Annotated in this window: 48 protein-coding genes and 2 pseudogenes (1 of these 50 running past the window's edge); 32 read left to right on the top strand and 18 right to left on the bottom strand. The window is 73.0% G+C overall.

What is annotated here, in order from left to right; all coding sequences use genetic code 11:
- On the top strand, window positions 1-36 hold the final stretch of the coding sequence (locus tag K7640_RS26375) for a YebC/PmpR family DNA-binding transcriptional regulator (RefSeq protein ID WP_222957624.1). Its footprint begins 714 nt before the window's first position; only the last 36 of its 750 coding nucleotides appear in the window; its start codon lies off the left edge, out of view; its stop codon occupies window positions 34-36.
- A gap of 107 nt (window positions 37-143) precedes the next feature.
- On the opposite strand, the gene K7640_RS26370 is transcribed toward K7640_RS26375, so the two are convergent.
- The 9 genes from K7640_RS26370 to K7640_RS26330 form a co-directional block, all read right to left on the bottom strand.
- Window positions 144-2405: a hypothetical protein gene (locus K7640_RS26370; protein ID WP_222957623.1), complete on the bottom strand. Its 2262-nt coding sequence runs from the start codon at window positions 2403-2405 to the stop codon at window positions 144-146.
- A gap of 131 nt (window positions 2406-2536) precedes the next feature.
- The gene (locus K7640_RS26365; protein ID WP_222957622.1) at window positions 2537-3598 is read right to left on the bottom strand and encodes an ABC transporter permease; all 1062 of its coding nucleotides are present in this window, start codon (window positions 3596-3598) and stop codon (window positions 2537-2539) included.
- Window positions 3595-4488 carry an ABC transporter ATP-binding protein gene (locus tag K7640_RS26360; protein WP_222957621.1) on the bottom strand — a complete coding sequence of 298 codons (894 nt, stop codon included), beginning with the start codon at window positions 4486-4488 and terminating at the stop codon, window positions 3595-3597. The genes K7640_RS26365 and K7640_RS26360 overlap by 4 nt, the downstream gene beginning before the upstream one ends.
- Before the next feature lie 80 nt (window positions 4489-4568).
- Complete coding sequence (locus K7640_RS26355; protein ID WP_222957620.1) at window positions 4569-5273, bottom strand: response regulator transcription factor; 705 nt, start codon at window positions 5271-5273, stop codon at window positions 4569-4571.
- A complete protein-coding gene (locus K7640_RS26350; protein ID WP_222957619.1) occupies window positions 5270-6550 on the bottom strand; it encodes a sensor histidine kinase in 1281 nt (426 codons plus the stop codon). The genes K7640_RS26355 and K7640_RS26350 overlap by 4 nt, the downstream gene beginning before the upstream one ends.
- A gap of 70 nt (window positions 6551-6620) precedes the next feature.
- On the bottom strand, window positions 6621-8552 hold the full coding sequence (locus tag K7640_RS26345) for a M48 family metallopeptidase (protein ID WP_222957618.1): 1932 nt from the start codon (window positions 8550-8552) through the stop codon (window positions 6621-6623).
- A 7-nt stretch (window positions 8553-8559) separates the two neighbouring features.
- Window positions 8560-9156: a LemA family protein gene (locus tag K7640_RS26340; protein ID WP_222957617.1), complete on the bottom strand. Its 597-nt coding sequence runs from the start codon at window positions 9154-9156 to the stop codon at window positions 8560-8562.
- 165 nt (window positions 9157-9321) lie between these two features.
- The gene (locus K7640_RS26335; protein WP_222957616.1) at window positions 9322-10263 is read right to left on the bottom strand and encodes a permease prefix domain 1-containing protein; all 942 of its coding nucleotides are present in this window, start codon (window positions 10261-10263) and stop codon (window positions 9322-9324) included.
- Entirely contained in the window at window positions 10260-10601 is a 342-nt protein-coding gene (locus K7640_RS26330; protein ID WP_222957615.1) for a PadR family transcriptional regulator, read from the bottom strand. Before K7640_RS26330 ends, K7640_RS26335 begins: the two co-directional genes overlap by 4 nt.
- 208 nt (window positions 10602-10809) lie before the next feature.
- On the opposite strand from K7640_RS26330, the gene dnaE reads away from it, so the two are divergent.
- Window positions 10810-14346, top strand: a complete 3537-nt coding sequence (gene dnaE / locus K7640_RS26325; protein WP_222957614.1) for a DNA polymerase III subunit alpha — start codon at window positions 10810-10812, stop codon at window positions 14344-14346.
- Window positions 14347-14362: 16 nt separating this feature from the next.
- Here dnaE and K7640_RS26320 read toward each other — a convergent pair whose 3' ends face one another.
- Both K7640_RS26320 and K7640_RS26315 read right to left on the bottom strand, forming a co-directional pair.
- On the bottom strand, window positions 14363-15046 hold the full coding sequence (locus K7640_RS26320; RefSeq protein WP_222957613.1) for a response regulator: 684 nt from the start codon (window positions 15044-15046) through the stop codon (window positions 14363-14365).
- The gene (locus K7640_RS26315) at window positions 15043-16629 is read right to left on the bottom strand and encodes a sensor histidine kinase (protein WP_308042748.1); all 1587 of its coding nucleotides are present in this window, start codon (window positions 16627-16629) and stop codon (window positions 15043-15045) included. Before K7640_RS26315 ends, K7640_RS26320 begins: the two co-directional genes overlap by 4 nt.
- A gap of 135 nt (window positions 16630-16764) precedes the next feature.
- Here K7640_RS26315 and K7640_RS26310 point away from each other — a divergent pair, with 135 nt between their 5' ends.
- The 11 genes from K7640_RS26310 (at window position 16765) to K7640_RS26260 (ending at window position 28459) form a co-directional block, all read left to right on the top strand.
- Window positions 16765-18165 (top strand): cation:dicarboxylate symporter family transporter, encoded by a 1401-nt coding sequence (locus K7640_RS26310; protein ID WP_222957611.1) that lies wholly within the window; start codon window positions 16765-16767, stop codon window positions 18163-18165.
- Window positions 18166-18410: 245 nt separating this feature from the next.
- Window positions 18411-19448 carry an aminotransferase class V-fold PLP-dependent enzyme gene (locus K7640_RS26305; protein ID WP_222957610.1) on the top strand — a complete coding sequence of 346 codons (1038 nt, stop codon included), beginning with the start codon at window positions 18411-18413 and terminating at the stop codon, window positions 19446-19448.
- Window positions 19449-19792: 344 nt separating this feature from the next.
- A complete protein-coding gene (locus K7640_RS26300; RefSeq protein ID WP_222957609.1) occupies window positions 19793-20443 on the top strand; it encodes a TetR/AcrR family transcriptional regulator in 651 nt (216 codons plus the stop codon).
- A 245-nt stretch (window positions 20444-20688) separates the two neighbouring features.
- On the top strand, window positions 20689-21450 hold the full coding sequence (locus K7640_RS26295) for an ABC transporter ATP-binding protein (RefSeq protein ID WP_222957608.1): 762 nt from the start codon (window positions 20689-20691) through the stop codon (window positions 21448-21450).
- The gene (locus tag K7640_RS26290; protein WP_222957607.1) at window positions 21437-22129 is read left to right on the top strand and encodes an ABC transporter ATP-binding protein; all 693 of its coding nucleotides are present in this window, start codon (window positions 21437-21439) and stop codon (window positions 22127-22129) included. The genes K7640_RS26295 and K7640_RS26290 overlap by 14 nt, the downstream gene beginning before the upstream one ends.
- A 50-nt stretch (window positions 22130-22179) precedes the next feature.
- Complete coding sequence (locus K7640_RS26285) at window positions 22180-23424, top strand: ABC transporter substrate-binding protein (protein ID WP_222957606.1); 1245 nt, start codon at window positions 22180-22182, stop codon at window positions 23422-23424.
- Between the two features lie 7 nt (window positions 23425-23431).
- On the top strand, window positions 23432-24313 hold the full coding sequence (locus K7640_RS26280) for a branched-chain amino acid ABC transporter permease (protein WP_222957605.1): 882 nt from the start codon (window positions 23432-23434) through the stop codon (window positions 24311-24313).
- Window positions 24310-25335 carry a branched-chain amino acid ABC transporter permease gene (locus tag K7640_RS26275; RefSeq protein ID WP_222957604.1) on the top strand — a complete coding sequence of 342 codons (1026 nt, stop codon included), beginning with the start codon at window positions 24310-24312 and terminating at the stop codon, window positions 25333-25335. The genes K7640_RS26280 and K7640_RS26275 overlap by 4 nt, the downstream gene beginning before the upstream one ends.
- 76 nt (window positions 25336-25411) lie before the next feature.
- A complete protein-coding gene (locus tag K7640_RS26270; RefSeq protein WP_308042744.1) occupies window positions 25412-26026 on the top strand; it encodes a transcriptional regulator in 615 nt (204 codons plus the stop codon).
- 247 nt (window positions 26027-26273) lie between these two features.
- The gene (locus tag K7640_RS26265) at window positions 26274-27839 is read left to right on the top strand and encodes an MFS transporter (RefSeq protein ID WP_222957603.1); all 1566 of its coding nucleotides are present in this window, start codon (window positions 26274-26276) and stop codon (window positions 27837-27839) included.
- Between the two features lie 11 nt (window positions 27840-27850).
- Entirely contained in the window at window positions 27851-28459 is a 609-nt protein-coding gene (locus K7640_RS26260) for a TetR/AcrR family transcriptional regulator (RefSeq protein ID WP_222957602.1), read from the top strand.
- Window positions 28460-28536: 77 nt separating this feature from the next.
- On the opposite strand, the gene K7640_RS26255 is transcribed toward K7640_RS26260, so the two are convergent.
- Together K7640_RS26255 and K7640_RS26250 are read right to left on the bottom strand one after the other, a co-directional pair.
- Window positions 28537-30471, bottom strand: a complete 1935-nt coding sequence (locus K7640_RS26255) for a helix-turn-helix domain-containing protein (protein ID WP_222957601.1) — start codon at window positions 30469-30471, stop codon at window positions 28537-28539.
- Window positions 30471-31253, bottom strand: a complete 783-nt coding sequence (locus K7640_RS26250; protein ID WP_222957600.1) for a 3-hydroxybutyrate dehydrogenase — start codon at window positions 31251-31253, stop codon at window positions 30471-30473. The genes K7640_RS26255 and K7640_RS26250 overlap by 1 nt, the downstream gene beginning before the upstream one ends.
- A 227-nt stretch (window positions 31254-31480) precedes the next feature.
- On the opposite strand from K7640_RS26250, the gene ruvC reads away from it, so the two are divergent.
- The 8 genes and pseudogenes from ruvC to K7640_RS26210 form a co-directional block, all read left to right on the top strand.
- A complete protein-coding gene (ruvC, locus tag K7640_RS26245) occupies window positions 31481-32011 on the top strand; it encodes a crossover junction endodeoxyribonuclease RuvC (RefSeq protein ID WP_222957599.1) in 531 nt (176 codons plus the stop codon).
- Complete coding sequence (ruvA, locus tag K7640_RS26240) at window positions 32008-32610, top strand: Holliday junction branch migration protein RuvA (RefSeq protein ID WP_222957598.1); 603 nt, start codon at window positions 32008-32010, stop codon at window positions 32608-32610. The genes ruvC and ruvA overlap by 4 nt, the downstream gene beginning before the upstream one ends.
- A 76-nt stretch (window positions 32611-32686) precedes the next feature.
- A complete protein-coding gene (ruvB, locus tag K7640_RS26235; protein ID WP_222957597.1) occupies window positions 32687-33751 on the top strand; it encodes a Holliday junction branch migration DNA helicase RuvB in 1065 nt (354 codons plus the stop codon).
- 139 nt (window positions 33752-33890) lie between these two features.
- Entirely contained in the window at window positions 33891-34238 is a 348-nt protein-coding gene (gene yajC / locus K7640_RS26230; RefSeq protein WP_222957596.1) for a preprotein translocase subunit YajC, read from the top strand.
- Window positions 34239-34485: 247 nt separating this feature from the next.
- On the top strand, window positions 34486-36381 hold the full coding sequence (gene secD, locus K7640_RS26225) for a protein translocase subunit SecD (RefSeq protein ID WP_222957662.1): 1896 nt from the start codon (window positions 34486-34488) through the stop codon (window positions 36379-36381).
- Window position 36382: 1 nt separating this feature from the next.
- A complete protein-coding gene (secF, locus tag K7640_RS26220) occupies window positions 36383-37570 on the top strand; it encodes a protein translocase subunit SecF (RefSeq protein WP_222957595.1) in 1188 nt (395 codons plus the stop codon).
- A gap of 104 nt (window positions 37571-37674) precedes the next feature.
- The gene (locus K7640_RS26215) at window positions 37675-38241 is read left to right on the top strand and encodes an adenine phosphoribosyltransferase (protein WP_222957594.1); all 567 of its coding nucleotides are present in this window, start codon (window positions 37675-37677) and stop codon (window positions 38239-38241) included.
- A gap of 482 nt (window positions 38242-38723) precedes the next feature.
- A pseudogene (locus K7640_RS26210) lies at window positions 38724-41003 on the top strand (bifunctional (p)ppGpp synthetase/guanosine-3',5'-bis(diphosphate) 3'-pyrophosphohydrolase); the annotation flags it as partial.
- Between the two features lie 61 nt (window positions 41004-41064).
- Here K7640_RS26210 and K7640_RS26205 read toward each other — a convergent pair.
- Both K7640_RS26205 and K7640_RS26200 read right to left on the bottom strand, forming a co-directional pair.
- Complete coding sequence (locus K7640_RS26205) at window positions 41065-41904, bottom strand: peptidylprolyl isomerase (protein ID WP_222957593.1); 840 nt, start codon at window positions 41902-41904, stop codon at window positions 41065-41067.
- Window positions 41905-41961: 57 nt separating this feature from the next.
- Window positions 41962-42840, bottom strand: coding sequence for a peptidylprolyl isomerase (locus tag K7640_RS26200; RefSeq protein WP_222957592.1), 879 nt, complete (start codon window positions 42838-42840; stop codon window positions 41962-41964).
- 217 nt (window positions 42841-43057) lie between these two features.
- Here K7640_RS26200 and K7640_RS26195 point away from each other — a divergent pair, with 217 nt between their 5' ends.
- The 3 genes from K7640_RS26195 (at window position 43058) to K7640_RS26185 (ending at window position 46158) form a co-directional block, all read left to right on the top strand.
- Complete coding sequence (locus K7640_RS26195; protein ID WP_222957591.1) at window positions 43058-43777, top strand: MBL fold metallo-hydrolase; 720 nt, start codon at window positions 43058-43060, stop codon at window positions 43775-43777.
- Window positions 43778-43828: 51 nt separating this feature from the next.
- Complete coding sequence (gene hisS / locus K7640_RS26190; RefSeq protein WP_222957590.1) at window positions 43829-45151, top strand: histidine--tRNA ligase; 1323 nt, start codon at window positions 43829-43831, stop codon at window positions 45149-45151.
- A 71-nt stretch (window positions 45152-45222) separates the two neighbouring features.
- Window positions 45223-46158, top strand: a complete 936-nt coding sequence (locus tag K7640_RS26185) for an acyl-ACP desaturase (RefSeq protein ID WP_222957589.1) — start codon at window positions 45223-45225, stop codon at window positions 46156-46158.
- A gap of 64 nt (window positions 46159-46222) precedes the next feature.
- Here K7640_RS26185 and K7640_RS26180 read toward each other — a convergent pair whose 3' ends face one another.
- Window positions 46223-47053: an SGNH/GDSL hydrolase family protein gene (locus K7640_RS26180; protein WP_222957588.1), complete on the bottom strand. Its 831-nt coding sequence runs from the start codon at window positions 47051-47053 to the stop codon at window positions 46223-46225.
- A 248-nt stretch (window positions 47054-47301) separates the two neighbouring features.
- On the opposite strand from K7640_RS26180, the gene K7640_RS26175 reads away from it, so the two are divergent.
- Window positions 47302-48360: a S1 family peptidase gene (locus K7640_RS26175; protein ID WP_222957587.1), complete on the top strand. Its 1059-nt coding sequence runs from the start codon at window positions 47302-47304 to the stop codon at window positions 48358-48360.
- 87 nt (window positions 48361-48447) lie between these two features.
- On the opposite strand, the gene K7640_RS26170 is transcribed toward K7640_RS26175, so the two are convergent.
- The gene (locus K7640_RS26170; RefSeq protein ID WP_222957586.1) at window positions 48448-49137 is read right to left on the bottom strand and encodes a DUF998 domain-containing protein; all 690 of its coding nucleotides are present in this window, start codon (window positions 49135-49137) and stop codon (window positions 48448-48450) included.
- A gap of 830 nt (window positions 49138-49967) precedes the next feature.
- Between K7640_RS26170 and aspS the strand changes: the two genes are divergently transcribed.
- From aspS to K7640_RS26150, 4 genes are all read left to right on the top strand, one after another.
- On the top strand, window positions 49968-51773 hold the full coding sequence (gene aspS, locus K7640_RS26165) for an aspartate--tRNA ligase (protein WP_222957585.1): 1806 nt from the start codon (window positions 49968-49970) through the stop codon (window positions 51771-51773).
- 72 nt (window positions 51774-51845) lie between these two features.
- On the top strand, window positions 51846-52655 hold the full coding sequence (locus K7640_RS26160; protein WP_222957584.1) for a sugar nucleotide-binding protein: 810 nt from the start codon (window positions 51846-51848) through the stop codon (window positions 52653-52655).
- A 117-nt stretch (window positions 52656-52772) separates the two neighbouring features.
- Window positions 52773-53363: a helix-turn-helix domain-containing protein gene (locus tag K7640_RS26155; protein WP_222957583.1), complete on the top strand. Its 591-nt coding sequence runs from the start codon at window positions 52773-52775 to the stop codon at window positions 53361-53363.
- Window positions 53360-54655 (top strand): MFS transporter, encoded by a 1296-nt coding sequence (locus K7640_RS26150; protein ID WP_222957582.1) that lies wholly within the window; start codon window positions 53360-53362, stop codon window positions 54653-54655. The genes K7640_RS26155 and K7640_RS26150 overlap by 4 nt, the downstream gene beginning before the upstream one ends.
- On the opposite strand, the gene K7640_RS26145 is transcribed toward K7640_RS26150, so the two are convergent.
- Window positions 54648-54824, bottom strand: coding sequence for a hypothetical protein (locus K7640_RS26145; protein ID WP_222957581.1), 177 nt, complete (start codon window positions 54822-54824; stop codon window positions 54648-54650). The genes K7640_RS26150 and K7640_RS26145 overlap by 8 nt on opposite strands.
- Before the next feature lie 75 nt (window positions 54825-54899).
- On the opposite strand from K7640_RS26145, the gene K7640_RS26140 reads away from it, so the two are divergent.
- The 3 genes and pseudogenes from K7640_RS26140 to K7640_RS26130 form a co-directional block, all read left to right on the top strand.
- A complete protein-coding gene (locus K7640_RS26140) occupies window positions 54900-55112 on the top strand; it encodes a hypothetical protein (protein ID WP_222957580.1) in 213 nt (70 codons plus the stop codon).
- A 72-nt stretch (window positions 55113-55184) separates the two neighbouring features.
- Entirely contained in the window at window positions 55185-56687 is a 1503-nt protein-coding gene (locus K7640_RS26135) for a replication-associated recombination protein A (RefSeq protein ID WP_222957579.1), read from the top strand.
- Window positions 56688-57235: 548 nt separating this feature from the next.
- A pseudogene (locus tag K7640_RS26130) lies at window positions 57236-57539 on the top strand (hypothetical protein); the annotation flags it as partial.

Genomic DNA, 57539 nt, shown 5'->3' with positions numbered 1-57539 from the left:
GACGTCAGCGACGAGATCATGGCGGCCGTCGGCTGACCCTGGCCGAGCCCGGCCCCGCCGTGAGCACCTCCCGGACAGGTCGCTGTCCGGGAGGTGTCTTTCGTCGACCGCCGTTCACCCGAACCGGCGCGTACCGATCGGTCCTACTCCTTGCGCAACGAGGCGTTGATCCCGGCGGCGATCGCGAGGCCGGCCGCCCAGCCAACCAGGATCATGAGCCAGGTCCAGATCAGCAGCTGCGTCCCCCAGGCCTTGCTGGCGTCGGGTATCCACTTGTCGACCTGGTACAGGTTCAGCAGGGGAATCATCAGTTGGACCGAGTACGCGGCCGGATTGAAGCACGGATAGTTGTCGGGGCAGTGGTTGGTGTCGACGTGCGGACCGGTGTCGGTGCGGGCGCCCGCCGGCTCCATCAGATCGTGGTGCTCGGCGCTGTGGTAGAGAAACGCGTTGGCGATGATGAGCGGGATGACCACGTACAGCGGCCGGTGCAGTTTGTAGCCGTACCCGACCACGATGCCCAGGAAGTGACTCCACACCTTCGAGGCGCGCGTCAGGTTGTCCTTCCGGCGGAGTTGGTTCAGGCCGGTGATCGCGACCTCGCGATTCTCCCGATCCCGGCCCGCCGTCCGGTACACCTTGCTGAGCTGCTGGTACGGCTGGAGCGAGTAGTGCCGCATCCGGTTGAGGATCTCGATGCGTTGGCGGTGGGTGAGGCTGCTGTCGACACTCTGGTAGGTGAAGCCCTCCCACTCCGCGCCGTCGTCCGGCCAGCTCACCTCGCGGTCCTGTAGCCGGTTGACGGCGGCGTATCGAAGGTCGATCGTCCTGGTGGGCCGCTCCGCCGGCAGCAGGATGAGGGACCCCCGGGCGCGCAGCCCGAAGGCGTCCAGTGACGTCTCGTCGGCGTGGGTGAGGTGGGCACCGGTCAGGTCCACGTCCCGGTCGACGTTCGCGTCCCGGAGCCGGACCTCGCCGACCGCCCGGAAGCCGTGGGTGAGCAGCACGTCGCCGTGCCCGACCAGGCCGGTCAGGTCCAGCGCGACGCCGCCCGGGGCCTTGAAGGCGCCGCCGCGGCAGTCGAGCTGTCGGCCGACGGTGCCCCGGGTGAGTCGGACCTGGCCGATGGCGCGGAAGCCCTCGTTGAGCGTGACATCGCCCTCGGTGGTCAGGCCGTCCGCGTCGAGCGCGACCCCGTCCTCGCACTCGAACAGGCCGCCCGAGCAGGCGACCGCCTCGGTGACGCTGGCCCCGCACAGCCGCACCTGACCGTGGGCGGTGAAGCCCTGGTCGAGCTTGGGATCGCGGTCGAGGTAGACGCTGCCCCGGCAGAGCAGCCCGGTCGCGTCCAAGGCGTGGCCGGAGGGATTCTCGAAGTGGCCCCCGGTGCAGGTGAGTTGGCGCTCCAGGTGCGCGCCGACCAGCCGTACGGCGCCGCGGGCACGGAAACCCCGGTCGAGGTAGACGTCCTTGGCGGCCAACCGCTCCGCCACGATGGCCGCGTCGGCGTGGCCGTCGAACGTGCCGCCCGAGGCGCTCAGCTCGCCGGCGATCTGCGCGCCGACCAACCGTACGGTGCCGGTCGCCTGGAACCGCTGGTCGAGGTAGCAGCCGATGGTGGCGTGCAACGAGTCGGCGCGCAGCGCCAGCCCGCTGGGATTGTTCAGCACGCCGTTGCGGAACGAGACCAGGTCAGCCCGTGCCCAGCAGAGCCGCACCTCCCCGTAGGCCTGGAACCCCTCGTCGCAGCGCAACTCCCGGCCCACGGTCACCCAGCTCGCGTCGATGGCCGTCGCCGAGTCGTTGCGGAACTGCCCGCCCCGGCAGTCGAGATCGGCCGCGACGTAGCTGGAATCCAGCGTCACCCCGCCGGTGACTACCACCCGGTCCAGGAACAGCCCGCCCTCGATGACCATGTCCGGGCCGTGGAAAGCGGCGCAACTGGGCCGGTGGTTCAGCTTGCTGCCGCTGAGTCTCAGGTCGTGCTCCAGGTGGGCGCCGGCGAAACTGGCCCCGTCGATCTCGCAGCGGACGGCACTGATGTCCTTGCAGGCGCGCAGGCCATCGGCGGTGAGGCCGTTGAGGTGGCAGTCGTCGAACTCGATCGGCTCGTCGCACGTCGCTCCGGTCAGGTCGACCCCGTCGCCGAACCAGCAGTGACGAAACGTCAGCGGGTGCGTGAGCCGGAGCCGGGCAAGGTCCAGCCGGCCCCGAATCCGGGCGCCGACGAGGACGACCGGCTTGTCGAGGGCCGAACAGAGAAACCGGACGGCGGCGGCACCCACCTCGTCGCCGAGCCGCTCGTCGAACGCGGCCGGTTTGCCCTCGGCGACCCGGTCGAGCATCCGCCACTCACGGGCGTCGGGGGTGAAGTCGAGGTGCTCGCGCCAGTCCCCGCCCCCCACGACATCCTCCCGACACCGTCGGCTCCGGCCGGCCGAGGCTTCAGCCTCTTGTCGGCAGAATAACCGCAGCTCAGAGCCGTGCGGACCCGATCGGCGGACTCGCCGACGCGCCGGCGGAGGACGCCACGGTGTCAGCTCACCGTCTCGCGCTCGCGCCAGGCGGTGCGCAGCGAGGTACGGCCGTTGGTGCGCAGCAGCGACCCCTCGTACACCCGGGCCCCGGCGAGCAGGAACCCGACCGCCGTCACCAGCAGCACCAGCAGCGACACCGGCAGTTCCCAGCCGGCCGCGTCCCCGGTGAACAGCCGCACCGGCATCGCCGTCGGCGCCGAGAACGGCAGGTAGGACAGCACCCGCATGACGGTGGCGTTGTCGTTGAAGAAGATCACCGCGAAGAACGGCAGCATCACCGCGAGCTGCACCGGCATCGCCACACCGCCGATGTCCTCCAGCCGGTTGACCAGCGCGCCGGCCGCCGCCCACATCGCCGCGATCAGCACGAAGCCGAGCAGGAAGAACGGGATGAACCAGCCGATCGCCGGCCCCAGCAGGGACAGCAGGCCGCTGTTGTCGCCGACCGCCGTGCCGACCACCGCGACCAGGGCCACCAGGCCGATCTGCCCGAGCGCCAGGATGGTGCCGGCGATCATCTTGCCGGCCAGCAGGGCGCGCACCGGCACCGCGGCGACCAGGATCTCCACGATCCGGGTCTGCTTCTCCTCGATGATGCTCTGCGCGATCTGCACCCCGAAGGTCTGCGAGGTGACGAAGAAGACGAAGGCGAAGGCGAACGGCACCAGGAAGGCCAGCACCGGGTCCACCGCGTCGGGGTCCAGCAGCCGGACCGGGGGTTCGTTGCTCAGCGCGGAGATCACCTTGTCGGGGGCGTCGGTCATGGCGAGCACGGCCGGGCCGGCGACGACCGCGGCGTCCACCTCGCCGTCGCGGACCGCCCACTCGGCGGCGGCGTCGTCGGGCACCGTGCGCACCTCCAGGCCCGCCGCGCGCAGCGGGCCGGCCGCCGCCTCGGTCGCCGCCACGCTGGGCGGGCCGCCGGCCAGCAGCGGCGGCAGGAAGGTCGCCGCCGCGGCGATCAGAAAGAAGATCAGCGTGCTGATCAGGAAGGTACGGTCGCGCAGCTTGACCCGGATCTCCCGGGCGGCGACCAGGCGGCTGGCCTCGACGGTGTTCACTGGGTGACCTCTCGGAAGATCTCGGTGAGGGACGGGGCGACCGGGCGGAACGCGCGCACCGGGCCGCGGGCCAGCGCCGCGTGCAGCACCGGCTGCTCGTCGGCGCCGGGCGCGAGGTCGAACACGGCGCGGGCGCCGTCGAGGTCGACCAGGCTCACCCCGGGCTGGTCCCGCAGCCAGCCGGCGTCGGTCTCCACCACCAGCTCGAACCGGGGCGAGGTGTACGCCGCGCGCAACTCCTCCCGGCTGCCGGCGGCGCGGATCGTGCCGTCCGCGATGATCACCAGGTCGTCGCAGAGCCGTTCGACGACGTCCAACTGGTGGCTGGAGAAGAGCACCGGCGCACCGGCGGCGGCCCGCTCGCGCAGCACCGCCACGATGGTGTCCACGGCCAGCGGGTCCAGGCCGGAGAAGGGCTCGTCGAGCACCAGCACCTCGGGGTCGTGCACCAGGGCGGCGGCGATCTGGGCGCGCTGCTGGTTGCCCAGCGACAGCGTCTCCAGCAGGTCGTCGCCCCGCTCGGCGAGCCCGACCCGCTCCAGCAGCGCGTCGGTCGCCCGGCGGGCGGCCTCGGTGGTCAGCCCGTGCAACCGGCCCAGGTAGACCACCTGCTCGCGGACGCTCATCTTCGGATAGAGGCCCCGTTCCTCCGGCATGTAGCCGAAGCGCCGCCGGGCCTCCCGGCTCAGCGGGGCGCCCTGCCAGGTCACCTGCCCGGCGTCGGCGGCGAGCACGCCGAGGACGATCCGCATGGTGGTGGTCTTGCCGGCGCCGTTGCCGCCGACGAAGCCGGTCATCCGGCCGGCGACCACATCGAAGGACACATTCCTGAGCACCTGCCGGTCGCCGAAGCTGCGGTCGACACCGTCGAGGCGGAGCACGCTGGTCACGGCGTAACGCTAGGGCGTCGATGATCGGCTGCCGTCCGCCCGCCGACGGAGATCGGCCCTCCGCCGCGCGGCGGACGCCCTCACCCGCCCGGCCGGACCACCCCGTTCTCGTACGCGAAGACCACCGCCTGCACCCGGTCGCGCAGGCCGAGTTTGGCCAGCACCCGGCTGACGTGTGACTTCACGGTGGCCTCGCCCAGCCGCAGCGCGGCGGCGATCTCGGCGTTGCTGGCGCCCCCGGCGACCAGCACCAGCACCTCCCGCTCCCGGGGCGTGAGGTCGCGCAGCGCCGCCGCCGGATCGGACCCGCCGCCGGTCGGGGCGCCCGGCCGGGCGAAGGTGGCGATCACCCGCCGGGTGATCTCCGGGGCGAGCAGACCGTCGCCGCGGGCCACCACCCGGATCGCCTCGACCAGGGCCTCCGGGGTGCCGTTCTTGAGCAGGAAGCCGCTGGCCCCGGCGCGCAGCGCGGCGAACAGGTAGTCGTCCCGGTCGAAGGTGGTGAGGATCAGCACCGCCGGCCCGTCCCCGTCCGCGCTGATCCGCCCGGTGGCCGTCAACCCGTCGACCCCGGGCATCTCCACGTCCATCAACACCAGGTCGGGACGGAGCGCGCGGGCCATGGCGACCGCCCGTTCGCCGTCGGCCGCCTCGCCGACCACCTCGATGTCGTCCTCCACCTCGAGGATGACCCGGAAGCCGGCGCGGACCAGATGCTGGTCGTCGGCGAGCAGCACCCGGATCGGCGCGCCGGCGTCGCCGGGCGGGAGAGGCCCGGCGCTCATGCCGGCCGTCCCGCCGTGACCGGCAGCGGGAAGCGCACCCGGACCCGCCAGCCACCGCCGGTGCGCGGACCGGCGGTGAGTTCACCGCCGTGGGTGTGCACCCGTTCGCGCATCCCGATCAGGCCCAGCCCGTCGGCGTTCGCCGCCCGGGTGGCCCGGCCGTCGTCGGTCACCTCTACCTCCACCTCGTGTGCCAGGTAGCGGACCCGCACGTCGAGCAGGCTCGCCCCGGTGGCGTGTTTCAACGCGTTCGTGGTGGCCTCCTGCACCACCCGGTACGCGGCCTGGGACAGCGACTCGGGCAGCGGCCTCGGCTCCCCGTACACCCCCAGGGTGGCCCGCAGCCCCGACTCCCGGGCCCGCTCCACCACGGCGTCGAGCTGGTCGATCCCGGCGGCCCGCGCGGCGCGTTCGCTGTCGCCGTCGGAGGCCCGCAGCACGCCGAGCATCCGGCGCAGCTCCTCCACCGCCGTCCGGGCGGTCTCCTCGATCGCGGTGAGCGCCACCCGGGCCTTCGCCGGGTCCTTGTCGAAGACCCGCCGGCAGGCCGACGCCTGCACCCCCATCACCGAGACGTGGTGGGCGACCACGTCGTGCAGCTCGCGGGCGATCCGGACCCGCTCACCGACCACCGCGTGCTCCCGGGTCTCCGCCTGCGACCGGCGCAGCTGCTCGGCCTGCCGGGCCAGCTCGTGCTGCCGGCAGGCGGCGAGCCAGGCGGTCTCCCCGATGAAGTACGCGAACCCGAAGAAGAGGATGTTGACCAGCACCCCGGCGATCATCGCGGCGAGCATCGGCGGCACCGGCCCGATCGCGTCGGCGAACGGTTCGGCGCGCAGGTCGGCGTAGCGCAGCGCGTACGAGATGCCGAGCCAGCCGAACATGGCGCCGATCACGCCGAGCCGCAGCCGGCGCGACAGCCGGCGGTCCGGTCCCCAGGCGCCCAGGGTGTAGAGGGCGCCGAACAACGCCCACTGGGACAGCTGCCACTCGGGGACGGCGCGGGCCTGCGAGCCGATGAACGCGGCCGCGATGACCAGCGTGGTGGCGGCGGGGAAGCGCCGCCGCCAGATCAGCGGCAGCGGCACCGCGACGGTCCAGAGCACCTGTTCCAGGCCGGACGGCGGCGGCCCCAGCAGGAAGGTGCCGGTGCTGCGGGCCAGGGTGAGGCTGAGCAGGGCCAGGGCGGTGGCGCCCAGGCCGGCGTACCGGTCCAGGCGCTGCTGTTCGGCGGTGGGGCCCGGCCGCCGCCAGCCGTCGCCCGTCTCGGTGCTCACCCTGCCGAGGATGTCATCCGGGCCGTCGGTGCGCCCGCACCGGCCCGGTGACCTGCCGTCCCGCTCACAGTCAGCCGATGCCGTGGCCGGCCATCGGTGGCAGCGGGCAGTGCAGCAGGCCGCAGATCGTCCGGAGCAGCTCCACCTCGGCGACGGTCATCGTCCCGTCGTGGCCGATCACCGCCACCACCGCCGCGACCAGCCGTTCCTTGTCGGCCGGGCGCAACCCGTCGAGCACCGGCCAGGCGGTCTCCAGCGCCAGCACGCCGTTCTCCGGCGGCGCGTACGGCAGGTCGGTCCCGGGCAGCAGGGCGGCGACGCCGGCCCGGAAGGCCCGTTCGGCGGCGGACCGGTCGTCGTGCCCGATCTGGGCGAGGGTGGCGAGCAGGTAGCCCGCCGCGGTGCGGGCGTCGGTGAGCTTGCGCCGGTCGGTGCGCCAGCGGGAGTCCGGCCGCAGCGCCTCCTGCAGCTCGGACAGCAGCAGCCGGGACAGGCAGTATTCGGTCACGTCGATCGCGCCGTCGGCGTGGATCAGGGTGAACACGGTCGCCAGCAGCGCCTCCAGCTCGGGGCCCGGCCGGTCGCGCAGCGCCGGGAAGGTCAGCTCGGCCAGCGGCAGCCGCAGCGCGGCTGGCAGCCCGGCCGGGGCGTCCGCCGCGCGCAGGGCGGCGTCGGCCAGGGCCTGGCCGTGCCGCTGCGCCAGCGCGGCGTGCTGGTGTTGCCGGACCTGCGGGTCGGCGCTGAGCAGCAGGCCGAGCAGCAGCGGTACGGCCGCCGCCCGGTCGCGGGCCTGGTCCAGCAGGGGATCGGGGATCCGGTCGAGGATCGCCGCGGCGTGGGTGTAGGCGGTCTCGGTGGGGGCGGCCACCCGGCCCAGCACCTCGTCGGGTGAGACGCGTACCCGGGTGTCGGCCGGCGCGGCGGGACCCGCCGTGGGGGTGGCCGGGGCCAGGCCGAGGGCGACGTCCTCCTGCCGGCCCGACGGCGGCGCCGCCGCCCACCGCCGGGACAGTTGTTGCAGCTCGGCCGGGTCGAACGACGGCTCCAGCGCCCTGATCCGGTCGGCCAGCGGGGGATGGGTGGCGAACCAGGAGGCCCGGGCCGCCTCGCCGAAGAGCATGTGGCCGACCTCGTCGCGCTTGGGCGACCGCAGCTCGGAGCCGTCGCTCAGGCCGCCGATCTTCTTCAGCGCCCCGGCGATCCCCCGGGTCTGCCGGGTGTACTGCACCGCCGAGGCGTCGGCCAGGTATTCCCGCTGCCGGGACACCGAGGCCTGGATGAGCCGCCCGGCGAGGACGCCGACGTATCCGGCGACGAGCAGCGCCAGCCCGATCAGCGGCAACGGGTTCGCCCCGCCGCCGCTGTTGTTGCGGCTGCGCCCGCCGCCGAGCAGGCCGGCCTGCGTCAGGCCCCGACCGATCACGGTCAGGAAGAGGATGCCGAACAGCAGGCCCATCAGCCGGATGTTGAGCCGCATGTCGCCGTTGACCACGTGGGCGAACTCGTGGGCGATGACGCCCTGGAGTTCGTCGCGGTTGAGCCGTTGCAGCGCGCCCCGGGTGACCGCGACGGCGGCGTCGGACGGGCCCCAGCCGGCGGCGAAGGCGTTGATCGCCGCCTCCTCCGGCAGCAGGTAGACCTCGGGAACGGGCACGCCGGAGGCCAGTGCCATCTCCTCGACCACGTTGCGCAGCCGGCGCAGCTCCGGGTCGGTGGTGTTCGCCGGGACCGGCACCCCACCCAGCTCGCGGGCGACCTTCCCGCCGCCGCCGCGCAGCGCCAGCGTACGCACCAGCGCGGCCAGCCCGATCGCCGCGACCGTGCAGAGGCTGACCACGGCGATCAGTCCGAGCAGTTGCTCCGGCGGCCCGGCGGTGGCGTTGAACGCGAGCACCGCGGCGAGGTTGACCACCACCACGATGCCGATCACGGCCAGCACGAACAGCAGCACCAACCGGGTCGACAGCCGGCGGACCTGGCGCTGCCGTTCGAAGAAGTTCATCGGGGAATCAGAAGGAGACCTGCGGGGCCTGGCGCTGCTGCGGGTCGTCCGGCTGGAACAGCGCCGCCGGCCCGAATGAGAACATCCCCGCGAGCAGGCTGGCGGGGAAGACCTCGCGCTTGTTGTTGTAGGTCATCACCGCGTCGTTGTACGCCTGGCGGGCGAAGGCGACCCGGTTCTCCGTCGAGGTCAGCTCCTCCGACAGCTGCATCATGTTCTGGTTGGCCTTGAGGTCCGGGTACGCCTCGGAGAGCGCGAACAGCCGGCCCAGGGTGGCGGTGAGCATGTTCTCCGCGCCGCTGAGCTGCTGCATGGCGGCCGGGTCGCCGGGGGCCGCGGCGGCGGTGGCCTGCGCGTTGACGGCGGCGTTGCGGGCGTTGACCACCGCTTCGAGGGTCTCCCGCTCGTGCCGGAGGTAGCCCTTGGCCGTCTCGACCAGGTTGGGGATGAGGTCGTGCCGCCGGACGAGCTGCACGTCGATCTGGGCGAACGCGTTGCGGTACGCGTTACGGGCCCGGACCAGCCCGTTGTAGATCGAGACGCCGAAACCGAGCACCGCCACGACGATCAATACCAGACACACCAACCCGATGATCAGTTCCACGGCCGCTCCCTCGGTACGCGTCGGATCTGCGCTGATCATCGTACGTTCGTCGGTCCACCCTCCGCGCCTGGCCGGTCCGCCGACCCGGCACCGCCCGTCCGCCGGCGGTCGGACGGGCGAACGGGCGGGACGCCTGGCGCGCCCCGCCCGTTGCCGGTCGACCGCTCAGCGGGCCGCCCGACGGGCCTTGACCGCGCTGTCGAGCACGTCCCAGATCGTGATCAGGACGATCACCACCGCGCTGACCCGGGCGACGATGTCGATGCCACCGTCGCGCAGCCAGGCGAAGCGGTCGACGAAGTCGGGGTTGACCAGGCGACCGCTGAGCAGCAGCCAACTCGCCGGCACCGCGAAGGCCAGGTCGAGCACGGCGTTGACGCCGACCAGCGGCCAGGTCCACCGGCCGGCCCGGTACTTGGCGATCTCCAGCCCGATTCCGGCGACCAGGACGGCGAGGAGCACCGGGAGCCAGGAGGTCCAGAGCGCCGGGTCGAGGATCGGCAGCCGGTCGCCGTCGATCACCGTCTGGAAGTGCTGCCAGGGCAGGGCCGCGATGGTCAGCACCAGGAACACGATCGCGGCGCAGGTGTCGGTGCGGGTGACGTCCCGGTCGACCGGCTCGTCGGGGAGCTGGTCGACGGTCCAGTCCGGCAGGTCAAGCGGGGTGCCGATCCGCTCCAGCACCGCGAAGACCAGCGTCACCCAGAAGGCGGTCTGCACGGCGACGGTGAACGCGGTGGAGATCCCCGCGCCGACCGCCCCGCCGGGGTTGTCGGAGACGGTGGCCTGGATGCCGCCGACCAGCAGTCCGACGGCGGCCGGGACGGTGCTGACCAACAGGATCAGCAGTCGCCGCCAGGCCAGGTAGTACTGCGGGCCGATGAGCTGCAGCGGCCGGTCGCGGTAGCGGGCGGCCAGCTGGGCGGGGTTGCCCAGCTCGGTGAGCACCTCCCGCTCGGCGGTCACGGTGTCGACGCCGTCGGCGGTCCGGCCGTCGATCATGTCGGCGATCGAGGCCCGCAGCTCGTCGGCGATCTCCTCGCGCCGGGCGGTCGGCACGGAGCGCAGGGTGGCGGCCAGGTAGCGGTCGGTCAGCGTGGTCGTCATCGGGGGGCTCCTTCGATCAGGGCGGTGAGGGAGATCTGCACGGCGGCGAGGTCGTCGAGCAGCCGCCGCAGCATCTGCTCGCCGGCCTCGCTGGTGCGGTAGAACTTGCGCGGCCGGCTCTCCTCGGTGTTCCACTCGCTGGTCAGCAGCCCCTGGTCCTCGAGCCGCCGGAGCAGGGGATAGAGCGTGTTGGCGTCGACCGGGAAGCCGTACGCCGTGAGTCGTTGCAGCAGCGCGTACCCGTAGTCGGGGTGCCGTAGGGCGACCAGGCTGGCCACGACGACGGTGCCGCGCCGCAACTCCTGGAGATGGGTCCGCAGGATCTCGTCGTTCACCATGCGTCACACCATACCGTGTGGCACACACTATTGTCTACGCGCACTTCGTCGCGTGCCGGACATCAATGGGTGAGAGGCCGAGGAGGGCCGCCGGTGGAGATCCACACCACCCCGGCCGGTCCGCCCCGCGCGGCTGCTGGAGGGCGCCCGCCGGCCGGCGATAGGGTGACCAGACCGACCCATGACCATGACCCGGGGGGGCCACAGCATGGCCGATTCGTTCGCGCATCTGCACGTGCACACCGAATACTCGATGCTCGACGGAGCGGCCCGGCTCAAGGACCTGTTCGCCGAGGCCAAGCGGCTCGGCATGCCGGCGGTGGCGATGACCGACCACGGCAACATGCACGGCGCGAACGACTTCTACAAGCAGGCGATGGACGCCGGGGTCACCCCGATCCTGGGCGTCGAGGCGTACGTGGCGCCGGAGTCGAGGTTCCACAAGGCGCGGGTGAAGTGGGGCCGTCCCGAGCAGAAGAGCGACGACATCTCCGGTAACGGCGCGATCACCCACAAGACGATGTGGGCGGCGAACGCGACCGGACTGCACAACCTGTTCAAGCTCAACTCGCGCGCCTCGATGGAGGGTCACTACGTCAAGTGGCCCCGGATGGACATGGAGCTCATCGCCGAGCACGCGGAGGGGATCATGGCCACCACCGGCTGCCCCTCCGGAGCGGTGCAGACCCGGTTGCGGCTGGGCCAGTTCGACGAGGCGCTCAAGGTCGCGGCGGCCTACCAGGACATCTTCGGCAAGGACAACTACTTCCTGGAGATCATGGACCACGGCCTCGACATCGAGCGCCGGGTCCGCGACGGGCTCACCGAGATCGCCCGCAAGCTCGACATCCCGCCGGTGGTCACCAACGACTCGCACTACACCCACGAGGCGCAGGCCGAGGCGCACGACGTGCTGCTCTGCGTGCAGACCGGCAGCAACGTCGCCGACCCCAACCGGTTCCGCTTCGAGGGCGGCGGCTACTTCATCAAGTCCGCCGAGCAGATGCGGGCGGTGGACACCTCAGAGCTGTGGCAGCAGGGCTGCCGCAACACCCTGCTGGTCGCCGAGAAGGTGGACCCGGCCGGGATGTTCACCTTCCACAACCTGATGCCGCGCTTCCCGATCCCCGAGGGGGAGACCGAGGAGTCCTGGTTCCGCAAGGAGACCTTCGCCGGCCTGGCCCGCCGCTTCCCCGACGGCATCCCCGAGGGGCACGTCGTGCAGGCCGAATACGAGCTGGGCGTCATCATCCAGATGGGCTTCCCGTCATACTTCCTCGTGGTCGCCGACTTCATCCAGTGGGCCAAGAGCCAGGGCATCGCGGTGGGGCCGGGCCGTGGCTCGGCCGCCGGCTCGCTCGTCGCGTACGCGCTGGGCATCACCGACCTGGACCCGATCCCGCACGGGCTGATCTTCGAGCGGTTCCTCAACCCCGAGCGCGTCTCGATGCCCGACGTCGACATCGACTTCGACGAGCGCCGCCGCGGCGAGGTGATCCGCTACGTCACCGAGAAGTGGGGCGAGGACAAGGTCGCCCAGATCGCCACCTTCGGCACGATCAAGGCGAAGGCCGCGATCAAGGACTCGGCCCGGGTGCTCGGCTTCCCGTACGCGGTCGGCGACCGGATCACCAAGGCGATGCCGCCGGCGGTGATGGGCAAGGACATCCCGCTGTCCGGCATCTTCGACCCGCAGCACCCCCGCTACGCCGAGGCCGGCGAGATCCGCGGCCTCTACGAGTCCGACCCGGACGTCAAGAAGGTCATCGAGACCGCCAAGGGCATCGAGGGGCTGATCCGGCAGACCGGCGTGCACGCCGCCGGCGTGATCATGTCGGCCGAGCCGATCATCGACCACATCCCGCTGATGCGGCGCGACTCCGACGGCGTCATCATCACGCAGTTCGACTACCCGACCTGCGAGTCGCTCGGGCTGCTGAAGATGGACTTCCTCGGCCTGCGCAACCTGACGATCATCGACGACGCGGTCAAGAACATCCAGCTCAACCACGGCAAGGACCTCGACCTGCTGGCCCTGCCGCTGGACGACAAGGCGGCGTACGACCTGCTCGCCCGCGGCGACACCCTCGGCGTGTTCCAGCTCGACGGCGGCCCGATGCGCTCGCTGCTGCGGCTGATGAAGCCGGACAACTTCGAGGACATCTCCGCCGTCCTCGCGCTCTACCGGCCCGGCCCGATGGGCGTGGACTCGCACACCAACTACGCGCTGCGCAAGAACGGCCTGCAGGAGATCACCCCGATCCACCCGCAGCTCGAGGAGCCGCTGCGGGAGATCCTCGCCCCCACCCACGGCCTGATCGTCTACCAGGAGCAGGTGCAGCGCGCGGCGCAGATCCTCGCCGGCTACACCCTCGGCCAGGCCGACCTGCTGCGCCGGGCGATGGGCAAGAAGAAGAAGGAGATCCTCGACAAGGAGTTCGTGCCGTTCCGCGACGGCTGCCGCGAGCGCGGCTACTCCGACGAGGCGATCCAGGCGGTCTGGGACGTGCTGGTGCCGTTCGCCGGGTACGCCTTCAACAAGGCACACTCCGCCGCGTACGGCCTGGTCTCGTACTGGACCGCGTACCTGAAGGCGCACTACCCGGCGGAATACATGGCCGCGCTGCTGACCTCCGTCGGCGACGACAAGGACAAGATGGCGCTCTATCTGTCGGAGTGCCGGCGGATGCGCATCCAGGTCTTGCCGCCCGACGTCAATACCTCGGCCGGGCCGTTCACCCCGGTCGGCAAGGAGATCCGCTTCGGCCTCGGCGCGGTCCGCAACGTCGGCGCCAACGTGGTGGCGGCCATCATGCGGTGCCGGGAGGAGAAGGGCGAGTACGCCGACTTCTACGACTTCCTGTCCAAGGTCGACGCGGTGGTCTGCAACAAGAAGACAATCGAATCCCTGATCAAGGCCGGCGCCTTCGACGCCCTCAAGCACAGCCGCAAGGGGCTGCTCGCGGTGCACGCCGACGCCATCGACGCCTTCGCCGACGTCAAGCGCAAGGAGGCCGTCGGCCAGTACGACCTGTTCGGCGCCGGCTTCGGCGACGCGGACACCGGCGCGGGCAGCACCACCGTCATGCCGGTCATCGGCGAGTCGGAGTGGGACAAGCGGGACAAGCTCGCCTTCGAGCGCGAGATGCTCGGCCTCTACGTCTCCGACCACCCGCTGTTCGGGCTGGAGCACGTGCTGGGCGCGGCGGCCGACACCACCATCGCCGCGCTCTCCGAGGAGGGCACCGTGCCCGACGGCGCGGTGGTCACCCTGGCCGGCATCCTCTCCGGGGTGCAGCGCCGGGTCACCAAGCAGGGCCGGGCCTGGGCCTCGGCCACTTTGGAGGACCTGGCCGGTGGGGTGGAGACGCTGTTCTTCCCGAACACCTACGAGGTGATCGGGCAATACATCGCCGAGGACGCCATCGTGGTGGTGAAGGGGCGGGTCGACCGCCGCGATGACACCCCGCGGATCATGGCGATGGACATGTCCATGCCGGACGTCAGCGTCAACCCGGCGAACAAGCCGATCACCCTGACCATCCCGGTGCACCGCTGCACCCCGCCGCTTGTCGAACGGCTCAAGGAGACGCTGGTGCTGCACCCCGGCGACGCGGAGGTGCACGTCAAGCTGCTCAACGGGGGCAAGGTCACCACGCTGCGCCTCGGCCCGTTCCGGGTGGCCCCGACCACCGCCCTGATGGGCGACCTGAAGAGCGTGCTCGGCCCGGCCAACGTCAGCTGAGCCGGGGTCTGCGGCGTCACACCGGCCGGTACTCGACCTCCGGGCGGCCCGGGGTGCCGTAGCGGGGTGCCCGCACCGCCCGTTCGGCGGTGACCAGGTATTCCAGGTAGCGGCGGGCGGTCACCCGGGAGATCCCGGTCCGGCCGCTCACCTCGGTGGCGGACAGCCCGGGGCCGGCGCCGAGGACCGCCAGCACGGTCTGCAGGGTCTGCTCGTCGAGGCCCTTGGGCAGGGTGTGCCGCGTCGCCCCGCGCAGGGTGGCGAACATCCGGTCCACCTCGTGCTGGGCGGCCACCTCCCCGGCGGCCAGCGCCTGCCGGCGGTACTCCGCGTACCGTTCCAGCTTGTCGCGGAACGCCGCGAAGGTGAACGGTTTGAGCAGGTAGTGGGTCACCCCGAGGGAGACCGCGGTGCGGACCACCGCCAGGTCGCGGGCGGAGGTCACGGCGAGGACGTCGACCGTGCTGCCGGCCGCACGCAGTGCCCGGCACACCTCCAGGCCGTGCAGGTCCGGCAGGCGGAAGTCGAGCAGCACCAGGTCGACCTCGCGGCCCGCCTGCTGCCGCAGCGCGGCCATCGCCTCCCGCGCGGTGTGCGCCACCCCGACCACCGCGAAACCGGGCACCCGTTCGGCGTACGCCCGGTGCGCCTCGGCCAGCAGCGGCTCGTCCTCGACCACGAGCACCCGGATGTCGGTCACGACCCCTCCGCCCCGATCGGCAGCCGGACGGTGAACAGGCTGCCACCGTCGGTGCTGCGCCCCACCTCGTACCGGCCGCCGTAGCGGCGGATGACCTGCCCCACCAGGGCCAGGCCGACGCCCCGGCCGGCGCTCTTGGTGGACCAGCCGCGCCGGAACGCGTCCGCCACCCGGTCCGGGTCCAGGCCGGGCCCGCTGTCGCCGACCCGGACCACGAGCTCCGCGCCGTCGGCCCCGACGAAGACCCGGACCCGGCGGGGCGGATCGGTGCCGGCGACCGCCTCCAGGGCGTTGTCGACCAGGTTGCCGAGCACGGTGAGCAGGTCGGTGGTGGGCAGCGGGCTGCCGTCGAGCCGGCAGTCCGGCTCGACGACCAGGTCGATGCCGCGCTCGCCGGCCTGCGCCGACTTGCCGAGCAGCAGCGCGGCGATGGCCGGCTCGGTGACCGCGCCGACCACCCGGTCGGTGAGCTGCTGGGCCAGCGCCAGGTCCTCGGTGCCGAGCCGGACGGCCTCCTCGGTACGCCCCAGCTCGACCAGCGTCAGCACGGTGTGCAGCCGATTGGCCGACTCGTGGGTCTGCGCCTGCAACGCCGCGGTCAGCGCCCGCACCGAGTCCAGCTCGCTGGCCAGGTTGCGCAGGTCGGTCTGGTCCCGCAGGGTCAGCACGGTGCCCAGCACCCGCCCCTCGAACCGGGTGCTGCGCTGGTTGGCCACCAGCACCCGGTCGCCGGCCAGCACCGGTTCGTCATGCGCGTCCCGGCCGTCGGCGAGCAGGTCCGCCACCGCCGGCGGCAGGTCGATCGCGGTCACCGGCTGGTCGGTCACCGGCGTCTGCTCACCCAGCCCGAGCAGCCGGCGGCCCTCGTCGTTGACCAGCGCCACCCGGCGGTCCCGGGTGAGCACGACGAGCCCCTCGCGCACCGAGTGCAGGACGGCGTCGTAGTACTCGTACATCCGGGTCATCTGGCGTGGCCCGAGACCGTGCGTCTGCCGCCGCAGCCGGCGGCTGAGCAGCCAGGAGCCGGTCCCGGCCAGGGCGAGCGCCGGTACGGCCGCGCCGAGCAGCACCGGGACCTGGGCGAGCAGCTTGCGGTTGATCGCCCGGGTGGTGATGCCGACGGACACCAGGCCGATGATCCGGCCGTCGGCGTCCCGCACCGGGACGACGGAGCGCACCGACTCGCCGAGGGTGCCGGTGTTGGTGACGGTGAACCGCTCGCCGGCCAGGGCGGGGCCGATGTCCCCGATGAACGGGTGCCCGATCAGGGCCGGATTGGGATGGGAGTAGCGGGTCCGGTCCGGGGCCATCACGACCACGAAGTCCGTTCCGGTGGCCAGCCGGGTGGCCTCCGCGTACGGCTGGAGAGCGGCCGCCGGGTCGGCGGAGCGCAGCGCCGCGCGGACGTCGGGGGAGCGGGCCACGGTCTCCCCGACCGCCAGCACCTCCGCCCGGGCCGCCTGCTCGGAATCGGCGCGGGCCAGCCAGAGGGCGCCGCCGGCGCCGGCCAGCACCAGCAGCGTGACGACCACGGCCTGCAGGGCGAACAGCTGCCCCGCGATGCTCCACTGCCGTCGGGCCACGTCCGCCTCCTTCCGCCGTCGGGTCGTGGGCAAGTGTGGCGTACGGGTCGGGTCCGGATTTCGCCCCCGAGTCATCGGGATGAACAGAATGAACGCAAGGCTGCCCCGCGGTGAGACGCGCTTCACATTGTGGGCATGGACACCACCACTTCCACCACCGCTCCGGCCCCGCGGCGGCGCCGCGACCGGACGCGCTACCTCTACCTGGCGGTCATCGCGGCCGTCGTGGCCGGCATCGTGGTCGGCCTCGTGGCCCCCGAGGCGGGCAAGGCGCTCAAGCCCCTGGGCACCGGTTTCGTCGCCCTGATCAAGATGATGATCGGACCGGTCATCTTCTGCACGATCGTGCTGGGGGTCGGCTCGGTCCGCAAGGCCGCCCAGGTCGGCAAGGTCGGCGGCCTGGCGCTGGGCTACTTCCTGGTCATGTCGACCGTGGCGCTGGCGATCGGCCTGGTGGTCGGCAACATCATCCAGCCGGGAGCGGGGCTGGACCTCGGTGACCTCGCCGGTTCCGGTAAGGCCGCCGCGGGCGACGAGGGCGGCGGGACGGTCGACTTCCTGCTCGGCATCATTCCCACCACGCTCTTCTCCTCGCTCACCGAGGGCGAGGTGCTCCAGGCGTTGCTGGTGGCGCTGCTGGTCGGCTTCGCCGTACAGGGCATGGGTCGGCGCGGCGAGCCGGTGCTGCGGGCGGTGGAGGTGATCCAGCGGCTGGTCTTCAAGGTGCTCGCCATGATCATGTGGCTGGCCCCGATCGGCGCGTTCGGCGCCATCGCCGCCGTGGTCGGCGCGACCGGCGTCGACGCGCTGAAGAGCCTGGCCCAGATCATGCTCGGCTTCTACGCCACCTGCCTGCTTTTCGTGCTGGTGGTGCTCGGCCTGCTACTGCGCTTCGTGGCCGGGATCTCGATCTTCAGGCTGCTCGGCTACCTGGGTCGGGAGTTCCTGCTGATCCTGTCGACCTCGTCGTCGGAGTCGGCGCTGCCCCGGCTGATCGCCAAGATGGAGCACTTCGGCGTGAGCAAGCCGGTCGTGGGCATCACGGTGCCGACCGGCTACTCGTTCAACCTCGACGGCACGGCGATCTACCTGACCATGGCCTCGCTGTTCATCGCCGACGCGCTGGGCAAGCCGATGTCGATCGGTCAGCAGATCGGCCTGCTGGTCTTCATGATCATCGCGTCCAAGGGCGCGGCCGGCGTCACCGGCGCCGGCCTGGCCACCCTGGCCGGCGGTCTCCAGTCGCACCGCCCCGACCTGGTCGACGGCGTCGGTCTGATCGTCGGCATCGACCGGTTCATGTCCGAGGCCCGGGCGCTTACCAACTTCGCCGGCAACGCGGTGGCCACCGTCCTGGTCGGCACCTGGACCGGCGAGTTCGACAGGGAGCAGGCACGCGCCGTGCTCGCCGGTGAGCGCCCGTTCGACGAGGCCACCATGCTCGACGACGACGAACCGACCGCGGGTGGCTCCGACGCTTCCGCCGGCGGCGAGCCGCCGGCCCGTCCGACCACCCTGGCCGGCGCCCCGGCCTGAGCCCGCCGCACCCCCGTACGCCCGCCGTCGCGGTTCGCGCCGCGGCGGCGGGCGTCGTCGTGACCGTGCCGGCGGGCGTCGGGTGGGCATCGCGGCGGGCGTCGGGCGGGCGTGGCGGCGCCGGAGTGAGGTGTTAATAGGGGGCCCCTCCTCTACCGGAGGCGTTAACAGGGGGCCCTTCCTTCGGTCCACCGGTGGGGGATTGGTGGTGCCGGGTGGGGGCGGGGTGGCGTTAGCGTCGGGGCATGGAGATCGCGAAGGCGCAGAAGCTGTGGCAGCCGGAACCCGGCTGGTTGAACACCGCCAGCTACGGGCTGCCGCCCGAGCCGGCCTGGACGGCACTGCAGGACGCACTGGCCGACTGGCAGGTCGGGCGGAGCTCGTGGGAGACCTGGAGTGCGGCGACCGACCGCTCCCGCGTGGCGTTCGCCGGGCTGGTCGGGGTGCCGGTGGGTGACGTGGCGGTCGGCAGCGTCGTGTCGCAGTTGCTCGCCCCCGTCGCGGCGGCGCTGCCCGCGGGCGCGACCGTGGTGGTGCCAGAGGTCGAGTTCACCTCGAACCTCTTCCCCTGGCTGGTCCAGGCCGAGCGCGGCGTCGAGGTGCGCACGGTTCCGCTCGCCGGGCTGGTCGACGCGATCGACGCGGGCACCGATCTGGTCGCGTTCAGCCTGGTGCAGTCCGCCGACGGGACGGTCGCCCGGTACGCCGACATCGTCGCCGCCGCCCGCGCGTACGGCGCGCTGGTGGTGGTCGACGCCACCCAGGCGTGTGGCTGGCTGCCGTTCGACGGAAGCCTCGCCGACGTGGTGGCGGTCGGGGCGTACAAGTGGTTGATGGGGCCGCGCGGCTCGGCGCTGGCCTACCTGGCCCCGGCGCTGCGCGACCGGCTGCGGCCCGACGCCGCCGGCTGGTACGCGGGCGCGGACCCGCACGCCTCCTACTACGGTCCGCCGCTGCGGCTGGCCGACGACGCCCGCCGGTTCGACATCTCCCCGGCCTGGTTCAGCTGGGTGGGCACCGCGCCGGCGCTGGAACTGCTGGCCGAGATCGGGGTGCCGGCGGTACGCGAGTACGACGTGGCGCTGGCCAACCGGTTCCTCGCCGGGCTGGGTCGGCCGCCGGGGGACAGCGCCATCGTCACCGTCGAGGTGCCGGACGCGCGGGAGAAGCTGGAGCGGGCCGGGGTGCGGGCGGCGGTCCGCGCCGGGCGGGTGCGGGCGTCGTTCCACCTGTATTCCACGGTGGACGACGTCGACCTGGCCCTGAACGCGTTGGCGGGCTGAGGCTGGGCCGTCCGGGGCCGGCGCGGCCCTGCTCCGCTCAGCTGGCCGTCTGCGGGTAGCCGCGTGGCGGGTCGCGGGCGATGACCGGCCGCTGCCTTCCGTCGGGGCCAAGATCCGGTGGAGCCGGACCTGCCGCACCTGCCGCTCCACCGGCACCACCTCGCGGCGATGAACGTCCGGACGGTTTCCCGCACCGGCCGTTCGTCGTCGGTCGGCCCGAAGTCCAGAGTGTCCGTCCCCTCCGGAGGTGTCACCGGCTGGCGGCCCGCCCCTAAACTTGCGGCGCAAGTTTTCCGGCGTCCGTACTCGACCTCAGCGACTGCCGGCGACCACGAGGAGGACCGGTGCCCCGACCCCGGCAGCCGCTGCTGAATCGGCGGCGGATCGTCGACGCCGCCCGGGCGATCATCGACGCCGAGGGGCTGACCGCGCTCTCCACCCGCCGGCTCGCCGCCGAACTCGGCGTGCAGGGCCCGTCGCTGTACAACCACTTCGCCACCAAGGGCGACATCCTCGACGCGGTCGCCGACAGCGTCACCGCGACGGTCGACACCTCGGCCTTCGGCGCCCTCGACTGGTCGGCGGCGCTGCGACACTGGGCGCACTCCTACCGGCGGGCGCTCGCCGCGCACCCGCACATCGTGCCGTACCTGGCGCAGGGCCCCGGCCGCCGACCGGCCGCCCTGGCCATGGCCGACGCGGTGTACGGCGGGCTGGTCCGCGCCGGTTGGCCGCCCGCCCGGGCCACCCACATCGGCGCGGCGCTGCGCTACTTCGTGACCGGGTCCGCGCTCGGCTCGTTCGCCCGGGGCTTCTCCGACGACCCCGACCTGTACCTCGACCATCCGCACCTGCGCCAGGCGCACCGGCTCGCCGGGCACCAGCACAGCGTCGACGAGGGCGCCTTCGTGCTCGGCCTGGACGCCCTGCTGCACGGCCTCGCCGCCGAGTACGACCGCATCGTCGGCCCCGCCCTGCAGACGACGGACGGCTGACCGGCGGACGGCCGGTGACGGTGGCCTCCCACATGTCGACCGCCGCCGATGGGTGGATGGGGCGGTGCCGGGCCGGCACCGCACCGTCTCCTATGGGGATCCGGCCCGTGCCACCGTGGGCGAATATGTGGCACATCGACATGGTTCGACTCTGCCGGGCCACCGTAGGTTTCCAGCACGCGACGGCCCTGTGACCACGGTCACCGACCTGGCCGCCGCCGTATGAACCTGCGGAGGGTGTGGCGATGGCCGGGCAAGCGCTCCTGTCAGCCCGCGGGCTGACCCGCGACTTCCGGGGCTTCCGGGCCGTCGACCAGGTCGACCTCGACGTCGCCGCGGACAGCGTGCACGCCCTGGTCGGCCCGAACGGCGCCGGCAAGACCACGCTGTTCAACCTGCTCACCGGGTTCCTGCCGCCGACGGCCGGGCGGATCGAGCTGGCCGGGCGGGACGTCACCGGACTGCCGCCGGAGCAGGTCGCCCGGCTGGGGGTGGCCCGCTCCTTCCAGATCACCAGCCTCTTTCCGCAGCTCTGCGCGCGGGAGCACGTCGAGCTGGCCCTGCAGTCGCCGAGCGGCCTGGGCTGGCGGTTCTGGCGCTCGGTGAAGCTGATGGGCCGCTACCGGGAACGCGCCGAGGAACTGCTGGACATGGTCGGCCTCGCCGAGCTGGCCGAGGCCCCCGCCGAGGCGTTGGCGTACGGGCGCAAGCGGGCCCTGGAGCTGGCCATCGCGCTCGCCCTGGACCCGAAGGTGCTGCTGCTCGACGAGCCGACCGCCGGGATGGGGCTGGAGGACGTCGACCGCACCGTCGACCTGATCGCCACCGTACGCAAGGGACGGACCGTGGTGATGGTCGAGCACAACATGAGCGTGGTCGGCCGCCTCGCCGACACCGTCACCGTGCTCCAGGCCGGCAAGGTGCTGGTCGAGGGGCCCTACGAGCAGGTCCGCGCCGACGAGCGGGTCATCACCGCCTACCTGGGAGCCGCTGATGCTGCGCATTGAGAACCTCTCCGCCTGGTACGGCGAGGCGCGGGTGCTGCGGGAGGTGAGCCTGGAGGTCGCCGCCGGCGAGGTGGTGACCCTGGTCGGGCGCAACGGCGCCGGCAAGTCCACGCTGCTGCGCTGCGTGATGGGGCTGCACCCCGGCCAGTCCGGCGCCATCTCCCTGGACGGCCGGGACGTCACCCGGCTGCCGGCGCACCGGCGGGCCCGGCTCGGGCTGGGCTGGGTGCCCGACGACCGGGGCGCGTACGCCTCGCTCACCGTCACCGAGAACCTGACGCTGCCGCCCCGGGTCGGCCCCGACCCGTGGTCGCTCGAGCGGGTCTACGAGGCGTTCCCCGCGCTGCACCTGCGGCGCGACTCGCCGGCCACCAAGCTCTCCGGCGGCGAGCAGCAGATGCTCGCCCTGGCCCGGGTGCTGCGGATGGGCGCCCGGCTGCTGCTCTGCGACGAGCCCACCGAGGGGCTCTCCCCGCTGCTCGTGCAACAGGTCGGCGACCTGCTGCGGGAGGCCAAGAAGCACGGCGTGACGGTGCTGCTCGTCGAGCAGAACCTGCACTTCGCCACCGGCGTCGCCGACCGGCACTACCTGCTGGCCGAGGGACGCGTGGTGGAGGCGATGGACAACTCCGAGGTGCGCAGCCGGGAGCGCGAGCTGTTGGCGTACCTCGGCATCTGAATTTCCGACGAACAGTGAGCCGCGCTCGGCGCGGATATGGAGGGATCGGTATGCGTAGAACCGCAGGTGTGGCGGCGGCGTCCGCCGCCGTGCTGCTCGCCGCCGGGTGTGGCGGTGGGGGCCCGAGCGGGTCGGGTGACTCCAAGCTCACCGACGACAAGATCGTCCTGGGGGTGTTGAACGACCAGTCCGGGGTGTACGCGGACGCGTCCGGCAAGAACTCGGTGAAGGCCGTGGAGATGGCCATCGCCGACTTCAAGGCCAAGTACGGCGACAAGGCCGTCACCACGAACATCAGCGTCGAGTCCGCCGACCACCAGAACAAGCCGGACATCGCCAACACCAAGGCGGCCGAACTGTACGACCGCAAGGGCGTCGACGCGATCCTGGACGTGCCGACCTCCTCGGCGGCGCTGAAGGTGGCCGACGTGGCCAAGGCGAAGAAGAAGCTCTATTTCAACATCACCGGCGCGACCACCGACCTGACCGGCAAGGCGTGCAACAAGTACACGTTCCACTACGCGTACGACACGTACATGCTGGCCCACGGCACCGGCACGGCGGCGACCCAGGAGGGCGCCAAGAACTGGTACATCGTCTACCCGGACTACGCGTTCGGCCAGGACATGGAGAAGAAGTTCTCGGCGGCGGTGGAGGGGGCCGGCGGCAAGGTGGTGGCCAAGGACGCCACGCCGTTCCCGAACGACAACTTCTCCACCTTCCTGCTGAAGGCGCCGACGCTGAACCCGAAGCCGGACACCCTGGGCACCATGCAGGCCGGCGGTGACCTGGTGAACCTGGTCAAGCAGTACAACGAGTTCAAGCTCCGGGACAAGGGCGTCGGCCTCGCGGTCGGCCTGATGTTCCTCACCGACATCCACTCGCTGACCCCGGCGGCGCTGGCCGGCACCACCTACACCGACGCCTGGTACTGGAACTTCGACAAGCAGAACCGGGAGTGGGCGGACCGGTTCCTGAAGGAGACCGGCACCCGGCCGACCTTCGCCCACGCCGCCAACTACTCCGCCGCCACCCAGTACCTGGAGGCGGCACAGTCCGCCGGCACCGACGACGCCGACACGGTGGTGAAGGAGCTGGAGGGCAAGGAGATCAACGACGTCTTCCTGCGCAACGGCAAGATCCGCGCCGAGGACCACCGGGTGCTGCACGACGCGTACCTGGCGCAGGTCAAGCCGCAGGCCGAGGTGACCGAGGACTGGGACTACGTGAAGGTCGTCAAGACCATCCCGGCGGCCGAGGCGTTCGCGTCCCCGTCGGCCGAGTGCAAGATGTGACGAGGCCATGACCGGTTTCCTTCAGCACACGTTCGACGGGCTGGTGAACGGGGCGTTCTACGCCCTGCTCGCCCTCGGCCTGGCGGTCATCTTCGGGATGCTCCGCGTGGTCAACTTCGCCCACGGCGCCTTCTACATGCTCGGCGCCATGGGGGCGTACGTCCTGCTGGCCGAGTTCGGGGTGCCGTTCTGGTGGGCGCTGGTGATCATGCCGGTGGTGCTGGGGGTGCTGGGCATGGCGCTCGAGCGGGCCTTCGTGCACCGGCTGGCCCGGCTCGATCCGCTCTACAACTTCCTGCTCACCTTCGGCCTGGTGCTCATCCTCCAGGACCTGGTGAAGTCCCGGTACGGGGTGCAGTCCATCCCGTACGCCACCCCGGAGTCCCTCGGCGGCTCGGTCGACCTGGGCATCTTCGACTTCCCGACCTACCGGGTCTTCGTGCTGGGCTTCGCCGTCGCGATCTGCGTCGCGGTGTGGTGGGCGCTGACCCACAGCCGGGTCGGCATGGTGGTGCGGGCGGCGACCGAACGCCCGGAACTCACCCGGGCGTTCGGCATCAACGTGGGACGGTGGGTGACCCCGGTCTTCGGCTTCGGCATCGCCCTCGCCGGACTGGCCGGGGTGCTCGCCGCCCCGATGCGGGCGGTCAACCCGCTGATGGGCGCCGACCTCATCATCGTGGTCTTCGCGGTCGTGGTGATCGGCGGCCTCGGCTCGATCTTCGGGTCGGTGGCCGCCGGGTTCGGCATCGGCCTGATCCAGGCCTGGGGCGTGGTCTACCTGGCCGACTGGCCGATCCTGTCGCAGACCCTGGTGTTCATCGTGATGGCCGCCGTGCTGCTGTGGCGCCCGGCCGGCCTGTTCGGGCGTGAGGAGGCACCGGCATGACCACAGCGGTCGAGAGTGAGCCCGGGGCGAAGCCGGGTCCGGCCCGCTCCGGGCTGGTCGCGGTCTCCCGGGCGCCCTGGTGGGTCCGGTACGCGCTGCTCGTGGCGGGGTTGGCGGTCGCCCTCTGGCTGCCCAACGGCCTCTACCCGGCGGTCGCGGTGGACATCCTCTGCTGGGCGCTGCTCGCGGTGTCGGTGGACCTGCTGCTGGGCTTCACCGGGCTGATGTCCTTCGGCCACGCGGCCTTCTGGGGCACGTCGGCGTACCTCGCCGGCATCGCGGCGATCAAGGCCGGCCTGCCGTTCCCGGTCGCGGTGCTGACCGGGGCGCTGGGCGCGGCCGTGATCGCCCTGCCGATCGGCTACCTCGCGGTGAAGCGCACCGGCATCTACTTCGCCATGGTGACGCTGGCCTTCGCCCAGATGATCTATTACGTCGCCAACAAGTGGGGCTCGGTCACCGGCGGGGAGAACGGCCTGCAGGCGGTGCCCCGCGAACTCGGCGGGCTCGACCTGTCCGACGAGTACTACTTCTACTACGCGGCGCTGCCGATCGCGCTGCTCGGCCTCTGGGCCGCGTGGCGGATCGTGAACTCGCCGTTCGGGCGGGTGCTGGTCGGCATCCGCGACAACCCGGCCCGGGCGCGGGCCCTCGGCTACCCGGTGCACCGGTACAAGCTGACCGCGTTCGTGCTGTCGGCGTTCCTCGCCGGGCTGGGCGGTGGGCTGTTCGCGATGGGACACCAGTTCGTGTCACTGGACGTGCTGCACTGGACCACCTCCGGCAAGGCGGTCATCGTCGTGGTGCTCGGCGGGATCGGCACGCTGTGGGGCGGGGTGCTCGGCGCGGCGTTGCTCGTCCGGCTGGAGGACTGGCTGTCGTTCTCCGGCTTCGAGCAGATCGGGCTGGTCACCGGCACCATCTTCGTGCTGGCCGTGCTGCTGTTCCGGCGCGGGATCTGGGGCACCGCGGTGGATCTGGTCCGGCGCTGGCAGGCCCGCCGGGGCCGCACCGAAGACTGATCCGCCCCGGAGCGCATCCGGAACGCCCCGTCCCGACGAACTCCCGGGTAGTGACCACTACCCGGGAGTTCGTCTGGTGCTGACCGAAGCGATGCCGGCCGAGGCCGCCGAGGCGGCCCGCAAGCGACTGGCGCTGGCCGCCGAGGACCTGGACGGCACCCGGGTCGCGGGAGAGCTGCGCGAGCTGGCGACCGGGCACGGCGTGCCGGCCGTGTGGCAGCAGGTCTGCGTCCCGCTGCTGGCCGCGCTGCCCGGGCTCACCGGCGCGGAGATCGCCGTCGAGCACGCCCTCGCCGAGGGGATCCGGACCGGCCTGGACGGGCACCGCCGCGAGCCCGGCCGGCACCTGCCCGGCCCGGGCGTCCTGCTCGCCGGCGCCGAACAGGAGAACCACTGCCTCGGCCTGCACGCGCTCGCCGCCGCGCTGCGCGAGCAGGGGCGGGGCTGCCTGCACCTGGGCGCGGCGCTGCCCTGGTCCGCGCTGTCCGGCGCGGTGCGGCGGGTCCGGCCGCACACCGTCGTGGTCTGGGCGCAGACCCCGGTCACCGGCCGCGCGTACCGGCTGCGCCGGTTCGCCCGGGAGGCCCCCGGGGTACGCGTGCACGCCGCCGGGCCGGGCTGGATCGAGCCCTTCCCGCCGCCCCCGCACCGGCTGACCACGCTGGACGCCGCCATCGCCGCCTGCCGGTAAGGAGGGGCACCTTGTTAACGCATTTTGTATAGCAGGGGCCCCCTCCTAACACCTGCCGACAGCCGACGGGCGCCGCGGCCGGGGTGGGCGGGGCGGCGGCTGTCGGGGGTGGGGCCGGCGTGACGTGGACCACAAACGATACGAACCGGTTCCGTATCGAAAATCGCGAGCCTAGGCTCACGTTCGTTACGAGCCTGACCCGTATCGTATTGCGCGGCACGGGGCCACCGGGGGGAGAAACGGGCCGATGGAACTGGACCAGAACACCGGACACCCGAGGAGGTGGGCGATCCTCGGCGTGCTGGTGATCAGCCTCCTCGTGGTCGTCCTCGACAACACCATCCTCAACGTCGCGTTGCGCACCCTCGCCGACCCGGTGCACGGCCTCGGCGCCAGCCAGGGCGAGCTGGAGTGGTCGATCAACTCCTACACCCTGGTCTTCGCCGGCCTGCTGTTCACCTTCGGCGTGCTCGGCGACCGGTCCGGGCGGCGGCGCTTCCTGCTGATCGGCCTGGTCCTGTTCGGGCTGGCGTCGCTGCTGTCGGCGTACGCGCAGAGCCCCGGCCAGCTGATCGCGGCCCGGGCCCTGATGGGCGTCGGCGGGGCGGCCATCATGCCGGTGACCCTGTCGATCATCTCCAACGTCTTCGACCCGCGGGAGCGGGGCCGGGCGATCGGCGTCTGGGCCGGCGCGGTCGGCCTCGGCGTCGCGATCGGGCCGGTGCTCGGCGGCGCGCTGCTGGAGCACTACTGGTGGGGGTCGGTCTTCCTGATCAACGTGCCGGTGGTGGCGTTGGGCGTGGTGCTGGTCGCCACCCTGGTCCCCGAGTCCCGGGACCCGAGCCCCGGCCGGGTCGACCTGCTCGGCGTGCTGCTGTCCGTGGTCGGTCTGGTCGCGCTCACCTACGGCATCATCGACGGCGGCGAACACGGCTTCGACCGGCTGCCGGTCTGGGCGGCGATCGTCGGCGGGCTGGCGGTGCTGGCCTTCTTCATCGGCCACGAGCTGCGCAGCGACCACCCGTCGCTGGACGTCCGGCTGTTCCGGGTGCCCCGGTTCGCGGCCCCGGTCACCCTGATCGGGCTGGTCTTCTTCGCCGCCATGGGCGTGATGTTCTTCAACGCCTTCTACCTCCAGCTGGTGCGCGGCTACAGCCCGCTGGAGACCGGCCTGCTCTTCCTGCCGTTCGCCGGGGCCCAGCTCTTCTTCGCCCCGCGCAGCGCGGCGATGGTCCGCCGGTTCGGCGGCCGGGCGGTCGCGGTGACCGGCCTCGCCCTGACCGCCGTGTCGCTGGGCGGGTTCGTGCTGGTGGAGGCGGACACCCCGATCTGGATCGTGCTGCTGCTGACCTTCGTGCAGGGCGCCGGGATGGCCAACATCATGCCGCCGGCCACCGAGTCGATCATGTCGGCGCTGCCCCGCGAGAAGGCCGGCGTGGGCTCGGCGGTGAGCAACACCATCCGGCAGGTCGCCGGCGCGCTCGGCGTGGCGGTGCTCGGCTCGGTGCTCTCCGCGGTCTACCGCGACGACATCGCCCCGGCGGTGGCGGCGCTGCCCGCCGCCGCCCGGGAGGCGGCCAGCGAGTCGATCTCCGGCGCGTACGCGGCGGCCGACCGGCTCGGCCCCGCCGGGCCCGCGCTGATCGACTCGGCCAACGACGCCTTCGTCACCGCCATGCACTGGGCGGCCGGGCTCAGCGCGGTGGTCGCCGCGCTCGGCATCGTGGTCGCGCTGCGCTGGCTGCCGGGGCGGGCCGCGACAACGCCGGTCCCCGCGCCCGCCGGCGAGCCGGAGTTGGCCGGAACCGCCTGACTTCGGGTTCAATGTCTGACATGACTTCCACCGCCGACGCTCCGCGGCCGCCCGGCCGGCCGCGGAGTGTCCGCGCGGACGAGGCGATCATCGGCGCCACCCTGGACCTGCTGGCCGAGGGAAACACCCTCGAGGCGCTCTCCATCGAGGCCATCGCCGCCCGCGCCGGGGTGGGCAAGGCCACCATCTACCGCCGCTGGTCGGGCAAGGACGCGCTGTTGCTCGACGCGCTGCGTACCCTCAAGGGCCAGCCGCCGGAGCCGGCGGGGCACTCGGTCCGCGACGACCTGGTCCTGCTGGTCGGCGCGGTCGGGCACAACATCGACCCGCGGGCCGCCAAGATCATGCCCTGCCTGGTGCCCGAGGTGAACCGCAGCCCGGACCGCTACCAGCTCTACCAGAACATCATCGAGCCGCGGCGCAAGCTGATGCGCGAGGTGCTCCGGCGCGGCGTCGCCTCCGGCGAACTGCGGGCGGACCTCGACGTCGAGCTGACCATGGCGCTGCTCACCGGCCCGATGCTGATCCAGCGGATGCTGCGCTGGCACCCGGAGCTGGAGGAGCGGATGCTGCCCGAGCAGATCGTCGACCTGGTGCTGGACGGCGTCCGCGCCCGCTGACCGGCCGGGCCCGCTGAGCGTCCGCGCCCGCTGACCGGCGGGCGCGGTCCCGGCCCGCGGGGCGTGTCGGGAAAAGCTCAGCCGGCCGGGTGGCGCAGCCGGTGCAGCCGCAGCGCGAGCTGCACCTCCAGCGCGCGGTCGGGGCGCTGCCAGTCCGTGCCGAGCAGCTGCCCCACCCGCTCCAGCCGCTGGGTGACCGTGTTGACGTGCACGTGCAGCTGCTCCGCCGCCCGGGCCAGGCTGCCGCCCACCCCGAAGTACGCCTCCAGGGTCCGCACCAGCGCGGTGCCCCGCCGGGCGTCGTAGTCCACCACCGGGCCCACCGTGGCGGTGAGGAACCGGGCCACGTCCCGGTCGCCCGGGTCGCCCACCGCGCCCAGCAGCAGGCCCACGAAGCCCAGCTCGGCGGTGCTCGCCCCCTGCCCGCCGCGCCCCAGCGCACCGAGGGCGGTCAGGCAGCGGGCCGCCTCGGCGAACGTGGTGGCCAGCGCGGCCGGCCCGGTGGCCGGGCCGCTCGCCCCGGCGGTCACCGGCCGGCCGGTCACCCGGGACAGGTCCCGGGCCACCGCGCGGGCGCTGCCGCCGGCGTCCACGCCGGGCAGCATCAGCACCACCCGGCCGTCCCGGGCCGCGGCCAGCCCGCCCCGGGTGGAGGCGTACGTGGTGGCCCAGGAGAGCACCCGCTGCCGGGCCGAGCCGGTGGCGGCGATCGCGTCCTCGCCCACCGCCACCAGCACGTGCGGGGCGTCCAGGTCGACCCCGAGCCGGCGGGCCCGGCTGCGCAGCGCGTCGGTGTCCCGCAGCGGCCGGGCGATCAGGTCGTCGAGCAGCTCGCCGCGGACCCGTCCCTCCGCCTCGGCGACGGTCCGCCGGAACAGCAGCAGCAGCGCGGTGACCAGCGCGGCCCGCTCCAGGATCCGCTGGTCGGCGTCGACCAGCTCGTCGTCCGGGCGCAGCACCAGCGCGCCCAGGTTCTCGGCGCCGGCGACCACCGCGGCGTACCAGAGCGGGCCGCGGCGCACGCTGCGCCCCTCGGTACGTGACGCGGCCACCGCCTCCACCAGGTCGGAGCGGTCCGGCTCGGAGATCTCGCCGACCCGGGCCAGCCGCCGGCCCTCGGCGTCCAGCGCCAGCAGCGCCCCGCCCAGCACGTCGGTGACCGCCGCCGCCACGTCCTCCATCCCGCCGCCGCGCACCACCAGCGCGGTCATCCGGTCGTGCGCCGCCGCGGCGCGCTCCACCGAGGCGCTGTGCGCCCGGATGGTGCTGTTGGCCGCGGAGAGCTCGGCCAGCGCCGACCGGGTCTCGGCCAGCAGCCGCGCGGTGTCGATCGCCACCGCCGCGTGCGCGGCCAGGGAGACCAGCAGCGACACCTCCTCGCGGGCGAACGGCCGGACCGACCGGTTCGCCGCGTACAGCACGCCGATCACGCTCGACCCGAGGCGCAGCGGCACGCCGAGGATGGCGATCAGCCCCTCCTCGCCGACCCCGTCGTCGATCTCCCCGGTGTGCCGGAACCGGCCGTCCTCCGGGTAGTTGGCGGTGGCGTACGGGGTGCCGGTCTGCGCCACCAGGCCACCGAGGCCGTCGCCCATCTCCAGCCGCAGCCCCTGGAAGCGGGCCGAGATCGACCCGTCGGTGACCCGCATGTAGGTGTCGCCGCGCTCGTCGTCGTTGAGCGTCATGTACGCCACGTCGGTGCCGAGCAGGATCCGCGCCCGGTGCACGATGGCCCGCAGCACGTCGTCCAGGTCGCGCAGGCCGGCCAGGTCGCTGGCGGTGTCGTACAGGCCGGAGAGCTCGATCTCGCGCCGACGGCGGCGCTCCAGCAGCGCCCGTACCCGCAGCGCCACCGTCTTGGCCTGTTCCAGCTCGGCCAGCCGGTCGGCCGGCAGTCCGGCGGCCCGGGCGGCCACCAGCGGCCCCTCGAACTCGACCGCGGCGGCCTCCCGGGCGAGCAGTTCCAGGAACTCGACCGGCGACGACATGAGCGACATTGTGCGCGACGCCACTAGTTGGCCGTCCAGCCCCCGTCGAGGGCGATCGAGGCGCCGGTGATGAACGCGGCCGGCGGCGAGCAGAGGTACGCCACCAGCTCCGCCACCTCCTCCGGCTCGATCAGCCGCTTGATCGCCGCCCGGGCCAGCATGATCTTCTCGACCACCTCGTCGGCGCCGATGCCGTGGGTGGCCGCCTGGTCGGCGATCTGGCTCTCCACCAGGGCGGTGCGCACGTACGCCGGGTTGATGCAGTTGGCCGTCACCCCGTGCGCCGCGCCCTCCAGCGCGACCACCTTCGACAGGCCCTCCAGGGCGTGCTTGGCCGACACGTACGCCGCCTTGTACGGCGAGGCGCGCAGCCCGTGCACGGAGGAGATGTTGACGATCCGGCCCCAGCCGCCGACGTACATGTGCGGCAGCGCCCGGCGGATCAGCAGGAACGGCGCCTCCACCATCACCCGCTGGATGTACTCGAAGCGCTCCACCGGGAAGTCCTGCACCGGCGCGACGTGCTGCAGGCCGGCGTTGTTGACCACGATGTCCACGTCGACGTCGAGCCGGTCCACCGCCGCCGCGTCGGCCAGGTCGATCCCCTCGGCCCGGCCGCCCGCCTCGGCGGCCACCGTCTTGGCCGCCTCGGTGTTGCGGTCCACCACCAGCACCTGTGCGCCGGCCGCCGCCAGCCGCAGGGCGCAGGCCCGGCCGATGCCGCTGCCACCACCGGTCACCAGGGCGCTACGACCGGAGAGGTCGACGTGTACGACGTGGGGGACCGCCACGGGTTCTGCCGTCATGGCGCAAGAAGTTACGAGGCGGGTGGCCCCGGGCACATGGGGCGGCGACACATACTCCGGGGCCGATCTGTGTGGGCGGGTCGGCGCCGCTGGGAGCGCTGCCGGTCCGGCCGGTGCCGCTGGGCGGCCGGATGACCGCCGACGGGCGTGTCCCGCCCGACCCGCGCCGGGCCGCACCAGTAGGGTGTCGAACACACGTACTGCTGGTGGCAGGGGGAGGAGGCGGCGTGCGGGTGCTGGGCGTCGACCCGGGGTTGACCCGGTGCGGGGTCGGCGTGGTGGAGGGCGTGCCGGGGCGGCCCTGCACGCTGGTCGCCTACTACGTCGTCTACACCGACCCGGCCGACGACCTGCCGCTGCGCCTGCTGCACCTGGACCGCTCGCTTACCGACCTGGTGGCCGAGCACCGGCCGGACGCGGTCGCCGTGGAGCGGGTGTTCAGCCAGCACAACGTGCGTACGGTGATGGGCACCGCGCAGGCCAGCGGGATCGCGGTGCTCGCCGGGGCGCGCGCCGGGCTGCCGGTGCAGACGTACACGCCGAGCGAGGTGAAGGCGGCCGTGACCGGTTCCGGCCAGGCCGACAAGAAGCAGATGACCGCCATGGTCACCCGGCTGCTGCGGCTGGCGGAGCCACCCCGGCCGGCGGACGCCGCCGACGCCCTGGCCCTGGCGATCTGCCATGTGTGGCGGGGCGGCACCCGGTCCAAACTGGCCGAGGCCGCCGAGCGGGCCCGACGAGGAGGAGCGCGACGATGATCGCCAGCGTGCGCGGCACGGTGACCGCGACCGGTCCGGATCATGCGGTGGTGGAGGTCGGCGGGGTCGGGCTGGCGGTGCAGTGCGCCCCCGGCACGCTGGCCGAGCTGCGCGTCGGCCAGCCCGCCCGGCTGGCCACCAGCCTGGTGGTCCGGGAGGACTCGCTCACCCTCTACGGCTTCGCCGACGACGACGCCAAGCAGCTGTTCGAGCTGCTCCAGACCGCCAGCGGGGTCGGTCCCCGGCTGGCCCAGGCGGTGCTGGCCGTGCACACCCCGGACGCGGTCCGCAAGGCCATCGCCAACGCCGACACGGCGGCGCTGACCCGGGTGCCCGGGATCGGCAAGAAGGGCGCCGAGCGCCTCGTGCTGGAGCTGCGGGACCGGATCGGTCCGGTGGCGGTGGGCCCGGACGGCGCGGCCGGGGTCACCGCGGGCGCCTGGCCCGAGCAGGTGCGCCAGGCGCTGGTCGGGCTCGGCTGGACGGCCGGCCAGGCCGAGCAGGCGGTGGCCGCGGTCGCGGAGACCGTCGACGGCGAGACCCCGCCGGTGCCGGTCCTGCTCAAGCAGGCCATCCGCCTGCTGGGCCGGACCCGATGAGCGCGCGGAGCGCGCCGGGTCCGAGCGCCCCGGGGGCGGATACCCGGCCGGCGCCGACGCGCGCGGGGGGCCGGGCATGACGGGCGAGAACCTGATCTCGGCGTACGTCAGCGACGCCGAGCGGGACGCGGAGGCCAGCGTCCGGCCGAAGCGGCTGGCCGAGTTCATCGCCCAGGACCGGGTCCGCGACCAGCTCGACCTGCTGCTCCAGGGCGCGATGCGGCGGGGTTCCCCGCCCGACCACATCCTGCTCTCCGGGCCGCCGGGCCTGGGCAAGACCAGCCTGGCCAACATCGTCGCCGCCGAGCTGGGCACCGGGATCCGGGTGACCAGCGGTCCGGCGATCGAGCGGTCCGGCGACCTGGCGGCCATCCTGACCGGGCTCGCCGAGGGCGACGTGCTCTTCATCGACGAGATCCACCGGATCGCCAAGCCGGCGGAGGAGCTGCTCTATTCCGCGATGGAGGACTTCCGGGTCGACGTGGTGGTGGGCAAGGGCCCGGGGGCCACCGCGATCCCGCTGGACGTCGAGCCGTTCACCCTGATCGGCGCGACCACCCGGTCCGGCCTGCTGACCGGGCCGATGCGGGACCGGTTCGGCTTCGTCGCGCACCTGGACTTCTATTCCCCGGTCGAGCTGGAGGCGTTGCTGCACCGCTCGGCGCGGATCCTCGGCGTGCCGATCACCGTCGACGGCGCGGCGGAGATCGCCGGCCGGTCCCGGGGCACGCCCCGGATCGCCAACCGGCTGCTGCGCCGGGTCCGGGACTACGCCGAGGTGCGGGCCGACGGCGTGGTCAACCTGGCGACCGCCCGGTCCGCGCTGACCGTGTACGACGTCGACGGGCTCGGCCTGGACCGGCTGGACCGGGCGGTGCTGACCGCGCTGGTGGACTCGTTCCGGGGCGGCCCGGTGGGCCTGTCCACCCTGGCCGTGGCGGTGGGGGAGCAGCCGGACACGGTGGAGGAGGTCTGCGAGCCGTTCCTGGTCCGGGCCGGCCTGCTGGCCCGGACGCCGCGGGGGCGGGTGGCGACCGCCGCCGCCTGGCACCATCTGGGGCGTAATCCGCCGAATGGTACATTTGCCGCCGAGACCGCCGTGGCGCCCGATCTCTTCTCGGTCGAGCCCGAGCAGCCGTGACGCGAACGTGATCTGCGCCGCATTCGGCGTTCTCAGGTGTAGCGACTAGACTCGCCGCGGTCTGTACAGGATGTGAAAATCCGCCTCCGCTCCGGTACCCCTCGTACCCGGCGGCTGGCCAATGGGAAGGTCGACAAGCGTGTTCTACGCAGCAGCGAGTGGCGGGGGAGCCGGTGGTCTGACGCCGATCCTCATGATCGCTCTGCTCTTCGGTGTCATGTACTTCATGATGATCCGCCCCCAGCAGAAGCGCCGCCGGGAGGCGGAGCAGATGCAGTCCGCGCTCGCCCCGGGCGACGAGGTGGTCACCATCGGCGGGCTCTACGGCACGGTCACCGGGGTGGACGACGACACGGTGCTGCTGGAGGTCGCCCCCGGCGTGCAGACCCGGTACGCCCGGCCGGCCATCGCCCGGGTGGTCACCCAGGCGCCGCGCGCCGAGTCCACCGAGGCGATCACCGAGGACGCCGAGCCGGTCAAGGAGTGACCCGCCGCCCCTGACGAAGGGGCAGCGGATCGGTCCACACAAGTGGATAGTGGGGTCGACGCCCGGGCGCCGACACGCGTAGCCCCGGCCGGCGCCGCCGCGCCACCGCCGGTCGACACGTGCCGCCCCGTGGCGTCGACCACCCGAAGCAGTCGGCCGGGCCCCCGGCCCGACATTCGTCGCCGCTGCGTTCAGCGGCGCGACCGTACAGGGAGACAGGACAGCCGTGGCACCACCTCAGGGACAGATGCGCCCCGGGCGGCAGCTCGCCGTACTCGGGCTCATCTTCGTCGTCCTCTATCTATTGGTGTTCTTCTCGGGCGGCGCCAGCGGTGGCTGGAAGGACCGGCTGGAGCCACGGCTCGGCCTGGACCTGATCGGCGGCACCCGGCTCACCCTGGAGGCCACCAACAGCCTCGACGGCAAGCCTCCGACGAGGGACAACCTCGAGGAGGCCCGCCAGATCATCGAGAGTCGGGTCAACGCGTACGGCGTGGCCGAGGCCGAGGTGGTCACCGAGGGCGACCGGAACATCGTGATCTCCCTGCCGGGTGAGAACCGCGACCTGACCGACGTCGGCAGCGCGGCCGAGCTGCGCTTCCGCAAGGTGCTCAAGGCGACCGACGGCAGCGGCGCGACCGCCGCCCCGGCCCCGGCCCCGACCGCCACCCCGCAGCCCTCGGGCAGCGCCACCCCGCAGCCCTCGGGCAGCGCGGCGGCGCAGCCGTCGGGCAGCGCCGCGCCGAAGGCGAGCGCCTCGCCGGCCGCCGGTGGCCAGGGCGGTGGCGCGCCCGCGCCGAGCGCCAACCCCACCCCGGTCGCGAGCCCCAGCGCCCCGGCCGCCACGCCGAGCGCCAGCGCCGCTCCGGTGCCCCAGGGCATCGAGGAGCAGCGCAAGGCGGTCGAGCAGAAGGTCGGCGCCGCCGCCTGGGCCGCCGCGAGCGGCCTGCAGGCCCCGGCCGACCTGACCGCCGACCCGTCCCTGGCGGAGAAGCTCAAGCCGTTCGGCACGCTGACCCCGCAGGAGGTCGCCGTGCTCGCGCCGGAGATGCAGTTCAACGTGCCGACGATCAGCTGCGCCCAGCTCGACAAGCGGCCGGCCGCCTCGATCAAGGACCCGAAGCAGCAGGCGGTGGCCTGCGAGGGCGGCGCGGCGAAATACCTGCTCGACGTGGCGAAGGTGGAGGGCACCGACGTCAAGGACGCCAGCGCGCAGCTCGACCAGACCAGCTCCTGGGTGGTCAGCCTGAAGTTCACCGGCGACGGCCAGAACAAGTGGACCGAGCTGACCCGCGAGTCGTTCCAGAACAAGGGAAACGGCTGCGACCAGAGCGCGCTCGGCCAGGGCGGCAACTGCCGGGTGGCGGTGGTGCTGGACAACAACATCGTCTCCTCGCCGGAGATCCAGGGCGTGCTGACCGGTGACTCGCAGATCACCGGCAGCTTCACCAGCAAGGACGCCAACGACCTGGCCAGCCAGCTGCGCTACGGCGCGCTGCCGGTGACCTTCGTGCCGCAGGAGCAGCAGAACGTCACCGCCACCCTGGGCGACAGCCACCTGCGGGCCGGCCTGCTGGCCATGGGCATCGGCCTGGCGCTGGTCATCGTCTACTCGTTCTTCTACTACCGGCTGCTCGGCTCGGTGATCTTCCTGAGCCTGATCCTGTCGGCGCTGCTGGTCTTCGGCGCGCTGGTGTTCCTCGGCCGGCAGATCGGGTTCACCCTGACCCTCGCCGGCATCGCCGGCATGATCGTCTCGCTCGGTGTGGCGGCGGACTCGTTCGTCATCTACTTCGAGCGGCTCAAGGACGAGATCCGCGAGGGGCGCAGCCCGCGCAGCGCGGTGCCCCGGGCCTGGATCCGGGCCCGCCGGACGATCATCTCGGCCAACGCGATCACCCTGATGTCCGCCGTGGTCCTCTACATCGTCTCGGTCGGCGTGGTGAAGGGCTTCGCCTTCGCGCTCGGCCTGGCGACCGTGCTGGACCTGGTGGTGGTCTTCCTCTTCCGTCACCCGATCATGACGATGTTCGCCCGCACCCGGGCGTTCCTGTCCCCACGGGTCAGTGGTCTCGGCCGGGCCCTGCCGGCCCGGTCGGCCGAGCCGGCGACCACCCGCAACCCGCGCGCCAAGGAGGCCTGAGATGGCTAAGAGTGGTCTGGCGGCCCGGCTCTACCGGGGCGAGGCCGGCCTCAACATCGTCGGCCGGCGCAAGCTCTGGTTCACGGTGGCCGGTGTGCTGGTGCTGATCGCGGTGCTCAGCTTCGTGATCCGCGGCTTCAACCCCGGCATCGAGTTCGCCGGTGGCAACTCGTTCCAGGTGCCGGCCAGCGTCGGCACCCTGGACGACGCCGAGCGGACGCTCGACGAGGCGCTGGCCGCCAAGGGCGACGGCGCCGAGGTGGTCACCGCGCAGAAGATCGGCAGCACCAGCGGCGACTCGTACGAGTTCCGCACCGCGCAGCTCACCCCGGCCCAGGCGGCCGACGTCAAGAACGAGCTCGCCCGGGACTTCGGCATCGACGCCGGGCAGATCAGCGGCAACCAGGTAAGCAAGGCCTGGGGTGACCAGGTCACCTCGCGGGCCCTGCTCGGTCTGGTGATCTTCATCGCGGTGGTGGCGCTCTATCTGGTGGTGCGCTTCGAGTGGCGGATGGCGGTCGCGGCGATCGTCTCGCTGTTCATGAACCTGATCCTCACCGCCGGCATCTACTCGCTTGTCGGCTTCGAGGTCACCCCGTCGACGATCATCGGCTTCCTGACCATCCTGGGCTTCGCCCTGTACGACGTGGTGGTGGTCTTCGACAAGGTCCAGGAGAACACCCGGGGCATCACGGCGAACAACAACCAGACGTACGGTGAGGCGGCCAACCTGGCGTTGAACCAAAGCCTGATGCGGTCGCTGAACACCTCGGTGGTCGCCCTGCTCCCGGTCGGTGGTCTGCTCTTCATCGGTGCCGGCCTGCTCGGCGCGGGCACCCTGAAGGACCTCGGCCTGGTCCTCTTCGTCGGTATGGCGGTGGCGTTCCTGACCTCGATCCTGCTCGCCACCCCGCTGCTGACCGTGCTGAAGAACATGGAGCCGCGGATCCAGGCGCACAACAAGCGGGTCCAGGCCCGCCGGGGCGCGATCGCCCGCGGCGAGGTCACCCCGAAGGGCGCCACCCCGCGTCCGGCGACCGGCGAGGTCACCGACGACGCCCAGGCGCCCGCCCTGGCCGGCGCCGCGCCCAAGGTGGGCTCCCGGCCGACGGGCAAGCGGCCGACCGGCGCCCGGGGCGGCCGCCCCGGCGCTGGCGGCAACCGCCCGGGCGGCGCGAAGCGGCGCTGACCCGGCGCCGGGGACACCCGGTAGGAATCTCCCGGACGGCGTCCGCCATGCTGTGCGAGCAGCATGACGGACGCCGTCGTCGTCGGAAGGGAAACGGGACAACCGTGACGGAGACCCACAGCACCGCGGTACGGGGAGACAGCGGCCCGCAGGTCGCCCAGCTGGTCGCCAGCCGGGTGCTGGACGTGCCGGACTTCCCGAAGCCGGGCGTGGTGTTCAAGGACCTGATGCCGCTCTTCGCCGACGGCGACGTGTTCCGTGAGGTGATCGACGGGATCGTCGCGTACCACGGGCGGGAGTCGTTCGACGTGGTCGCCGGCATCGAGGCGCGCGGCTTCGTGCTGGCCGCCGCCATCGCGTACGCCACCGGGCTGGGGGTGGTGCCGGTGCGCAAGGCGGGCAAGCTGCCCCGGGCCACCCACGCCGCCTCGTACGCCCTGGAATACGGCGAGGCGACGCTGGAGGTGCACCAGGACGCGTTCACCGCGGGGCACCGGGTGCTGGTGGTGGACGACGTGCTGGGCACCGGCGGCACCGCCGAGGCCACCCTGGACCTGGTGGAGCGGGCCGGCGGCACGGTGGCCGGGTTCACCGTGCTGCTGGAGCTGGGCTTCCTCAAGGGGCGCGAGCGCCTCGCCCCGCGCCCGGTGCATGCCCTGCTGACCGTTTGAGCCGGTCACCGTGGGGCCGACCGGTCGCGGTCCGTCCGGCGGAAGCGCGGGGCACCCTGCGTACGGGTAGCATTGCCCTTTGCCGACCGGGCGGGTGACCGACCCCGGCGGCGGGAGTCGGCCGGCGCGGTCGGCGCGGTGTCCGGATCCGGCCGGCGGCCGGGCGCGGAGCACGGCGATCGATCCGGGCGGCGTGGAACAACACCGGCCCAGGGCCGGTTGGACAGGTACGTCGGCCGCACGGCCGGCGGTAACCCCGGCGAGCGGTGAGGAGGCCGGTGTCCCACGAGGTCGTCCCTCCGGTGGAGGGCACGGTGCACCCGACAGGCGACGCTGACGGCTCGGTGACCGAGCGGAACGGCCGGGTGGGGGCCGGCGACGGCGGCTCGTCCGCCGGCGACGGCGCGTCCGGCGTGGACGCGTCGTCCGGCGACGGCGTCGCCCGGGTGGCGTTCCCCGTCGAGGACTCCGTCGACCCGTCGCCGAGCGGCGGGTTCGCGCTCTCCAACGCCCCGACCGGGCGGCGGGTGCGGGCGCGCCTGGCCCGGTTCAACGCGCCCTGGCAGACCTCGCAGGTCAGCGAGGTGCTCGAACCGCTGATCGCCACCCACCGCGATGCCCACCCGAAGGCGGACGCCCGGCTGCTCCAGCGCGCGTTCGACACCGCGGCCCGCTGGCACTCCGGTCAGTACCGCAAGTCCGGCGACCCGTACATCACCCACCCGCTGGCCGTGGCGACCATCCTGGGCAACCTGGGGATGGACACCACCACCCTGGTGGCGGCGCTGCTGCACGACACCATCGAGGACACCGAATACACCCTCGACCAGATGCGCGCCGACTTCGGCCCCGAGGTCACCCTGCTGGTCGACGGCGTCACCAAGCTGGACAAGGTCAAGCTCGGTGACGCGGCCAAGGCCGAGACCATCCGCAAGATGGTGGTGGCGATGGCCAAGGACCCGCGGGTGCTGGTGATCAAGCTGGCCGACCGGCTGCACAACATGCGCACCCTGACCTTCCTGCCCCGTCCCAAGCAGGAGCAGAAGGCGAAGGAGACGCTGGAGATCCTCGCCCCGCTCGCCCACCGCCTCGGTATGAACACCATCAAGTGGGAGCTGGAGGATCTCGCCTTCGGCACCCTGTTCCCGAAGCGGTACGAGGAGATCAACCGGCTGATCGGGGAGCACCAGCCGCAGCGGGAGTCGCTGCTGCGGCAGGTGACGCAGAAGGTGGGCACCGACCTGAAGGCCGCCAAGATCAAGGCGGAGACCACCGGCCGGCCGAAGCACCTCTACTCGATCTACCAGAAGATGATCGTGCGGGGGCGCGACTTCAACGACATCTACGACCTGGTCGGGGTGCGGATCCTGGTCGACACGGTGCGGGACTGCTACGCGGCGCTGGGTGTCATCCACGCCAACTGGCAGCCGGTGCCGGGCCGGTTCAAGGACTACATCGCGATGCCCAAGTTCAACATGTACCAGTCGTTGCACACGACGGTCATCGGGCCCACCGGCAAGCCGGTCGAGATGCAGATCCGCACCTACGCGATGCACCGCACCGCCGAGTTCGGCATCGCCGCGCACTGGAAGTACAAGGAGCACAAGGGCACCCAGATCGTCGGCCCGCCGGCGCACATCGACGAGATGACCTGGCTGCGCCAGCTGCTGGACTGGCAGCGCGAGGCGGCCGACCCGAGCGAGTTCCTCGACGCGCTGCGCTTCGACCTGTCCAGCCAGGAGGTGTACGTCTTCACCCCCAAGGGCGACGTCATCCCGCTGCCGACCGGGTCGACGCCGGTGGACTTCGCGTACGCGGTGCACACCGAGGTCGGGCACAAGTGCATCGGCGCCCGGGTCAACGGCAAGCTGGTGCCGCTGGAGTCGACGCTGTCCAACGGCGACGTCATCGAGATCTTCACCTCGAAGTCGGAGACCGCCGGCCCGACGCAGGACTGGCTGGGCTTCGTCAAGAGCCCGCGCGCCCGCACCAAGATCCGGCAATATTTCAACAAGGAGCGGCGCGAGGAGGCGATCGAGGCCGGCAAGGACGCGATCGTCAAGGCGATGCGCAAGCAGGGCATGCCGTTGCAGCGGATGCTCACCTCCGACGCGCTGATGGCGATCGCCCGGGACCTGCACCTGGCCGACGTGGCCTCGCTCTACGCGGCGGTCGGCGACAGCCAGGTCTCCGCGCAGTCGGTGGTGCAGAAGCTGATGGCCACCTACGGTGGGGAGGAGGGCGCCGCCGAGGACATCGCCGAGACCGCGGTCGCCACCCGCCCGCCGCGCAGCCGGTCCAGCAGCCACGACCCCGGGGTCGTGGTCCGGGGCGTCAGCGACGTCTGGATCAAGCTGGCCCGGTGCTGCACGCCGGTGCCGCCGGACACGGTGTTCGGCTTCGTCACCCGCTCCGGCGGGGTGAGCGTGCACCGCGACGACTGCGCCAACGCCGAGGACCTGAGGGCGCAGGGTGAGCGGGTGGTCGAGGTCACCTGGAAGCTCACCTCCGCCTCCACCTTCCTGGTCGCGATACAGGTCGAGGCGCTGGACCGGCACAAGTTGCTCGCGGACGTCACCCGGGTGCTCTCCGAGGAGCGGGTGAACATCCTCTCCGCCACGGTCACCACCACCCGGGACCGGGTGGCGGTCAGCCGGTTCAGCTTCGAGATGGCCGACCCGAAGCACCTGGGGCACCTGCTCGCCGCGGTCCGCAAGGTCGACGGGGTGTTCGACGCGTACCGGGTCACCTCGGGCGCCTGAGCCGCAGACGACAGCGCCCGCCGGCATCGCCGGCGGGCGCTTCGTCGTACGGGCGCGGGGATCAGCCCTGCGGCTCGCTCATCGTCAGCTTCTTGATGACGATCTCCTTCTTCGGGTGGCCGCCGCCGGGCTGCGGGCCGAACGCGCCGTCGTCGCCGGCCTTCGCGACCTCCTGCACGATGTCCATCCCGCCGGTGATCGTGCCCAGCACCGTGTAGTTCGGGTCGAGCTGGGAGTCGCCGTAGACGATGAAGAACTGGCTGCCGGTGCTGCCCGGGTCCCCGTTGTTCGCCATGGCGATGACGCCCTCCGGGTACGGCGGCCGCTTGTCGGTGGGCAGGTTCTCCTCGGCCAGCCGGTAGCTCGGGCCGCCGGTGCCGTCGGTCTGCCGCCAGCCCTTGCCGGTGACGCTCGGGTCACCGCACTGCAACACCTTGATGCCCTGCGTCACCAGCCGGTGGCACTTGCTGTTGTCGAAGAAGTTCTTGCTGGCCAGGTGGGTGAAGCTGGCCGCGGTGCAGGGCACCTTCGACCGGTCGACCTTGGCGGTGATCGGGCCCAGGTTGGTGTCGAGCGTCATGGTCTGGGTGCCGCGGGTGGACTGCTGGGCCTCCGGGAGCCCGACGTCCTTGATCTCCTTGTTCCGCTGCTCCTTGGGGATCTCCGTGAAGGCGCACTGGGCCGCCCCGGAGTCCTGCGCGGCGGTCCCCTGCGGCTCGTCGTCCCCGCCGAACTGGGTCGCCAGCCAGACCGTGCCGGCGATCACCAGCAGCAGGGCGGCGCTCGCGCCGACGATCGCCTGGGTCTGCCGGCGTTTGCGGGCCCTGGCCGCCCGCTCGGCCATCTTCCGCTCGAGCTGGGCGCGCGCCGCCGCGCGCTGCCGCTCCCTGGTGGACGTCACGCTTCACTCCTCCTGGCTTCTCGGGCGCGGCCGGTGCCGCAGATGATCGGTGCCGGGTCAGCCGGCGCTGGGGCTGGCGCTGGGGGCGCCGGAGGCCGGGGCGGTCGGCGTCGTCGCCGCCGCGTCCGGGTCGCTGACGGTGAGGCTCTGGATCACCACGTCCGTCTTCGGCTTGACCTTGTCCCCGGAACCATTGTCCACGGTCGGCAGGGCACCGATCTTCTCCACCGTGTCGAGCCCGCCGGTGACCTTCCCGATGATCGAGTACGCCGGCTTCTCCGGGTTGAAGTCCTTGAAGAAGATCAGGAACTGGCTGCCGTTCTGGCCGGGCGGGTTGCCGATCATCGCGACCGTGCCCTTCGGGTACGCCGGGGACGAATCGGGCGCCGCGCTGGCCGACGGGGCCGGGTCCGGCACGTCCTCGTCATAGAAGGTGTACGCCGGGCCACCGATCCCGGTGCCGCTCGGGTCGCCGCAGCGCAGCGCCCCCTCGGCGGTGATCTCGTGGCACGTGGTGTTGTCGTAGAACGCCTTGCTGGCCAGGTGGGCCATGCTCGCCCCGGCGCAGGGCGCGGTGGCCAGGTCCAGCTGGGCGGTGATCGGGGCGCCCTGGTTGGTGGTGACGGTCATCGTCCGGGTGCCGGCGGTGGGCAGCCCGGTGGTGGCCGGGGTGCCGACGTCCTTGAGGTTGGTGTTGCCGGCGGCGTCCTGCGGCGTCCAGAGGCAGACGTCCTCGGCGGCCTTCTTCTCGTCCGGGTCGCGGTCGAAGGCGCCGATGCCCCAGGCCGCGCCCGCGATCACCAGGATGAGCACCGCTGCCGCGCCCACGCCGGCCTGGATCCGCCGACGGCGGCGGGCGGCGGCGGCCCGTCGGGCCAACTGCCGGTCGAGCTTCTCCCGCGCCAGTCTGCGCTGCCGGTCCCTGCTGGAAGCCACGCGTGCTCCCCTTCCTCTACCCTGGTCGTCACCGGCGGTCGGGCGTTCGCGCCCGTCGGGGGCCGAGTGCGCCACGCCACACGCCCGCCAGAGTGTACGGGTAGCGACTGGGAAAGTGGTACGAGGTCGGCGCAGGCTTGCCGATAGGCTGCTGGACGCAGACGGCAGCGCGACGACGCTGGTGACAGCTCGACTCGGAATCGGAAGGGGAGCGGACGTGCTCGTGGCCGGCTTTCCCGCGGACGCCTTCGGCACCAACTGCTACGTGCTGGCCACCGCGCCGGGGGAGCAGTGCGTGGTGGTCGACCCGGGGATCGGGGTGCTGGACCGTCTCGACGCCGTGCTCGCCGAGCACCGCCTGCACCCGGCCGCCGTGCTGCTCACCCACGGGCACCTGGACCACACCTTCTCCGTCGCCCCGGTCTGCGGGGCGCGCGGCATCACCGCGTACCTGCACCCGGACGACCGGGAGATGCTGGCCGACCCGGGCAAGGCGCTCTCGATGGACCTCAGCCAGCTCTTCGGCGGCCGGCTGCCGTACACCGAGCCCGACGACGTGGCCGAGCTGACCGACGGGGCCGTGCTCCGGATGGCGGGCCTGGAGATCACCGTCGACCACGCCCCGGGCCATACCGGCGGGTCGGTGCTGTTCCGGATGCCCGGCGCCGGCTCGCCCTGGGAGGCCGAGCAGCTCTGCCTCTCCGGTGACGTGCTCTTCGCCGGGTCCATCGGCCGCACCGACCTGCCGGGCGGCAGCATGCCCCGCATGCTCACCAGCCTCCGGGACAAGGTTCTCCCGCTGGCCGACGACACGGTCGTCCTGCCCGGCCACGGCCCCGCGACCACCATCGGCCGCGAGCGCGCGACCAACCCGTACCTGCTCGAGGTGGCGGGGACCGGCGACGCGCGCCCGGCCGCGCCCACCCGCGGCCTGTAGCCGCCGCCCTCGACCTTCCCGCGCCGGTGGCGCGGGCGCTGAAGGAGCATCATGAGCAAGCCCACGCCCATCTCCGGCTTCCCCGAGTGGACGCCGGCGCAGCGGATGATCGAGCAGTTCGTGCTCGACCGCATCCGGCAGACCTTCGAGCTGTACGGCTTCGCGCCGCTGGAGACCCGCTCGGTCGAGCCCCTCGACCAGCTGCTGCGCAAGGGGGAGACCTCCAAGGAGGTCTACCTGCTGCGCCGGTTGCAGGCCGACGCCGACGGTCCGGCCGGCGACGACGCGCTCGGCCTGCACTTCGACCTGACCGTGCCGTTCGCCCGGTACGTGCTGGAGAACGCCGGCAAGTTGCAGTTCCCGTTCCGCCGCTACCAGATCCAGAAGGTGTGGCGGGGCGAGCGCCCGCAGGAGGGGCGCTACCGGGAGTTCCTCCAGGCCGACATCGACATCGTCGACCGGGACACCCTGCCGGCCCACTACGAGGCGGAGATGCCGCTGGTGATCGGCGACGCGCTGCGCTCGCTGCCCATCCCGCCGGTCCGCATCCAGGTCAACAACCGCAAGATCTGCGAGGGCTTCTACCGGGGCATCGGGCTGACCGACCCGGAGGCCGCGCTGCGCGCGGTCGACAAGCTCGACAAGATCGGCCCGGCGAAGGTGGCCGAGCTGCTGGCCGAGACGGCCGGGGCGAGCGAGGCGCAGGCGAAGGCGTGCCTGGCGCTGGCCGAGATCTCCGCCCCGGACGCCTCCTTCGCCGACGCGGTGCGCGCCCTCGGGGTGCGCGACCCGCTGCTCGACGAGGGGGTCGCCGAGCTGACCGCGGTGGTGGAGACCGCCGCGGCGCACTCGCCGGGGCTCTGCGTCGCGGACCTGCGCATCGCCCGGGGCCTGGACTACTACACCGGCACCGTCTACGAGACGCAGCTGGTGGGCTACGAGCGGTTCGGCTCGATCTGCTCCGGCGGCCGGTACGACAACCTGGCCAGCGCCGGCAACGTCAGCTTCCCGGGGGTGGGCATCTCGATCGGGGTGACCCGGCTGCTCGGGCTGCTCTTCGGCGCCGGCGCGCTGTCGGTGTCCCGCAGCGTGCCGACCTGCGTGCTGGTCGCGGTCGGCACCGAGGAGGAGCGGGCGGCCAGCAACGCCGTCGCCGAGGCGCTGCGCTCGCGGGGGGTGCCCACCGAGGTGTCACCGACCGCGGCCAAGTTCGGCAAGCAGATCCGGTACGCCGAGCGGCGCGGCATCCCGTACGTCTGGTTCCCCGGGGCCGAGGGCGACGAGGTCAAGGACATCCGCTCCGGTGAGCAGGTCGCCGCGGCGGCGGGGGAGTGGACGCCGCCCCGGGCCGACCTGAAGCCGCTGGTGAGCTGAGGCGCATTACTCGCGCGTACGCCGGGAAAGACCTACGGTGGCGTAAGTTACGCCACCGTAGGGAGGTCTCTGTGACCGTGCTGAGCCAGACCGCGCTGCTCATCGAGCTGGAGCCGGTGGTCGAGAAGAATCTCGACCGCCACCTGACCCTGGCCAAGGAGTGGTTCCCCCACGAGTACGTCCCGTGGAGCGAGGGGCGCACCTTCGACGGTCCGCTCGGCGGCGAGGCGTGGGCCGAGACCGACTCGACCATCCCGGACGTGGCCCGCACGGCGCTGATCGTCAACCTGCTCACCGAGGACAACCTGCCCTCGTACCACCACGAGATCGCCACCCTGTTCGGCCGGGACGGCGCCTGGGGGACCTGGGTGCACCGGTGGACGGCCGAGGAGGGCCGGCACGGCACCGCCATCCGGGACTACCTGACGGTGACCCGGGCGGTGGACCCGGTGGCCCTGGAGCGGGCCCGGATGACCCACATGACCGAGGGCTACGTCAACGCGCACGGCGACGAGGTGCTGCACTCCCTGGCGTACGTGTCGTTCCAGGAGCTGGCCACCCGGATCTCGCACCGCAACACGGGCCGGGCCACCGGCGACCCGGCGTGCGAGGCGCTGCTGGCCCGGGTGGCCGCCGACGAGAACCTGCACATGGTCTTCTACCGCAACCTGCTCGGCGCGGCGTTCGAGCTGGCCCCGAGCCAGGCGATGCGGGCGGTGGCCGACGTGCTGGCCGACTTCCAGATGCCCGGCGTCGGCATCGAGGGGTTCGCCCGCAAGTCGGTGGCGATCGCCCTGGCCGGCATCTACGACCTGCGCCAGCACCGCGACGAGGTGGTCGTGCCGGTGCTGCGCCAGTGGAACGTGTTCGACGTGCCCGGCCTGGACGGCGACGGCGAGGCCGCCCGCGACCAGATCGCCGCCCACCTCGACACCCTGGACGGGCAGGCCGCCCGCTTCGAGGAGAAGCGCGCCGCCCGCGCCGCCCGGCTCGCCGCCCGCGCGTAAGGAGGGGCCCCTTCTTAACGTTTCCGGTAGAGGAGGGGCCCCCTGTTAACACTCCGGGCTCCGGCTACCAGCGGAAGCCGTTGGCGTACGAGATGTTCGCCAGCACCGCCTGACCGCTGGTGTTCGGGTGGAAGTAGTCCCAGGTGGAAACCTGGCTCAGCACGAACGGGTAGTTGAACACCGCGTTGTCGTCGAAGTCGCAGTTGGCGCCGTACGCGGCGCAGGCCTGTGCGAGCTGGGTGTTGAAGTCGATCACCCGCTGCCGGACCCGGGCCCGCCGGTCGACGTCCGCCTGACTGGTGGAGGTCGGGTTGGCCAGCATCGACTGGCAGATGCCGAAGAGCGACCAGGCCGAGCGGGCGCTGCCGCTGTCCTTGCCGACGAACCAGAGGCGTTGGATGTCCGGGATGCTGAGCACGGCGACCCGGGCGGCGGGCAGACCGGCCTTGAGCCGGTTGAGCGCGCTGTCGACGTTGGCCCGGAACGTGGTCACCGAGGTCATGGTGGACTCCGACCCGGTGCAGGCGTCGTTGGCCCCGATCAGCATGGTGACGTAGTCGACGTTCTGGCTGACCGCGGTGCCGGCCTGGCCGTACATGTCGGCGGACTTGGCGCCGCTGCGGGCGTCGTTGTAGTTGCGGCCCTGGATGTTCGGGTTGACCGCGCGGATGCGCAGGTAGTGGCTGTTCACGCTGGCGTAGTCGCCGGTGCTGAACGACCGTGAGGTGCAGTCGGAGTACCAGCCGCAGGCGTTGAAGCCTCGGGTGATCGAGTCACCCATGCTGGCCATCGAGTTGGGTGGCGGGGTGACGGCGGCCGTGGCGGGGCCGGCGGCGAGCGTGACGAGGGCGGTGGCGCTGGCGATCGTGGCGAGCGCGCGTCGGACGAGGAGCATGGTGGCCTCCGGGTCGCGAGTGCCGGACAGCGGCGGTGAGCGGAGCATATAGACGCGCATCTGTGTCCACAATGTTGCCGGCCGGTTACCACGGAGCCTCGGGTGAATTCGGGCAAAACCAGGTCTTGCCTAGGATCTTAAGTATGTGAATACTTCAGTCACTCGGCCGACTTCCCCCAGGTCGGTCGGGTAGCCCGAGGCTCGGCCGTTCGGCCGGGCCGCCCCATCCCCATCCGGGAGGCCGTTACATGCGACCCACGAGGTCATCGCTCCGCCGCGCCGTCACCGTCGCCGTCGCCGGAACCCTGGTCGCCGGTTCACTGCTGGGTGCCCCCGCCCAGGCCGCGCCCGCATCCCCCGCCTCGCCCGACGCGGCCGCCACCCTGGCCGAGCGCCTGGGCGACCGCGCCGCCGGCACGTACGCCGACACCAGTGGCAAGATGGTCGTGGCCGTCACCGACGCCGCCGCCGCCCGCCAGGTCCGGGCCGCCGGCGCCACCGCCAAGCTCGTCACCCGCGGCGCCGCCGTGCTGGCCAGGGCCACCGCGGAGCTGGAGCGCTCCGCCAAGATCCCCGGCACCGCGTGGTGGACCGACGCGGCCACCAACCAGGTCGTCGTCTCCGTCGACAGCACCGTCACCGGCGCCAAGCTGGAGCGGGTCAAGGCCGCCGCCGCCCGGGCCGGCGGCGCGGTCCGCATCGAGGCCGAGACCGGCGTGCTGAGCACCCGGATCTCCGGCGGCAACGCCATCTACGCCGGTGGCGGCGGCCGCTGCTCGCTCGGCTTCAACGTCCGCAGCAGCTCCGGCGTCTACTACTTCCTCACCGCCGGGCACTGCACCAACATCTCGTCCAGCTGGTACAGCAACTCCGCGCAGACCTCGCTGCTCGGCAGCCGGGCCGGCACCAGCTTCCCGGGCAACGACTACGGCATCGTGCGGTACAGCAACCAGACCACCGTGCAGCCGGGCAACGTCACCCTCTACAACGGCAGCTTCCAGGACATCACCTCGGCCGGCAACGCGTACGTCAACCAGTCCGTGCGCCGCTCGGGCAGCACCACCGGGGTGCGCAGCGGCACCGTGACTGCCACCAACGCCACGGTGAACTACGCCGAGGGCAGCGTCTCGGGCCTGATCCGGACCACCGTCTGCGCCGAGCCCGGTGACAGCGGCGGCTCGCTGTTCGCCGGCACCACCGCCCTGGGCCTCACCTCCGGCGGCAGCGGCAACTGCAGCAGCGGCGGCACCACCTACTTCCAGCCGGTCACCGAGGCGCTCAGCGTCTACGGCGTCAGCGTCTACTGAGCCAACCCCTGCAGAGCGGGCCGCCGGGCGACCGGCGGCCCGCTCCGCACGTACCACCTCGGGACGCGGAGGCTGCTCGGGCGGAGCTCAGCCGCCTGTTCCCGGCCGACCCGGACCGACCGGCGGATCCGGCCTGACCGGCGGCCCTGCCCGTTCGGGCCCGGGTGAGCGGGCCCGCCGAGCGGAGAGCACCGCGAGCAGCGGCCACCCGGCGGCCGCCAGCGCGGTGATCCGTTCGGCCAGCCCGGTACGCGAACCGCCGGTCACCTCGACGGCGCACCAGACGAACAGAGCCAGCAGCAGCGCCGTCACGGTCAACGCCACCGGCCGGCGGAACGCCCACGGCACCTCGGCCCCGGCCGGATGCCGCCGGTCCGGTCCGCGGGGCAGCAGCAGCGCCGAACCTGCCGGCCAGAGCGCCAGGGCGAGCACGGCCACCGTCGCCACCACACCGTGGCCGAGGGAGCCGCCCACCTTCGGGCGCGGCACCGCGATCAGCGCGATGGTGGCCACGCCACCGACCGCGAGCAGGAACCGGCTGGGCAGCCCGGCCGCGTGCAGGACCAGCGCGGTGCCGAGGTAACAGCAACCGAGCAGCACCAGGCAGCCCGTCATGATCCACGGGTCGGTCGCCTCCCGCCCGGCCAGCTCGCTGATGGTGTCGCGGACCGGGTCGTACCCCGGGGGTTGCCGGGCGCCGGCCACCGTCCACCCGCCGGCCAGCAGGACCGGCGCGGCCGCCGCCGCTCCCACCGCCCATCCCGGTACGGCACGCATCCGGCCACCGTAACCCCCGGCCCGGCCGGCCACCCGCGGCTCGGGAAAGGCGGGCGCCCCGGGCGTCGCGGCGCGGGTTGCCAGTGGCTTTCGGCCCACCCCGGGAGCGCCCTCGCCGAGCGTCGCGCCGATCGTGCTGACCATCCGTCCAACGCCGCCGGGCCTGCTGGAAATCGTCCAACACTCGCCCCGCCGTGCCGGCGGTCCCGCCCAGCGCCCCCATCGCGCTGGTGACCGATCGTGTTGGTGACACATCGTGGTGGCCCGCCGACCGCACCCACCCCGCCTGGTTGCCTTTGCTCTGCTGCCCTGGGCGCAACACCGCGTTGAGCTGCGAGAACGCGGAGCGTGGACGGGCTGTTCCGCGCGGGGGCGTTGCGCTGCGTGACTGTTGCCTGGGCGGCAGCAGAGCAAAGGTGAGCGAGGGGGTGGGCGGACAATGGCGGGCGTGACGGAACGTCACGGTGGGGCCGGGGTGAGCGGGCCGGTGCGGGCGGCCGCTCCGGGCGTGGCGGCCCGGTGGAACCGGCGTAGCCGACGTGGCGGCCGGGTGGGACCCGGGGTAGCCGGCGCGGGGCGGCAGGGTGGGACCGGGGTAGCCGGCGTGGTGGCATGGTGGGACTGGGGTAGCCGGCGCGGGGCGGCAGGGTGGGACCGGGGTTGCCGGCGTGGCGCGATCGGCGGGACCGGCGCGACCCGGGTGGCCGGGACGTGGCGCGGCTGGAGCGGGGCAGCGTCCGTGGCCCTCGTGGCGGGTGCCCGGAGCCGGCCGGGCCCGCCCTGACAGAATGCCGGAAGAGGACGTGCACTCAGATGAGGAGACGCAAGCCGTGATCCGTACCCACAATGCCGGAAGCCTGCGCGCCGCGGACGCCGGCGCGACGGTGACGCTCGCCGGGTGGGTGGCCCGCCGGCGCGACCACGGCGGGGTCATCTTCGTCGACCTGCGCGACGGCTCCGGCGTGGTTCAGGTGGTCTTCCGCGAGGAGGACGCGCACGCGCTGCGCAACGAGTTCTGCGTCAAGGTCACCGGCGAGGTGACCCGCCGCCCCGAGGGCAACGAGAACCCCGAGCTGCCCACCGGCGAGATCGAGGTGACCGCCAGCGAGTTGGAGGTGCTCTCCGAAGCGGCCCCGCTGCCGCTGCCGGTGGACGACCAGGTCGAGGCCGGCGACGACATCCGGCTCAAGTACCGCTACCTCGACCTGCGCCGGGGTGGCCCGGCGAAGGCGATGCGGCTGCGCTCGCGGGCCAACCAGCTGGCCCGCACCGTGCTGCACGAGCGAGAATTCCTGGAGATCGAGACCCCGACGCTGACCCGCTCCACCCCGGAGGGCGCCCGCGACTTCCTGGTCCCGGTGCGCCTGCAGCCGGGCAGCTGGTACGCGCTGCCGCAGTCGCCGCAGCTGTTCAAGCAGCTGCTGATGGTCGGCGGCATGGAGCGGTACTACCAGATCGCCCGCTGCTACCGGGACGAGGACTTCCGCGCCGACCGGCAGCCGGAGTTCACCCAGCTCGACATCGAGATGTCCTTCGTCACCGAGGACGACGTGATCGACCTCGGCGAGGCGATCGTGGCGAAGCTCTGGTCCGAGCTGGCCGGCCACGAGATCACCCGGCCGATCCCGCGGATCACCTGGCACGACGCGATGTCGCGCTACGGCTCGGACAAGCCGGACCTGCGCTACGGCGTCGAGCTGACCGAGCTGACCGACTACCTGCGCGGCACCGAGTTCCGGGTCTTCGCCGGTGCGATCGACGCGGGCGGCTACGTCGGCGCGGTGGTCATGCCGGGCGGCGCGTCCCAGACCCGCAAGGAGCTGGACGGCTGGCAGGACTGGGCCAAGGCGCGCGGCGCGCGCGGCCTGGCGTACGTGGTGCTGGACGCGGAGACCGGCGAGGCGCGCGGCCCGGTGGCCAAGAACCTGTCCGAGGCGCACCTGGCCGGCCTGGCCGACGCGGTCGGCGCGAAGCCCGGCGACGCGGTCTTCTTCGCCGCGGGCACCAACACCCGGGAGGCCCAGGAGCTGCTCGGCGCGGCCCGGATCGAGATCGCCAAGCGGGCCGGGCTGGTCGACGAGAGCGCGTGGGCGTTCTGCTGGGTGGTCGACGCCCCGATGTTCGAGCGCACGGATGAGGGCGGCTGGACCGCGGTGCACCACCCGTTCACCTCGCCCAACGCCGAGTGGGTGGACCGGTTCGAGGAGGCGCCGGACCGGGCGCTGGCCTACGCGTACGACATCGTCTGCAACGGCAACGAGATCGGCGGCGGCTCGATCCGTATCCACCGGGGCGACGTGCAGCAGCGGGTGTTCGACCTGCTCGGCATCACCCCCGAGGAGGCGCAGGACAAGTTCGGCTTCCTGCTGGAGGCGTTCAAGTACGGCGCCCCGCCGCACGGCGGCATCGCGTTCGGCTGGGACCGGGTCTGCATGCTGCTGGCCGGCGCGGACTCGATCCGCGAGGTGATCGCGTTCCCGAAGACCCGGGGCGGCTTCGACCCGCTGACCGGCGCGCCGACCCCGATCACCGCCCAGCAGCGCACCGAGGCCGGCATCGACGCCAAGCCGAAGGCGCCGGCCGCCCCGCACGCCGGCACCGCCGGCGCGGCCGCCCCGGTGGCCGACCCGACCTGATCGGGCCCACGCGATCGAAAGGTCTCCGCCATCATGGCGGGGACCTTTTCGATCTTCCGGGGGTGCGGAGACATGACGCTGCTCGTGGTGGGGGCCAGCGGGTTCCTGGGCGCCGAGGTGTGCCGGCAGGCGGTGGCCGCCGGCCAGTCGGTGGTCGGCACCTACCACTCGGCCGCCGTCGGGGTGCCGGGCGTCGCGCCGCGCCGGCTGGACGTGACCGACCGGGCCGCCGTGCGCGCGCTGCTGACCGAGGTACGCCCCGACGCCGTTGTCAGCACCTCCTACCGGGTGGACGACTGGCGGGTCACCGCGGACGGGGCGGGGAACGTGGCGTACGCGGCCGCCGAGGTGGGGGCGCGGCTGGTGCACCTGTCCAGCGACGCCGTGCACGGCGGTCGACCCCTGCCGTACGCCGACGACGACGTGCCGACGCCGGTCAACGCGTACGGGGCGGCGAAGGCGGCGGCGGAGACCGCGGTGCGGGCGGTCGACCCGGGGGCCGCGCTGGTGCGTACCTCGCTGATCGTGGGGGAGGGGAGCAAACAGATCCAGCTGTGCCGGGACGCCCTCGCCGGGCGGGCCACCCTCTTCACCGACGAGCTGCGCTGCCCGATCGACGTCGCCGACCTGGCCGCCGCCGTGCTGGAGCTGGTGCCGAGCGGGTACGCCGGGCCGCTCAACGTGGCCGGCCCGGATCCGGTCAGCCGGGCCGAGCTGGGGCTGCTGCTGGCCCGCCGGTTCGGCCTCGACACGGCGGCCCTGAAGACGATCTCCGGCAGCGCGGCGGGTGTGGTCCGTCCCACCGACGTACGCCTGGACTCCAGCCGCGCCGCCGGGCTGCTGCGGACCCGGCTGCGCGGCGTCACCGAACTGCTCGCCTGAGGTGTAAGGAGGGGGCCCTTGTTAACAGACGTCTGTTAACAAGGGCCCCCTCCTTACCTGCGGAGAACCTTTGCACAACTCTTGTGCACAATAACTGTGCACAGATATTGTGCATCCATGGACCACGAACGGAAGCCGGCCCCGCGGGGCGTACGGCTCGATCACCGGCAGGTGCGCGTGCTGGCGCACCCGCTGCGGATGCGTCTCGTCGGCGCGTTGCGCGTCAACGGGCCGGCCACCGCCACCCGGCTGGCCGAGCTGCTCGACACCAACACCGGGGCCACCAGCTACCACCTGCGCCAGCTCGCCGAGGTCGGGCTGGTCGTGGAGGACCCCGAGCGGGGCAGCGGCCGGCAGCGCTACTGGCGGGCCGGGCACGACTTCACCCAGTGGGACACCAGCGACTACGACGCCGACCCCGACGCCCGCGCCGCCATCGAGTGGGTCGAGGGCCACCAGGTCCGGCACCTGACCGAGGTGGCCGAGCGCTGGTTCGCCGCCCGGCACGGCTGGTCGGCCGCCTGGCGGGACGCGCTCGGCATGGGCGACACCTTCCTCACCCTCACCCCGCGGCGCCTGGCGGCACTCAAGGCCGAACTCGGCGAGGTGCTGGAACGCCACCGCGCCGAGGCGGCGGTGGACGAGCCGGACGCCGAGCGGGTGCAGGTCTTCCTGGCCGCGTACCCGTTGCCGGAGGGGCCCCGATGAGCGCGCTGTCCGTACGCCAGGTCCGGTTCCGCTTCCTCGCCCTGCACGGCCTGCGCTGGCTGCCCGCCGGCCTGGTGATCCCGGTGACGGTCCTGTTGATGCAGGAGCGCGGCCTGTCGCTGTCCCAGATCGGCCTGGCCTTCACCGCCCAGGGTCTGGTCGTCCTCGTCCTGGAGTTGCCCACCGGCGGGTTCGCCGACGCGCTGGGCCGCAAGCCGGTGCTCGCCGTCGCCTGGGCGGTCGGGCTGCTGGCGGCGGTGCTGTTTGCGGTGGCCGGCTCGTTCTGGCTGTTCTTCCTGGTCTGGGCGGCCCAGGGCGTCTACCGGGCGTTGGACAGCGGACCGCTGGAGTCCTGGTACGTCGACGCCACGCTCGCCGCCGACCCGTCCGCCGAATTCGAGCGTGGCCTGGGCTGGGCCGGCACCGTGAGCGGCGTCGCCATCGGCGCCGGCGCCCTGCTCAGCGGTGGACTTGTCGCGCTCGGCCCGGTCGGCCCGGTGAGCGCGCTGACCCTGCCCGTGCTGGTCGCGGCGGTTCTGCACGGGGTGGCCCTGGTGGCCCTGCTGGTGCTGTTGCGCGAGGGCCGGCCGGCCGCCGGCACCGCCGCGCTGCGTCGTTCGGTGATCGAGGCGCCCCGGATGGTCGGGCAGGCGGTCGGCCTGCTGCGGCGCAACCGGGTGCTGCTCGCGTTGGTCTGCGTCGAGCTGTTCTGGGGCTTCGGCATGGTCACCTTCGAGTCGCTGCTGCCGGTGCGCCTCGCCGAGGTGGTGGGCGGCAGCGAGCGGGCCGCCGCCCTGCTCGGCCCGGCCGCCACCGCGGCCTGGCTGGCCAACGCGGCGGGCGCGGCCCTGACGCCGTTCCTGCTGCGCCGCGTCGGCGCCGCGCCGGCCGCCGCGCTGATGCGGATCCTGCAGGGCGGCACTGTGGTCGGGATGGGCCTGCTCGCCGGCCCGGTCGGGGTGATCGTGGCCTACCTGGCCTGCTACACCGTGCACGGCGCGTCGAACCCGCTGCACATGGGGCTGCTGCACCGGCAGGTCGACGGGCCGTACCGGACCAGTGTGCTGTCGCTGAACTCGATGATGGTGCAGCCCGCCGGGGCGCTCGGCATGGTGGTGCTGACCGCGCTGGCCGACCGGGTCAGCGTCACGGTCGCCATGCTGGTCGGCGGGGTGGTGCTGGCCCTGGCCGCCCCGCTCTACCTGCCCGCCTGGCGGGCCGGCCGGGCCGCCGCCGCGAGCGGTACGCCGGTGGCGGAGTCGCCGGCCGAGCCGGTGGCCCGGGTCAGCTGAGCCGCACGGAGGCGCGCGGCTCGGTGCCGGGGACGCCGAGCTGCCGGTGGAGGCCGGGCCGCCGGTGGACGCCGAGCCGCCGGTGGAGGCGGACCGCGCCGACGGCGGCAGCCAACGAGAGCAGCGATTCCGGCCACCCGACGGTGGCCGTCACCACCGGCCGGTCCACGGTGGAGATTGGCGGTCGGACCGATTGGGTACATCCCGCGCCGACCTACTGGGACCCCCGACCGGAGGGCTTGACATGCTCGCGATCCTCGCCGCCATCGTGTTCGGCTTCATGCTGCTGCTGGACTTCCTGAACACCAACCTCGGCGCGCCCGACCTCTTCAACACGCACACCATGATGCTGCTCGGCCTGCTGCTGCTCTCGCTCTACCTCGCCGGGGTGGGCAACGGCCCGCGCGGCGGTGGCGGCGGCCGCTGGTACCGGGGCCGGCGCCCCGGTCGTGGCTGACCGGATCGGATCAGCGGTCGGGCCGACGGCGTCATTCCGACGCCGTCGGCCCGGCCCGGTAATGTCTTCGTGATGGAGTCCGACACCCTCTTCTCCCTCGGAGAACCCGCCGGAGCGCCGCGCGCCCCCGCGGGTGCCGCCGGTGTCGCCGACTTCGCCGGCGTGACGTCGGATTCGCCCCTGCCCGTCCGGATGCGTCCGGCCACCATCGACGAGCTGGTCGGCCAGGAGCACCTGCTCGCGCCCGGGTCGCCGCTGCGGCAGCTGGTCGGCGGCGGGGCACCGATGTCGGTGATCCTCTGGGGGCCGCCGGGCTGCGGCAAGACCACCGTCGCCCACCTGGTCGCCGGGGCCACCGACCGCACGTTCGTCGCCATGTCGGCGCTCAACGCCGGCGTCAAGGACGTCCGGGCGGTCATCGAGGCCGCCCGGCGGCAGCGCCGCTCCGGCGGCCCGCAGACCGTGCTCTTCATCGACGAGGTGCACCGGTTCAGCAAGACGCAGCAGGACTCTCTGCTCGCCGCCGTGGAGGACCGGACGGTCACCCTGCTGGCGGCCACCACCGAGAACCCGTACTTCTCGGTCATCTCGCCGCTGCTGTCGCGCTGCGTGCTGCTCACCCTCCAGCCGCTCGACGACCGGGCGGTCCGCGGCCTGCTCCGCCGCGCGGTCACCGACGAGCGCGGCCTCGCCGGCGCGGTCACCCTGGAGCCGGAGGCCGAGGACCACCTGGTCCGCCTCGCCGGCGGTGACGTGCGCAAGGCACTCACCGCGCTGGAGGCGGCCGCCGCCTCCGCCGCCGCGCTCGGCGCCGACGTCATCGACCTGGCCACCGCCGAACAGGCGGTGGACGTGGCGGCGGTGCGCTACGACCGGGACGGCGACGCCCACTACGACGTGACCAGCGCCTTCATCAAGAGCATGCGCGGCTCGGACGTGGATGCCGCGCTGCACTGGCTGGCCCGGATGCTGGTCGCCGGCGAGGACGCCCGGTTCATCGCCCGCCGCCTGGTCATCTTCGCCAGCGAGGATGTCGGCATGGCCGACCCCACCGCGCTGAGCGTGGCGACCGCCGCCGCGCACGCCGTGGAGTTCGTCGGCCTGCCCGAGGCGCAGCTCAACCTCGCGCAGGCGGTCATCCACCTGGCCACCGCGCCGAAGTCCAACTCGGCGACCAGCGCGATCGGCGCCGCCATCGCCGACGTCCGGGCCGGCCGGGGCGGCGCCGTCCCGCGCGGCCTGCGCGACGCGCACTACGCCGGCGCGCGCGGGCTCGGCCACGGCACCGGCTACCGATACCCGCACGACGACCCGCGTGGGGTGGTCACCCAGCAGTACGCTCCCGACGACCTCGTCGGGACCGACTACTACCGGCCCGGCGGACACGGCGCGGAGAAATCCGTCGCCGCCCGGCTGCCCGTGCTGCGCCGGATCGTGCGGGGGCTGCCGGCGCCCCCGACGCGTCCGACCGCGGCGGCGCCCGGGCACGGCAACGGCCGACGACCGTCGGACCCGGAGGACGCCAACGCGGCGGACGAAGGCGGCACGGACGCCGTCAGGGAGGCTCAGCAGTGAATCCGCGTGGTTCGGAGCGACCGGAGGACGGCCCGGAGGAGCGCCGCGATTCCCGCGGCAAGGGACGCCGGTGGGGGCGGGGCAAGGCCGACGCCGAACCGGCGGGTGCGCCCGACGGTGAGGACCTCGGCTGGATCGACGACCTCCGTACGGCGAAGCAGGACCGTGCCGAGCTGGGCCCCGGCGGTGACCGACCGCCGCCGGTGGACGGCCCCGCTCCGGTTCCCCCGCCCGGCGCGCGGCGGTCGGCTCCCGCGCCCCCGCCGTCCGGTGGTCCGGGGCCCGGCATGCCGGGCCGACCGGGGCCGGTGCCCCCGCCGCCCGGCGCGCCGGCCCCCGGCGCCCCGGCCCGGCCCGGGTCACCGCCGGACGCCCGCGGCGGCCCGGTGCCCCGGTCCGGTGCCCGACCCGGTCAGGCGCCGCCCGGCGCGGTGCCGCCCGGGTCGGCGGGGCCGGTGCGCGGTGGCGCGCCCGTCGCGGGCCGGGGGGAGGCGCCCACCGGTCGACCGGGTCCGGAGTCGGCCACCGGGCGGGGAGCGGTTCCGCCGGTGCGCGAGGGCGGGCCGGTGCCGCCGCCGCGATCCCGACCCCAGGACGGCTGGGCCGCCGCCCCGGAGCCACCCCGTCGGGCGGTGGACGCCGCCGCCCAGTCCCGGCCGCCCCGGCGTACTCCCGCCGGGCCGCCCACCGACACCGGCGCGCTCGTGCCGCCGGCGGACCCGACCGACCCGGGCCGGCGCGCCGCGCGGGCGACACCGCCGGCGGTCGACCCGACCGATCCGGGCCGGCCGGCCGGGCGCTCGGCGATGCCCGCCCCCGCGGACCCGGGCGAGCCGGGCCGCCGGGCCGGGC

It is taken from the genome of Micromonospora sp. PLK6-60, assembly GCF_019890675.1.
Taxonomy (GTDB): domain Bacteria; phylum Actinomycetota; class Actinomycetes; order Mycobacteriales; family Micromonosporaceae; genus Micromonospora.
This window is presented reverse-complemented; position numbering and strand designations above follow the sequence as displayed.

What these genes read in the sequence shown, in the direction of transcription:
- secD (WP_222957662.1), top strand. Translation starts at nt 34,486, where the DNA reads ATGCGCCCCGGGCGGCAGCTCGCCGTACTCGGGCTCATCTTCGTCGTC.
- K7640_RS26160 (WP_222957584.1), top strand. Translation starts at nt 51,846, where the DNA reads ATGACGCTGCTCGTGGTGGGGGCCAGCGGGTTCCTGGGCGCCGAGGTG.
- K7640_RS26180 (WP_222957588.1), bottom strand. Translation starts at nt 47,053, where the DNA reads ATGCTCCTCGTCCGACGCGCGCTCGCCACGATCGCCAGCGCCACCGCC.
- hisS (WP_222957590.1), top strand. Translation starts at nt 43,829, where the DNA reads ATGAGCAAGCCCACGCCCATCTCCGGCTTCCCCGAGTGGACGCCGGCG.
- K7640_RS26135 (WP_222957579.1), top strand. Translation starts at nt 55,185, where the DNA reads ATGGAGTCCGACACCCTCTTCTCCCTCGGAGAACCCGCCGGAGCGCCG.
- ruvB (WP_222957597.1), top strand. Translation starts at nt 32,687, where the DNA reads ATGACGGGCGAGAACCTGATCTCGGCGTACGTCAGCGACGCCGAGCGG.
- dnaE (WP_222957614.1), top strand. Translation starts at nt 10,810, where the DNA reads ATGGCCGATTCGTTCGCGCATCTGCACGTGCACACCGAATACTCGATG.
- K7640_RS26260 (WP_222957602.1), top strand. Translation starts at nt 27,851, where the DNA reads ATGTCTGACATGACTTCCACCGCCGACGCTCCGCGGCCGCCCGGCCGG.
- K7640_RS26305 (WP_222957610.1), top strand. Translation starts at nt 18,411, where the DNA reads ATGGAGATCGCGAAGGCGCAGAAGCTGTGGCAGCCGGAACCCGGCTGG.
- K7640_RS26250 (WP_222957600.1), bottom strand. Translation starts at nt 31,253, where the DNA reads ATGACGGCAGAACCCGTGGCGGTCCCCCACGTCGTACACGTCGACCTC.
- K7640_RS26280 (WP_222957605.1), top strand. Translation starts at nt 23,432, where the DNA reads ATGACCGGTTTCCTTCAGCACACGTTCGACGGGCTGGTGAACGGGGCG.
- K7640_RS26285 (WP_222957606.1), top strand. Translation starts at nt 22,180, where the DNA reads ATGCGTAGAACCGCAGGTGTGGCGGCGGCGTCCGCCGCCGTGCTGCTC.
- K7640_RS26355 (WP_222957620.1), bottom strand. Translation starts at nt 5,273, where the DNA reads ATGAGCGCCGGGCCTCTCCCGCCCGGCGACGCCGGCGCGCCGATCCGG.
- K7640_RS26170 (WP_222957586.1), bottom strand. Translation starts at nt 49,137, where the DNA reads ATGCGTGCCGTACCGGGATGGGCGGTGGGAGCGGCGGCGGCCGCGCCG.
- K7640_RS26140 (WP_222957580.1), top strand. Translation starts at nt 54,900, where the DNA reads ATGCTCGCGATCCTCGCCGCCATCGTGTTCGGCTTCATGCTGCTGCTG.
- K7640_RS26265 (WP_222957603.1), top strand. Translation starts at nt 26,274, where the DNA reads ATGGAACTGGACCAGAACACCGGACACCCGAGGAGGTGGGCGATCCTC.
- secF (WP_222957595.1), top strand. Translation starts at nt 36,383, where the DNA reads ATGGCTAAGAGTGGTCTGGCGGCCCGGCTCTACCGGGGCGAGGCCGGC.
- K7640_RS26155 (WP_222957583.1), top strand. Translation starts at nt 52,773, where the DNA reads ATGGACCACGAACGGAAGCCGGCCCCGCGGGGCGTACGGCTCGATCAC.
- K7640_RS26335 (WP_222957616.1), bottom strand. Translation starts at nt 10,263, where the DNA reads ATGACGACCACGCTGACCGACCGCTACCTGGCCGCCACCCTGCGCTCC.
- K7640_RS26310 (WP_222957611.1), top strand. Translation starts at nt 16,765, where the DNA reads ATGGACACCACCACTTCCACCACCGCTCCGGCCCCGCGGCGGCGCCGC.
- K7640_RS26330 (WP_222957615.1), bottom strand. Translation starts at nt 10,601, where the DNA reads ATGGTGAACGACGAGATCCTGCGGACCCATCTCCAGGAGTTGCGGCGC.
- K7640_RS26175 (WP_222957587.1), top strand. Translation starts at nt 47,302, where the DNA reads ATGCGACCCACGAGGTCATCGCTCCGCCGCGCCGTCACCGTCGCCGTC.
- K7640_RS26345 (WP_222957618.1), bottom strand. Translation starts at nt 8,552, where the DNA reads ATGAACTTCTTCGAACGGCAGCGCCAGGTCCGCCGGCTGTCGACCCGG.
- K7640_RS26290 (WP_222957607.1), top strand. Translation starts at nt 21,437, where the DNA reads ATGCTGCGCATTGAGAACCTCTCCGCCTGGTACGGCGAGGCGCGGGTG.
- K7640_RS26275 (WP_222957604.1), top strand. Translation starts at nt 24,310, where the DNA reads ATGACCACAGCGGTCGAGAGTGAGCCCGGGGCGAAGCCGGGTCCGGCC.
- ruvA (WP_222957598.1), top strand. Translation starts at nt 32,008, where the DNA reads ATGATCGCCAGCGTGCGCGGCACGGTGACCGCGACCGGTCCGGATCAT.
- K7640_RS26295 (WP_222957608.1), top strand. Translation starts at nt 20,689, where the DNA reads ATGGCCGGGCAAGCGCTCCTGTCAGCCCGCGGGCTGACCCGCGACTTC.
- K7640_RS26150 (WP_222957582.1), top strand. Translation starts at nt 53,360, where the DNA reads ATGAGCGCGCTGTCCGTACGCCAGGTCCGGTTCCGCTTCCTCGCCCTG.